At 69.5% G+C, this 53,748-nt stretch carries 55 protein-coding genes, 2 tRNA genes, 3 pseudogenes and 1 riboswitch (2 of these 61 cut by a window edge); of the genes and pseudogenes, 33 read left to right on the forward strand and 27 right to left on the reverse strand.

What is annotated here, in order from left to right:
* The 4 genes from ispD to ABWO84_RS07695 all read left to right on the forward strand — a co-directional run.
* Positions 1 to 171: the 3' portion of a 2-C-methyl-D-erythritol 4-phosphate cytidylyltransferase gene (gene ispD / locus ABWO84_RS07680; protein ID WP_353113928.1), read on the forward strand. The gene continues 1,068 nt to the left of window position 1, outside the view; the window shows 171 of its 1,239 coding nt (coding positions 1,069-1,239); its start codon lies beyond the left edge, outside the window; the stop codon is at positions 169 to 171.
* On the forward strand, positions 168 to 1,577 hold the full coding sequence (gene cysS, locus ABWO84_RS07685; RefSeq protein ID WP_353113929.1) for a cysteine--tRNA ligase: 1,410 nt from the start codon (positions 168 to 170) through the stop codon (positions 1,575 to 1,577). The genes ispD and cysS overlap by 4 nt, the downstream gene beginning before the upstream one ends.
* Positions 1,570 to 2,571: a 23S rRNA (guanosine(2251)-2'-O)-methyltransferase RlmB gene (gene rlmB / locus ABWO84_RS07690; protein ID WP_353113930.1), complete on the forward strand. Its 1,002-nt coding sequence runs from the start codon at positions 1,570 to 1,572 to the stop codon at positions 2,569 to 2,571. The genes cysS and rlmB overlap by 8 nt, the downstream gene beginning before the upstream one ends.
* Positions 2,572 to 2,698: 127 nt before the next feature.
* Positions 2,699 to 3,340 (forward strand): NAD(P)-dependent oxidoreductase, encoded by a 642-nt coding sequence (locus ABWO84_RS07695; protein ID WP_353113931.1) that lies wholly within the window; start codon positions 2,699 to 2,701, stop codon positions 3,338 to 3,340.
* A 98-nt stretch (positions 3,341 to 3,438) separates the two neighbouring features.
* Here ABWO84_RS07695 and ABWO84_RS07700 read toward each other — a convergent pair whose 3' ends face one another.
* Complete coding sequence (locus ABWO84_RS07700) at positions 3,439 to 4,743, reverse strand: DUF4032 domain-containing protein (protein WP_353113932.1); 1,305 nt, start codon at positions 4,741 to 4,743, stop codon at positions 3,439 to 3,441.
* A gap of 85 nt (positions 4,744 to 4,828) precedes the next feature.
* A complete protein-coding gene (locus tag ABWO84_RS07705) occupies positions 4,829 to 5,932 on the reverse strand; it encodes an ABC transporter ATP-binding protein (protein WP_353113933.1) in 1,104 nt (367 codons plus the stop codon).
* 212 nt (positions 5,933 to 6,144) lie between these two features.
* Between ABWO84_RS07705 and ABWO84_RS07710 the strand changes: the two genes are divergently transcribed.
* Positions 6,145 to 7,131, forward strand: coding sequence for a DsbA family protein (locus tag ABWO84_RS07710; RefSeq protein WP_353113934.1), 987 nt, complete (start codon positions 6,145 to 6,147; stop codon positions 7,129 to 7,131).
* An 8-nt stretch (positions 7,132 to 7,139) separates the two neighbouring features.
* Here the strand turns inward: ABWO84_RS07710 and ABWO84_RS07715 are convergent, their stop codons facing one another.
* Complete coding sequence (locus ABWO84_RS07715; RefSeq protein WP_353114000.1) at positions 7,140 to 7,817, reverse strand: AAA family ATPase; 678 nt, start codon at positions 7,815 to 7,817, stop codon at positions 7,140 to 7,142.
* Between the two features lie 140 nt (positions 7,818 to 7,957).
* On the opposite strand from ABWO84_RS07715, the gene ABWO84_RS07720 reads away from it, so the two are divergent.
* Both ABWO84_RS07720 and ABWO84_RS07725 read left to right on the forward strand, forming a co-directional pair.
* Positions 7,958 to 8,030, forward strand: a tRNA-Thr gene (locus ABWO84_RS07720).
* Positions 8,031 to 8,092: 62 nt separating this feature from the next.
* The gene (locus ABWO84_RS07725) at positions 8,093 to 8,473 is read left to right on the forward strand and encodes a YybH family protein (RefSeq protein WP_353113935.1); all 381 of its coding nucleotides are present in this window, start codon (positions 8,093 to 8,095) and stop codon (positions 8,471 to 8,473) included.
* On the opposite strand, the gene ABWO84_RS07730 is transcribed toward ABWO84_RS07725, so the two are convergent.
* Positions 8,415 to 8,894 carry a GNAT family N-acetyltransferase gene (locus ABWO84_RS07730; protein WP_353113936.1) on the reverse strand — a complete coding sequence of 160 codons (480 nt, stop codon included), beginning with the start codon at positions 8,892 to 8,894 and terminating at the stop codon, positions 8,415 to 8,417. The two genes, ABWO84_RS07725 and ABWO84_RS07730, sit on opposite strands and share 59 nt — an antisense overlap.
* Positions 8,895 to 9,019: 125 nt before the next feature.
* Here ABWO84_RS07730 and ABWO84_RS07735 point away from each other — a divergent pair, with 125 nt between their 5' ends.
* Entirely contained in the window at positions 9,020 to 11,392 is a 2,373-nt protein-coding gene (locus tag ABWO84_RS07735; RefSeq protein ID WP_353113937.1) for an HAD-IC family P-type ATPase, read from the forward strand.
* A 10-nt stretch (positions 11,393 to 11,402) separates the two neighbouring features.
* Here ABWO84_RS07735 and ABWO84_RS07740 read toward each other — a convergent pair whose 3' ends face one another.
* Positions 11,403 to 12,056, reverse strand: a complete 654-nt coding sequence (locus tag ABWO84_RS07740; protein WP_353113938.1) for an SOS response-associated peptidase family protein — start codon at positions 12,054 to 12,056, stop codon at positions 11,403 to 11,405.
* Positions 12,057 to 12,229: 173 nt separating this feature from the next.
* On the opposite strand from ABWO84_RS07740, the pseudogene ABWO84_RS07745 reads away from it, so the two are divergent.
* Positions 12,230 to 12,337 (forward strand): annotated as a pseudogene (locus ABWO84_RS07745) (IS5/IS1182 family transposase); the annotation flags it as partial.
* Positions 12,338 to 12,506: 169 nt separating this feature from the next.
* On the opposite strand, the gene ABWO84_RS07750 reads toward ABWO84_RS07745, so the two are convergent.
* On the reverse strand, positions 12,507 to 13,013 hold the full coding sequence (locus ABWO84_RS07750; RefSeq protein WP_353113939.1) for a hypothetical protein: 507 nt from the start codon (positions 13,011 to 13,013) through the stop codon (positions 12,507 to 12,509).
* Positions 13,014 to 13,147: 134 nt separating this feature from the next.
* Between ABWO84_RS07750 and ABWO84_RS15825 the strand changes: the two are divergent.
* Both ABWO84_RS15825 and ABWO84_RS07760 read left to right on the forward strand, forming a co-directional pair.
* Positions 13,148 to 13,288 (forward strand): annotated as a pseudogene (locus tag ABWO84_RS15825) (hypothetical protein); the annotation flags it as partial.
* 122 nt (positions 13,289 to 13,410) lie between these two features.
* Positions 13,411 to 13,677: pseudogene (locus tag ABWO84_RS07760) on the forward strand (lactonase family protein); the annotation flags it as partial.
* Here ABWO84_RS07760 and ABWO84_RS07765 read toward each other — a convergent pair.
* Both ABWO84_RS07765 and ABWO84_RS07770 read right to left on the reverse strand, forming a co-directional pair.
* Positions 13,648 to 14,289: a hypothetical protein gene (locus ABWO84_RS07765; RefSeq protein WP_353113941.1), complete on the reverse strand. Its 642-nt coding sequence runs from the start codon at positions 14,287 to 14,289 to the stop codon at positions 13,648 to 13,650. The pseudogene ABWO84_RS07760 and the gene ABWO84_RS07765 overlap by 30 nt on opposite strands.
* 177 nt (positions 14,290 to 14,466) lie before the next feature.
* Positions 14,467 to 15,429: an aminoglycoside phosphotransferase family protein gene (locus ABWO84_RS07770; protein ID WP_353113942.1), complete on the reverse strand. Its 963-nt coding sequence runs from the start codon at positions 15,427 to 15,429 to the stop codon at positions 14,467 to 14,469.
* A gap of 148 nt (positions 15,430 to 15,577) precedes the next feature.
* Between ABWO84_RS07770 and ABWO84_RS07775 the strand changes: the two genes are divergently transcribed.
* Positions 15,578 to 16,129, forward strand: coding sequence for a hypothetical protein (locus ABWO84_RS07775; RefSeq protein WP_353113943.1), 552 nt, complete (start codon positions 15,578 to 15,580; stop codon positions 16,127 to 16,129).
* 284 nt (positions 16,130 to 16,413) lie between these two features.
* Here the strand turns inward: ABWO84_RS07775 and ABWO84_RS07780 are convergent, their stop codons facing one another.
* Entirely contained in the window at positions 16,414 to 16,986 is a 573-nt protein-coding gene (locus ABWO84_RS07780) for a nitroreductase family protein (protein ID WP_353113944.1), read from the reverse strand.
* Positions 16,983 to 17,387 carry a peptide-methionine (R)-S-oxide reductase MsrB gene (gene msrB, locus ABWO84_RS07785; protein ID WP_353113945.1) on the reverse strand — a complete coding sequence of 135 codons (405 nt, stop codon included), beginning with the start codon at positions 17,385 to 17,387 and terminating at the stop codon, positions 16,983 to 16,985. Before msrB ends, ABWO84_RS07780 begins: the two co-directional genes overlap by 4 nt.
* 47 nt (positions 17,388 to 17,434) lie before the next feature.
* On the opposite strand from msrB, the gene ABWO84_RS07790 reads away from it, so the two are divergent.
* From ABWO84_RS07790 to groL, 4 genes are all read left to right on the forward strand, one after another.
* Positions 17,435 to 18,445: a DUF2332 family protein gene (locus ABWO84_RS07790; RefSeq protein ID WP_353113946.1), complete on the forward strand. Its 1,011-nt coding sequence runs from the start codon at positions 17,435 to 17,437 to the stop codon at positions 18,443 to 18,445.
* A gap of 9 nt (positions 18,446 to 18,454) precedes the next feature.
* Entirely contained in the window at positions 18,455 to 18,712 is a 258-nt protein-coding gene (locus ABWO84_RS07795; protein ID WP_353113947.1) for a DUF3263 domain-containing protein, read from the forward strand.
* A gap of 41 nt (positions 18,713 to 18,753) precedes the next feature.
* Positions 18,754 to 19,299 (forward strand): LytR C-terminal domain-containing protein, encoded by a 546-nt coding sequence (locus tag ABWO84_RS07800; RefSeq protein WP_353113948.1) that lies wholly within the window; start codon positions 18,754 to 18,756, stop codon positions 19,297 to 19,299.
* A gap of 107 nt (positions 19,300 to 19,406) precedes the next feature.
* Positions 19,407 to 21,023 (forward strand): chaperonin GroEL, encoded by a 1,617-nt coding sequence (gene groL, locus ABWO84_RS07805; RefSeq protein WP_353113949.1) that lies wholly within the window; start codon positions 19,407 to 19,409, stop codon positions 21,021 to 21,023.
* Between the two features lie 113 nt (positions 21,024 to 21,136).
* On the opposite strand, the gene ABWO84_RS07810 is transcribed toward groL, so the two are convergent.
* From ABWO84_RS07810 to ABWO84_RS07820, 3 genes are all read right to left on the reverse strand, one after another.
* Positions 21,137 to 21,424, reverse strand: a complete 288-nt coding sequence (locus tag ABWO84_RS07810; RefSeq protein ID WP_353113950.1) for a WXG100 family type VII secretion target — start codon at positions 21,422 to 21,424, stop codon at positions 21,137 to 21,139.
* Positions 21,425 to 21,723: 299 nt separating this feature from the next.
* Positions 21,724 to 23,463 carry a sensor histidine kinase gene (locus ABWO84_RS07815; RefSeq protein ID WP_353113951.1) on the reverse strand — a complete coding sequence of 580 codons (1,740 nt, stop codon included), beginning with the start codon at positions 23,461 to 23,463 and terminating at the stop codon, positions 21,724 to 21,726.
* A gap of 14 nt (positions 23,464 to 23,477) precedes the next feature.
* Positions 23,478 to 24,170 (reverse strand): response regulator transcription factor, encoded by a 693-nt coding sequence (locus tag ABWO84_RS07820; protein ID WP_353113952.1) that lies wholly within the window; start codon positions 24,168 to 24,170, stop codon positions 23,478 to 23,480.
* Positions 24,171 to 24,269: 99 nt separating this feature from the next.
* Here ABWO84_RS07820 and ABWO84_RS07825 point away from each other — a divergent pair, with 99 nt between their 5' ends.
* Positions 24,270 to 24,425, forward strand: coding sequence for a hypothetical protein (locus ABWO84_RS07825; RefSeq protein ID WP_353113953.1), 156 nt, complete (start codon positions 24,270 to 24,272; stop codon positions 24,423 to 24,425).
* A gap of 3 nt (positions 24,426 to 24,428) precedes the next feature.
* Here ABWO84_RS07825 and ABWO84_RS07830 read toward each other — a convergent pair whose 3' ends face one another.
* Complete coding sequence (locus ABWO84_RS07830) at positions 24,429 to 25,556, reverse strand: hypothetical protein (protein WP_353113954.1); 1,128 nt, start codon at positions 25,554 to 25,556, stop codon at positions 24,429 to 24,431.
* A 44-nt stretch (positions 25,557 to 25,600) separates the two neighbouring features.
* On the opposite strand from ABWO84_RS07830, the gene ABWO84_RS07835 reads away from it, so the two are divergent.
* Together ABWO84_RS07835 and ABWO84_RS07840 are read left to right on the forward strand one after the other, a co-directional pair.
* Positions 25,601 to 26,878 (forward strand): threonine synthase, encoded by a 1,278-nt coding sequence (locus tag ABWO84_RS07835; protein WP_353113955.1) that lies wholly within the window; start codon positions 25,601 to 25,603, stop codon positions 26,876 to 26,878.
* Entirely contained in the window at positions 26,875 to 27,270 is a 396-nt protein-coding gene (locus ABWO84_RS07840) for a RidA family protein (RefSeq protein ID WP_353113956.1), read from the forward strand. Before ABWO84_RS07835 ends, ABWO84_RS07840 begins: the two co-directional genes overlap by 4 nt.
* Positions 27,271 to 27,333: 63 nt before the next feature.
* Here ABWO84_RS07840 and ABWO84_RS07845 read toward each other — a convergent pair whose 3' ends face one another.
* Genes ABWO84_RS07845 through ABWO84_RS07860 form a run of 4 tightly spaced genes read right to left on the reverse strand, consistent with a single transcriptional unit; the run spans position 27,334 to position 31,473 of the window.
* On the reverse strand, positions 27,334 to 28,227 hold the full coding sequence (locus tag ABWO84_RS07845) for a carbohydrate ABC transporter permease (protein WP_353113957.1): 894 nt from the start codon (positions 28,225 to 28,227) through the stop codon (positions 27,334 to 27,336).
* Positions 28,227 to 29,183, reverse strand: a complete 957-nt coding sequence (locus tag ABWO84_RS07850; protein ID WP_353113958.1) for a carbohydrate ABC transporter permease — start codon at positions 29,181 to 29,183, stop codon at positions 28,227 to 28,229. Before ABWO84_RS07850 ends, ABWO84_RS07845 begins: the two co-directional genes overlap by 1 nt.
* A 32-nt stretch (positions 29,184 to 29,215) precedes the next feature.
* Complete coding sequence (locus ABWO84_RS07855) at positions 29,216 to 30,508, reverse strand: ABC transporter substrate-binding protein (RefSeq protein WP_353113959.1); 1,293 nt, start codon at positions 30,506 to 30,508, stop codon at positions 29,216 to 29,218.
* A gap of 53 nt (positions 30,509 to 30,561) precedes the next feature.
* A complete protein-coding gene (locus ABWO84_RS07860; protein ID WP_353113960.1) occupies positions 30,562 to 31,473 on the reverse strand; it encodes an N-acetylmuramic acid 6-phosphate etherase in 912 nt (303 codons plus the stop codon).
* 237 nt (positions 31,474 to 31,710) lie between these two features.
* On the opposite strand from ABWO84_RS07860, the gene ABWO84_RS07865 reads away from it, so the two are divergent.
* From ABWO84_RS07865 to ABWO84_RS07890, 6 genes are all read left to right on the forward strand, one after another.
* Complete coding sequence (locus ABWO84_RS07865) at positions 31,711 to 32,586, forward strand: MurR/RpiR family transcriptional regulator (RefSeq protein WP_353113961.1); 876 nt, start codon at positions 31,711 to 31,713, stop codon at positions 32,584 to 32,586.
* A 138-nt stretch (positions 32,587 to 32,724) separates the two neighbouring features.
* Positions 32,725 to 35,613 (forward strand): penicillin binding protein PBP4B, encoded by a 2,889-nt coding sequence (gene pbp4b, locus ABWO84_RS07870; protein WP_353113962.1) that lies wholly within the window; start codon positions 32,725 to 32,727, stop codon positions 35,611 to 35,613.
* Positions 35,614 to 35,715: 102 nt separating this feature from the next.
* A complete protein-coding gene (locus ABWO84_RS07875; protein ID WP_353113963.1) occupies positions 35,716 to 36,498 on the forward strand; it encodes a cyclase family protein in 783 nt (260 codons plus the stop codon).
* On the forward strand, positions 36,495 to 37,439 hold the full coding sequence (locus ABWO84_RS07880; RefSeq protein ID WP_353113964.1) for a fumarylacetoacetate hydrolase family protein: 945 nt from the start codon (positions 36,495 to 36,497) through the stop codon (positions 37,437 to 37,439). Before ABWO84_RS07875 ends, ABWO84_RS07880 begins: the two co-directional genes overlap by 4 nt.
* 65 nt (positions 37,440 to 37,504) lie before the next feature.
* Positions 37,505 to 38,725: an MFS transporter gene (locus tag ABWO84_RS07885; protein ID WP_353113965.1), complete on the forward strand. Its 1,221-nt coding sequence runs from the start codon at positions 37,505 to 37,507 to the stop codon at positions 38,723 to 38,725.
* Between the two features lie 65 nt (positions 38,726 to 38,790).
* The gene (locus ABWO84_RS07890) at positions 38,791 to 39,414 is read left to right on the forward strand and encodes a TetR/AcrR family transcriptional regulator (RefSeq protein ID WP_353113966.1); all 624 of its coding nucleotides are present in this window, start codon (positions 38,791 to 38,793) and stop codon (positions 39,412 to 39,414) included.
* Between the two features lie 4 nt (positions 39,415 to 39,418).
* On the opposite strand, the gene ABWO84_RS07895 is transcribed toward ABWO84_RS07890, so the two are convergent.
* From ABWO84_RS07895 to ABWO84_RS07905, 3 genes are read right to left on the reverse strand one after another with little or no spacing between them, the layout of a single operon-like run.
* Entirely contained in the window at positions 39,419 to 41,062 is a 1,644-nt protein-coding gene (locus ABWO84_RS07895) for a DNA repair helicase XPB (protein ID WP_353113967.1), read from the reverse strand.
* Between the two features lie 42 nt (positions 41,063 to 41,104).
* Positions 41,105 to 42,793 carry a helicase-associated domain-containing protein gene (locus ABWO84_RS07900; RefSeq protein ID WP_353113968.1) on the reverse strand — a complete coding sequence of 563 codons (1,689 nt, stop codon included), beginning with the start codon at positions 42,791 to 42,793 and terminating at the stop codon, positions 41,105 to 41,107.
* 11 nt (positions 42,794 to 42,804) lie between these two features.
* A complete protein-coding gene (locus ABWO84_RS07905; RefSeq protein WP_353113969.1) occupies positions 42,805 to 43,080 on the reverse strand; it encodes a multidrug ABC transporter ATPase in 276 nt (91 codons plus the stop codon).
* 108 nt (positions 43,081 to 43,188) lie between these two features.
* On the opposite strand from ABWO84_RS07905, the gene ABWO84_RS07910 reads away from it, so the two are divergent.
* Both ABWO84_RS07910 and ABWO84_RS07915 read left to right on the forward strand, forming a co-directional pair.
* Complete coding sequence (locus tag ABWO84_RS07910; protein ID WP_353113970.1) at positions 43,189 to 43,569, forward strand: cold-shock protein; 381 nt, start codon at positions 43,189 to 43,191, stop codon at positions 43,567 to 43,569.
* A complete protein-coding gene (locus tag ABWO84_RS07915) occupies positions 43,553 to 44,143 on the forward strand; it encodes a DUF3027 domain-containing protein (protein ID WP_353113971.1) in 591 nt (196 codons plus the stop codon). Before ABWO84_RS07910 ends, ABWO84_RS07915 begins: the two co-directional genes overlap by 17 nt.
* 21 nt (positions 44,144 to 44,164) lie before the next feature.
* Here ABWO84_RS07915 and serC read toward each other — a convergent pair whose 3' ends face one another.
* Positions 44,165 to 45,277: a phosphoserine transaminase gene (gene serC, locus ABWO84_RS07920; protein WP_353113972.1), complete on the reverse strand. Its 1,113-nt coding sequence runs from the start codon at positions 45,275 to 45,277 to the stop codon at positions 44,165 to 44,167.
* A gap of 100 nt (positions 45,278 to 45,377) precedes the next feature.
* Between serC and ABWO84_RS07925 the strand changes: the two genes are divergently transcribed.
* From ABWO84_RS07925 to ABWO84_RS07935, 3 genes are all read left to right on the forward strand, one after another.
* Positions 45,378 to 46,085 carry an iron-dependent transcriptional repressor DtxR gene (locus ABWO84_RS07925; RefSeq protein WP_353113973.1) on the forward strand — a complete coding sequence of 236 codons (708 nt, stop codon included), beginning with the start codon at positions 45,378 to 45,380 and terminating at the stop codon, positions 46,083 to 46,085.
* Between the two features lie 320 nt (positions 46,086 to 46,405).
* Positions 46,406 to 47,122 (forward strand): M23 family metallopeptidase, encoded by a 717-nt coding sequence (locus ABWO84_RS07930; protein ID WP_353113974.1) that lies wholly within the window; start codon positions 46,406 to 46,408, stop codon positions 47,120 to 47,122.
* 310 nt (positions 47,123 to 47,432) lie between these two features.
* Positions 47,433 to 47,933, forward strand: a complete 501-nt coding sequence (locus tag ABWO84_RS07935) for an HNH endonuclease (RefSeq protein WP_353113975.1) — start codon at positions 47,433 to 47,435, stop codon at positions 47,931 to 47,933.
* A 137-nt stretch (positions 47,934 to 48,070) separates the two neighbouring features.
* Here the strand turns inward: ABWO84_RS07935 and ABWO84_RS07940 are convergent.
* The 4 genes from ABWO84_RS07940 to ABWO84_RS07955 form a co-directional block, all read right to left on the reverse strand.
* Positions 48,071 to 48,147, reverse strand: a tRNA-Arg gene (locus tag ABWO84_RS07940).
* A 98-nt stretch (positions 48,148 to 48,245) separates the two neighbouring features.
* Positions 48,246 to 48,593 carry a histone-like nucleoid-structuring protein Lsr2 gene (locus ABWO84_RS07945; RefSeq protein WP_353113976.1) on the reverse strand — a complete coding sequence of 116 codons (348 nt, stop codon included), beginning with the start codon at positions 48,591 to 48,593 and terminating at the stop codon, positions 48,246 to 48,248.
* 61 nt (positions 48,594 to 48,654) lie between these two features.
* The gene (locus tag ABWO84_RS07950; protein ID WP_353113977.1) at positions 48,655 to 48,981 is read right to left on the reverse strand and encodes a DMT family transporter; all 327 of its coding nucleotides are present in this window, start codon (positions 48,979 to 48,981) and stop codon (positions 48,655 to 48,657) included.
* Positions 48,982 to 48,992: 11 nt separating this feature from the next.
* Positions 48,993 to 49,059, reverse strand: a riboswitch (guanidine-III (ykkC-III) riboswitch).
* Positions 49,060 to 49,106: 47 nt separating this feature from the next.
* Complete coding sequence (locus ABWO84_RS07955) at positions 49,107 to 49,961, reverse strand: LuxR C-terminal-related transcriptional regulator (protein ID WP_353113978.1); 855 nt, start codon at positions 49,959 to 49,961, stop codon at positions 49,107 to 49,109.
* 111 nt (positions 49,962 to 50,072) lie between these two features.
* On the opposite strand from ABWO84_RS07955, the gene ABWO84_RS07960 reads away from it, so the two are divergent.
* Both ABWO84_RS07960 and ABWO84_RS07965 read left to right on the forward strand, forming a co-directional pair.
* A complete protein-coding gene (locus ABWO84_RS07960) occupies positions 50,073 to 50,420 on the forward strand; it encodes a DUF485 domain-containing protein (RefSeq protein ID WP_353113979.1) in 348 nt (115 codons plus the stop codon).
* Positions 50,417 to 52,033, forward strand: a complete 1,617-nt coding sequence (locus ABWO84_RS07965) for a monocarboxylic acid transporter (RefSeq protein WP_353113980.1) — start codon at positions 50,417 to 50,419, stop codon at positions 52,031 to 52,033. Before ABWO84_RS07960 ends, ABWO84_RS07965 begins: the two co-directional genes overlap by 4 nt.
* Before the next feature lie 66 nt (positions 52,034 to 52,099).
* Here the strand turns inward: ABWO84_RS07965 and ABWO84_RS07970 are convergent, their stop codons facing one another.
* Positions 52,100 to 52,624 (reverse strand): methylated-DNA--[protein]-cysteine S-methyltransferase, encoded by a 525-nt coding sequence (locus tag ABWO84_RS07970; protein WP_353113981.1) that lies wholly within the window; start codon positions 52,622 to 52,624, stop codon positions 52,100 to 52,102.
* Between the two features lie 201 nt (positions 52,625 to 52,825).
* Here ABWO84_RS07970 and ABWO84_RS07975 point away from each other — a divergent pair, with 201 nt between their 5' ends.
* Positions 52,826 to 53,748, forward strand: the start of a protein-coding gene (locus tag ABWO84_RS07975) for an AAA family ATPase (RefSeq protein WP_353113982.1). The gene runs 2,761 nt beyond the window's last position; 923 of the gene's 3,684 nt are visible here — the first part of the coding sequence; its start codon is at positions 52,826 to 52,828; the stop codon falls past the right edge of the window.

The raw sequence follows: 53,748 nt of genomic DNA on the forward strand, positions 1-53,748 counted from the left end.
GCCGAGGCCGAGGGAGTGCTCTCGGCGGCCCTCGGCGGCGCGCCCGTATCGGTCTCGGCCACCACGACCGACGGGCTCGGGTTCAGCGGCCGGGCCGAGGGGATCGCCGCCACCGCCGTGGCCCTCGTCGCTGCAATCGGTCAGGAGCGCCCCGGTACGCTAGAGCGGTGACCCTCCGCCTGTACGACACCCGCGCCCAGCAGCTGCGCGACTTCGTCCCGCTCGACGACTCGAACGTGACGATGTACGTCTGCGGGCCGACCGTGCAGTCCGGTCCGCACATCGGTCACGTCCGCGCGGCCCTGAGCTTCGACCTGCTGCGGCGTTGGCTGGCGAACAGGTACGGACGCGTCACCTTCGTGCGCAACGTCACCGACATCGATGACAAGGTGCTCGTGAACGCCACCGATTCCGAGCCGTGGTGGGCGCTCGCCTACCGGATGGAGCAGGAGTTCTCCCGCGCCTATGCCGCGGTGGGCATCCTCCCTCCGACGTATGAGCCCCGGGCGACCGGGTTCATGCCGCAGATGCACGAGCTCATCGCCCGGCTCATCGAGCGCGGTCACGCCTACCCCGCGCCGGACGGATCGGGCGACGTCTACTTCGATGTGCGCTCCTGGCCCGCCTACGGTGCGCTGACGCATCAGTCGGTGGACGCGATGGAGGCGGCGGAGGACGCCGACCCGCGCGGCAAGCGCGCTCCGCAGGACTTCGCGCTCTGGAAGGGCGCCAAGCCCGGGGAGCCCGCCGATGCGGTGTGGGACTCGCCCTGGGGCCCGGGACGCCCGGGGTGGCACATCGAGTGCTCGGCGATGTCGCGGCGCTACCTCGGCCCCGAGTTCGACATCCACGGCGGAGGCCTGGACCTGCGCTTCCCCCACCACGAGAACGAGCTCGCCCAGTCCACCGCGGCGGGCGACGGCTTCGCGCGGTACTGGGTGCACAACGGGCTCGTGACGGTCGCCGGGCAGAAGATGTCGAAGTCGCTCGGCAACTTCACCCTCGCCGCCGACGTGCTCGCCGACCACGATCCGCTCGTCGTCCGCTACGCGCTCGCGGCGGCGCACTACCGCTCGGGGCTCGACCTGTCGGAGTCGTCCTGGGCCGAGGCCGAGACGGCTCTCGGGCGCATCCGCTCGTTCCTGGAACGCGGGCAGCGTCTCGCCAACCCCGGCATGTCGCAGTGGCGTGAAGGACTGCCGACCGAGTTCGTCGAGGCGATGGACGACGACCTGGCCGTTCCCCGCGCGCTCGCCGCGATCCACGGCAGCATCCGCTCGGGCAACGCCCTCCTCGATGCCGGCAGGAACGAGGAGGCGAAGCAGGACGTGATGGACGTCATCCTCATGACGAACGTCCTCGGCATCAATCCGAACACCCCGCAGTGGCGCACGGACGGCGCAGGTGCGGCGGCGTCCGCGCTCGATGCGCTCGTTCAGGAGATGATCACCCAGCGTGCGCAGGCGCGCGCTGACAAGGACTGGCCCGCCGCCGACCGCATCCGCGATGCGATCGGCGCGGCGGGCATCACTCTGGAGGACACTCCGGACGGAACGCATTGGAGCATCGATGGCTAAGCCTGGCCGCCCGGGAGCGGGCAACAGCAAGAAGAAGGGCGCCACCAAGGGCACCGGCGGCAACGGCCGCAAGGCGCTCGAGGGCAAGGGGCCCACACCCAAGGCCGAGGACCGCAGTTGGCACGTCGCCGGCAAGCGCAAGGCCGCCCAGGAGCGCTATTCCGCGGCCGGCGGCAAGGGCCGCCCCGGTCAGCGTCCGCAGCCGGGGAACGTCAACCGGCAGTCGCGCGCCAAGTCGACCGACGACACCGAGACCGTCACCGGACGCAACTCGGTGCTCGAGGCGCTGCGTGCGAAGATCCCGGCGACGACGATGTACATCGCCCAGCGGGTGGAGATGGACGACCGTGTGAAGGAGATGCTGGCGATCGCGCGGCACCGCGAGATCCCTGTGCTCGAGGTCACCCGGCAGGAGCTCGACCGGATGGCCGGCTTCGACGGTGTGCATCAGGGCGTCGCGCTCAAGGTGCCGCCGTACGAGTACGCGCACCCGCAGGACCTTCTCGAGCAGGTGATCGACCGCGGGGAGACCCCGCTGTTCATCGCTCTCGACGGCATCACCGATCCGCGCAACCTCGGGGCGATCATCCGTTCGGCCGCGGCCTTCGGCGGCCACGGCATCATCCTGCCGCAGCGCCGCTCGGCGAGCGTGAACTCCGCCGCGTGGAAGACCAGCGCGGGAGCCGCGGCACGTCTCCCCGTCGCGCTCGCCGCGAACCTCACCACGCAGCTCAAGGAGTTCAAGAAGCAGGGCGTGTTCGTGCTGGGGCTCGACGGCGAGGGAGACGTCGCTCTGCCGGCGCTCGAGCTGGCGGACCGCCCGGTCGTGATCGTGGTGGGCTCCGAGGGCAAGGGCCTCTCGCGGCTCGTCACCGAGACGTGCGACCAGATCGTCTCGATCCCGATCTCCGCGGCCACCGAGTCGCTGAACGCGGGGATCGCCGCCTCCGTCGCGCTCTACCAGGTGTCGACGCTGCGCGCCGCGCTTGACTGAGAGTGCACGGATTCCCACCCGAGGAATGGGCATCGGGAGCACGGCGTTTCCACCGGTGCGCCGCTGATCGGCGCGCACGCCTCCGGCCGATGACCCGGCCGGATCAGCTCTGAGGAGAGGAATCACCATGTCCCGCATCGTCGTCATCGGAGGAACCGGCTACGCCGGAGCGCACATCGCCCGGGAGGCCGTCAGCCGCGGCAACGAGGTCACCGTGATCTCCCGCCGCGCACCGGAGGCGCCTATCGACGGCGTCGTCTACGTGCAGGGCTCCGTGCTCGACCTGGACGCCCTCGGCGACGTGTTCGCCGGCGCCGACGCCGTGGTCTCGTCGCTGTCGCCGCGCGGCGACATGGAGAACGCGGTGCTCGACGTGCTGCGCGGCCTCATCGCGAAGCTCGCCGGCACCCCGACGCGACTCGGCGTCGTGGGCGGCGCCGGAGGCAGCCTGAGCGCGGAGGGCGGGCCTCGCCTGATCGACCTCGACTTCCCCGAGGAGTACAAGCACGAGGCGCAGGTGGGCGTCGACTCCCTCGAGCTGCTCCAGCAGTCCGACGCGTCGCTCGACTGGTTCCTCATCCACCCGGCCGAGGTCTTCGGGCCGTGGGCGGAGGGGGAGCGCACCGGCGGCTACCGCACTGGGGGTGCCGTGGTGGTGCGCGACGAAGAAGGGGGCTCGTTCATCTCCGGCGCCGACTTCGCGATCGCCGTCGTCGACGAGATCGAGGCCCCGAAGCACCACCGCGACCGCTTCACCGTCGGCTACTGAGCACGACCGCATCCGCGGCAGGCCGCCGATGAGCGCATCCTGGAGGCGCGCTCATCGGCGCTTCTGCACAGAGAGCGTCGCCGCCGCAGGGCGAGCGGTCACACCAGATCGCGCCAGTCGATCGAGCCGCTGTCGTCCGACACCTCGACCGCTCCGGTCACGACGGGCAGGCTCATCGTCTCGGTCGGCGGGCCCATGATGGTCGCCTCGTCGCGGCGATGTCGCAGCACCTCGTTGATGTAGCTCGTCAGCACCTCGGCGAGCGGCACCGAGCGCCCCTGCGCCTGAGACAGGTACCAGCGATGCTCGAGCACCTGGTGGAAGACCTCCGCCGGCTCCAGCTTCGCGCGCAGGTCGTAGGGGATCGCGCGCACGACGGGCTCGAACACGCGGGTGAGCCACTCGTGGGCGTACATCTCCTCGTCGGCCCAGTGTTTGGACGAACGTGCACGGAACTCGTCGAGATCGTTGAGCAGGCGCCGGGCTTGGTTCTCCTCGACGTCGAGGCCGGTGAGGCGGATGAGGCGCCGCTGATGGTGCCCGGCGTCCACCACCTTCGGCTGGATGTGCACGACCGCCCCGTCGGCCGTGGTGTTCATCGACATCTCGTCGATGTCGAAGCCGAGGGCGTTCAGTCGCTCCACCCGCTCGGTGATGCGCCAGGTCTCGTTCGCGGAGAACGACTCCTCGTCGGTGAGCGCCGCCCACAGCGCCGTGTAGGAGGAGACGATGCCGTCGGCGATCGCGACCGCGTCGACGCCGCGTTCGAGGCGGCCACCCGCGGCGAGGTCGAGGATCTCGCCGGCGATGTTGGTGCGGGCGAGATCGAGATCGTAGGCGCGCTGCCCGTCGGTCAGCCCCTCCTCGTGCAGCTCTCCCGTCTCGGCGTCGACGAGATAGGCCGCGAACGCCCCGGCGTCACGGCGGAACAGCGTGTTCGACAGCGAGACGTCGCCCCAGTAGAAGCCGACGTTGTGCAGCCGCACGAGCAGCAGGGCCAGCGCGTCGACGAGACGGGTGGCGGTGTCGGGTCGCAGCACGCGCGTGAACAGCGCGCGATAGGGCATGGAGAACCTCAGGTGCGAGGTGACGAGCGCGGCGGGCAGCGGCCGCCCCTCGGCATCCGTCCTCCCGGCGATCACGGCGACCCTGCTCACGCAGGGGACGTCGAGCCGGGCGAGGTTCCCGAGCATGTCGTACTCGCGCTGCGCCATCTCGGCGGTCGTCTCCTTCACGGCGACGACACGTCCGGACAGGTCGGCGAAGCGCACCAGGTGCCGGGAGAGGCCCTTCGGCAGCGAGACGATGTGCTCGCTCGGCCACTTCGCCAGCGGGATCGCCCACGGCAGGCCGAGCAGACCGGGGTCGACCGTGCTTGCGGTGATCCGCAGGGCGTCCGACATGAAACCTCCCGGGAGACGACGCGGCGCGGGCGACCGTGTGGTCGACCCGCGCCGCGAAGGACTGCGTTATCTGTCTGGCCGGTGGTCAGGCCGAGACGATCGGCTTCTCGTTCAGGCGCTCGCCCGACTCGATGTCGAACAGGTGCACGTGACCCTGGACCGGCGCGAGGGTGATCTTGTCGCCCGCGTTCGGGTGACGGCGGCCGTCGACGCGCGCGACGATGTCGGTGCGCTTGCCGTCGATCTCCGAGTGGCCGTACAGGTAGCCGTCGGCGCCGAGCTCCTCGACCAGGTCGACCGTGACCTCGAGGCCCTGGCCGTCCTCGGGGGAGACCACGATGTCCTCGGGGCGGATGCCGATGGTGACCTGGTTGCCGCTGGCCTTGCCGGTGGCGGAGGCCTCGGTCGGGACGACCTTGGAGCCGAAGCGGATGCCGCCCTCGGCGAGGTCGACGGGGAACAGGTTCATCGCCGGCGAGCCGATGAAGCCCGCGACGAAGACGTTGCTCGGGTTCTCGTACAGGTCGCGCGGCGAGCCGACCTGCTGCAGGAGGCCGTCCTTGAGCACGGCGATGCGGTCACCCATGGTGAGGGCCTCGGTCTGGTCGTGGGTGACGTAGACCGTGGTGACGCCGAGACGGCGCTGCAGCGAGGCGATCTGGGTACGGGTCTGGACGCGGAGCTTGGCGTCGAGGTTCGACAGCGGCTCGTCCATGAGGAACACCTGCGGCTGGCGGACGATCGCGCGACCCATGGCGACGCGCTGACGCTGACCGCCCGAGAGGGCCTTCGGCTTGCGGGTGAGATACTCCTCGAGGTCGAGCAGCTTCGCGGCCTCGAGCACGCGGGCCGCACGCTCCTCCTTGCCGACGCCGGCGATCTTCAGGGCGAAGCCCATGTTCTCGGCGACGGTCATGTGCGGGTACAGCGCGTAGTTCTGGAACACCATCGCGATGTCGCGGTCCTTCGGCGGGACGTCGGTGACGTCGCGGTCGCCGATGAGGATGCGGCCGGCGTTGACCTCTTCGAGGCCGGCGAGCATGCGCAGCGAGGTGGACTTTCCGCAACCGGAGGGGCCGACGAGAACGAGGAACTCGCCGTCGGCGATCTCGATGTTCAGCTTGTCGACCGCGGGGCGGGTGCCGCCGGGGTAGAGGCGGGTGGCGTCGTCGAAAGTTACGGTTGCCATCGGTTTCTCCTTCACCGGCAGGTACGTGCCGGACGATCCGTTGTGAATGGAAGCGGCGGATTGCCCCGCCGTGGCCCCTCATCGGGCCGAGATCAGTATTGCATGGAAGCCGTTGTCTGGGTATTTCTCAGGCTGCCTGGTTAACATCGAATCCGGTGCCGCTTCCGGCGGACGGGGGCGCCCACCCCCAACCCGAACTCTCAAGAGGAACGATGTCGAGCGACGAAACGCCGAACGTCCCCGCAGCCAGCGCTTCGCGCGACGCGGTGCGGGAGAAGGCGCAGCAGGTGCACGCCCAGCAGTCCCGTGCGCGTCTGATGCGTCGGATCATCATCGGCCTGGTCGCCGTCGTGGCGGTCGGGGCGATCGGGACCGCCGTCGCCTGGGCGGTCGGCTCGACGGTGTCGAAGCCGCTGCTGCAGCCCTCCGGCATGGACGGCGACGGCGTGCCGGTGACCGAGGTCTCGGTGTCGACGCCGCAGCAGCAGCCGGCCCCGACGCCCACGCCGGGCGCCACGCAGACCGCCGACGCGCTCGGAACGGAGAAGTCGGCCGCCGACGCCGTCGACATCCACATCTACGTGGACTACCTGTCTCCGGGCGCGGGGGAGTTCGAGCGGGCCAACGCCCGCCAGCTGGCCGGCTGGATCTCCGAGGGCGCGGTCAAGGTCACCTACCACCCGGTGGCGCTCCTCACCGCCAGCTCGAACGGCACGAAGTACTCGCTGCGCGCGGCGGCGGCGTCCGCCTGCGTCGCGACCTACGCGCCGAAGCACTTCTACGACTACAACCACGAGCTGCTCACCTCGCAGCCCGCCGTCGACAGTGACGGGCGCAGCGACACCGAACTGGCCGACCTGGCCGGCGCCGTGGGCGTGGACAACGCCAAGAAGGTGCGCTCCTGCATCCAGAACGGCGATTTCATCTCCTGGGCCAAGGACGCCACGGCCCGCGCGACCGAGGGGCCGCTGCCCGGCACGAAGAAGGCGGTCCTCGGCGATGCGCCGATGATCGTCGCGAACGGCCAGACCTACGTCGGCTCGATGAAGGACCCGGCGGAGTTCTCGCAGTTCATCCTCACGCTGTCGAGCGACGCCTACTACGGCACGTCCACTCCGACGCCGACCCCCACGCCGACGTCGACCCCCACGCCTGGGGCCACGACGCCGCCGGCGACGGACGACCCCGCGACCGACTGACGGTCGGATCAGGGCGAGAGGTGCCGCAGGTACCTCTCCGGCGAGTCGAGGAAGCTGCGCCACGTGCGCACCAGATCGAGGTCGTCGTACTCGCAGCGGCGCAGACCCCAGTCGCCGACCTCGTAGAGCGTCGCCCCTGGATACGCGGCCAGGATGGGCGAGTGGGTGGACAGGATGACCTGCGAGCCGCGGGACACGAAGTCGCGCAGCTTCGCGATCAGGGCCAGGCAGCCGGAGACGGACAGCGCCGACTCCGGCTCGTCGAGCATCCACAGCCCCGTGATGCGCTCCCGCTCGTCGACGAGGTCGAGGAACGACTCCCCGTGACTGCGCGTGTGGAGGGGGCCGCCGATGCCGACCTCCTCGAGATACGTGTAGAAGCCGTGCATCGTCTCGGCGCGGAGGAAGAAGCCGCGCCGAGACGCCCCGGCGTCCCGGACCAGCTGCAGGTGCTCGGAGAGGTCGGACTCGCTCGCGCGCGTGCGGTGCGTCGCGCCGGTCGACCCGCCCTCCGGGTTCATCCCGAAGGCCACTGCGATGCCTTCGATGAGCGTCGACTTGCCGCTGCCGTTCTCCCCGGTGAGCACGGTGACCGGGCCCAGGTCGAGCCCGTCCCGGAGCAGCTGCCGTACGGGTGGGAGCGTCGCCGGCCATTCGTCGAGCGGCGCGGGGGAGAGCGCATGCATCTCGATGCGGCGGACGGGAAGACGGGGCGGCACGGATCCAGTCTGCCCCGCGCCGCCGACATCGCAACCGTCCGTCCTCAGGGAGGGTGGACGCCCGTGCCCTACAATCGAGGCTGGAGCACGGCGCCCCGGCGCCGCCCGCCGACTTGGCGCAATTGGTAGCGCACCTGTCTTGTAAACAGGTGGTTACGGGTTCGAGTCCCGTAGTCGGCTCCGAGATACGTCGCGGCGCGGTGTCATTGACGCTGCCGCGCGCGAGGAGTAGGCAGGCTCCTATGACGAGCGCAGGCGAGAACTGGGTGGCCGGGTACGTCGAGGCGTGGCGTTCCAACGATCCCGAGCGGATCGGCGCGCTCTTCGGCGAGAACGCCCGGTACTTCTCCAGTCCGGACTCCGAGCCGAGGGTCGGCAGGGACGCGATCGTGGACGGATGGCTCGAGGACTTCGACGAGCCGGGGACGTGGACGTTCCGCTGGCGGATCCTCAGGGAGGACGCGGGCTGGCTCGTCGTCCAGGGGTACACGGCCTATCCGGCGGAGCGCGACTACCTGAACCTCTGGATCGTGCAGCTCGACGACGAGGGCCGGGCCGAGGAGTTCACGGAGTGGTACATGCCCCGGACGCACGTTCCGGAGTCTTCGCCTCCCGCTCCATGAAGACGTCGACGGCGTCCTCCGCATAGGGGAGGAAGCCGTGCCGGTCGTACAGGCGCCTCGCGGCGCTGCCCTGCAGGACGTTCAGGCGGAAGGCCTCCGCGCGTCCGCTCTCCTCCCGTAGGATCCGGGCCAGCACCTCCCCACCCAGACCACGTCCCTGGAAGCGCGGCGAGAGATAGAAGTGCTCGATCCACAGCGCGCCATCCTCCGGGCGTACCGCGACGAGCCCCGCGTCCTGCCCGTCGGCGACGACCACCCGGGTGTGCGCGGGGACGAAGGCGTCGAGGAACCGCGTCCGCACCCTCTGCTCGTCGAACACCCCCACGCGTTCCAGGTCCGTGCGCAGCACCTCGGCGCGGAGCTCGGCCATCCACGCCGCGTCCGCGGCGGAGCTCGGCCGGAACCGCCAGGTCATCCCCATCCCGCCATCGAAGCACCCTCCACGTCCACGGCCAAACGGCACGCCACGGGCATCCACGTCCGGCCAGCCGTTTAGGAGGGCGCGCCCGGTAGGGTGAGGACGGCTCGATTCGGAGGGGAGATGCGGTGACGCGATACGCGCCTCTCACTGCCGCGGACGTCGCGGAGCGGATCGCCCGCGGCGAGGTGAACACGGTCGAGGACCGCACCAGCCGCAGCTTCGGCGACATCATCCGCAGCAACGTCTTCACGCGGATCAACCTCATCTATTTCGTGCTTTTCCTGATGATCCTCGGCACGGGCTACCTGATCGACGGCATGTTCGCGCTGCTGATCATCGTCAACAGCGTCGTCGGGATGGTGCAGGAGATCCGCGCCAAGCGGACGCTGGACCGGCTGGCTCTGCTCAATCGTGCCCCCGCCCGCGTCGAGCGGGCCGAGGGCGAGAGCGAGATCGATGCGAGCGAGATCGTGCTCGGGGACATCGTGCTCGTCGCCTCGGGCGATCAGATCCCGGTCGATGGCGAGGTCGTCGAGGCCGTCGGGTTCGAAGTCGACGAATCCCTCCTCACCGGAGAGTCCGAGGCCGTCGTCGGCGAGATCGGATCCACCGTGATGTCGGGTAGCTTCGTTGCCGCCGGATCCGCGCGCTTCCGTGCCACGGCCGTCGGCGAGCACGCGTATGCGAGCCGCCTCGCGAAGGAGGCGTCCTCCTTCCGGAAGCCGTCGTCCCAGCTGAGACAGGGCATCGACCGCATCCTCCTCTACGTCACATGGCTGCTGGTGCCGGTGGGGCTGCTCACGATCTTCAACCAGGTTTGGGGCAACGAACAGCCCTGGACCCAGGCGATCCGCGGGCTCGTCGCCGCCCTCGTGCCGATGGTGCCCGAAGGGCTCGTGCTGATGACGAGCGTCGCGATGGCCGTGGGCGTGATCCGCCTCGGCCGGCGCAACTGCCTGGTGCAGGACCTTCCGGCGATCGAGCAGCTGGCGCGCGTGGACGTGGTCTGCACCGACAAGACCGGCACGCTCACCGAGGACGGCATGAAGGTGCGCGCGATCGATGCAGCGGACGCCGACGCTGCGCTCGTGCGCCGTGCGCTCGCCGCGATCGGTGGCGCGGAGGGCAAGCCGAACGCCAGCATGCTCGCGATCCTCGAAGCGGTGGAGGCGGATCCGCTGCCGGTCGAACGCACGATCGCGTTCTCCTCCGCGCGCAAGTGGGCGGCGGTGCAGAGCACGGATGCCGGCACCTGGGTGCTCGGCGCCCCCGATGTGCTGCTCGGTGAAGGCGAGATGCGGGAGCGCAGCGACGCGCTCGCCGTCGAGGGCATCCGGGTGCTCGCCCTCGCCCGCACCGCGGAGCCGCTGCCGGAGGACGGTCTGCCGGGCGGCCTCGTCGCCACCGCCCTCATCGAGCTGGACCAGCGCCTCCGTGCCGAGGCGCCCGGCGCGATCGCCTACTTCGCCGACCAGGGCGTCGATCTCAAGGTGGTCTCCGGGGACAACCCGGCGGCGGTGTCCGCGATCGCCGCGGGCGTCGGCATCCCCGGGGCGGAGGCGGCGATCGACGCGCGTCGGCTCGACGTCGACGCGGAGGGATTCGACGCCGCGATCCGGGACCACTCGACGTTCGGCAGGGTGACTCCGACGCAGAAGCGCGCGATCGTGCACGCGCTCCAGGGCGACGGGCGCACCGTCGCGATGACCGGCGACGGCGTCAACGACGTGCTCGCCCTCAAGGACGCCGACGTCGGCGTGGCGATGGGATCCGGCTCGCCCGCGGCCCGCGCCGTCGCCCGCATCGTGCTCCTGGACAACTCGTTCGCCACGCTTCCCCACGTCGTCGCCGAGGGCCGTCGCGTGATCGGCAACATCGAGCGCGTCGCGACCCTGTTCCTCACCAAGACCCTCTACTCGATCCTGCTCGCGCTCGCGATCGCCCTCACCGCCGTGCCCTTCCCGTTCCTGCCCCGGCACGTGACGCTGATCTCGTGGTTCACGATCGGCATCCCGGCATTCTTCCTCGCACTCGCCCCGAACACCGCGCGCGCGAAGGACGGCTTCGTGCAGCGCGTGCTCGACGCGGCGATCCCCGGCGGGTTCGGCGCTGCTGCGGCCGCCTACGGCGCCTACCTGGTGGCGCGGTCGGTGGCGGGCGGCGGGCCGGAGCACCAGGTGGCGACGTCGACCGCCAGCTTCACCGCGCTCATCATCGTCGCCTTCTCGGTGCTGCTGTCCGTGGCGCGTCCGTACCGTCCGTGGAAGGTCGTCCTCGTCGGCGCCATGATCGGCGGGATGCTGACCGTGATCCTCACCCCGCTCGGGCGCAGGATCTTCGACCTCGACCTCGGTGACCCCCGGATCGCGCTGATCGCGGTTCTCGCGGGGGCGGCCGGCATCGCGCTGCGCCATGTCGTCGCGTTCCTCCTGCGCGCCTTCCACCGCTGGTGGGATGCGCGCCGCGCACGCCGTCGCACGCACGCCCACGCGCACTGACCTCAGACGGTCAGAAGAGCATCCCGTCGCCCTTGTCGTCGTCGCGGGGCTCGACCGTGATGCGCTCGTCGATCGCCGCCGCGGCGAGCAGCGCCTCGTCGATGAGCTCCCTGGTCCCTTCGCCGTCGAGCCAGTCGCCGGCGAAGTCCGGCGGGATGAGCAGCGGGACGCGGTCGTGGATGTGCGCAACCTGCGGCGGCGCCGGACGCATGACGACGGAGTAGCAGGTGTGCCAGCCGCCGTCCGCGGCGCGACCGCGCTGGGTGACGGCCGCCATTCCGAACAGCACGCCCGCCCCGAGCCCGAACTCGTGCCACACCCGCTGGGGCTTCTGCAGCTCGAACCATCCCGTCGAGGGCACGATCGCCCGGGAGCGCAATCCGCCGGGGCGATCCTGCAGTCGCTCCGAACGCGTGTTGATCGAGGGGAACCGTGCGGGAGCGCCGTCGACGAGGAAGCCCCACCAGCCGGGGAGCAGCGCGGGCCCCTCGTCACCGGGGGCGACGAGGGGGTTGAGGTTCTGCAGGTTGCGGCCGGTGGGACGCAGCGTCTCTCCGGCGTTCTTCTCCGCCCAGACCCTCAGCTCTTCGAGCAGCGCCTCGTCGGCGGCGTCGATGAGCTCGGAGTCGGTGAATCGGGGATCGAGGCCGTAGCTCGCGCACATGTCGTCAGGGTAGTCCCGGCCGCGGACATCGCTCCCGTCAGCGCTTCGGCTTCTTCTTGTCCTTCTTGCGGCCCTTCTCGGGCATCCGGTCGAGGAGCTCCTCCGCATCGACGGCCTTGCGCCGTCCCGGCTCCTTGCCCTCGGGGCTGCCGCCCGACGACTTGCCGCCTGACCATGCGATCGGGCGTTCCCGCGGCGGGCTGACGACGAAGACACACTTGGTCTGTGACGGCAAAGGCCGACCGCTGGCGTTCGTTCTCACTGGAGGTCAGGTAACGGACACCATCATGCTTGCTGAGACGCTGAATGCGATCCGGGTCCCCGGTGCGACCGGCCGCGATCATCGTCTCGCTGCGCCCCAGCTAGGGCATGTCCGAAGATGGCTACTCACCGGACAACGCCCACAGCGTCGACGAATTCGCGTTGATGGGGCGACAAGCGACGCCCCGTTCAATCCCTGTGATCAAACAGCAGCGAGTGGACGTTATCGTCTGAGATGACCCCCCGAGCAATCATCTCCAGCAGTCTGGTGAAACTATCCGCGACGGGAAGGGCTTTTTCGAACTCGGGTTCGGCCCCGTAGACGACAACCCCGTCAGTACGCACAGCAAGGTATGCATACTCGCCATCGCGTACGGACATGAGAATCGGGCGATGAGACGCCCAAAACGACGAAATCGCTTCAAGCTCGTCAGATGTCAAAGCCGAATCACGGCTCAGGAGTTCGAACTCGTTCCACGCATACGCACTGTCACTCGCATCAGCAAAGTCCGCGACGCAAAGGAACCAGGAGGTCTCGTCCGGGCTCGCCAGGAGGGTGAAGGACGATACCCACGAAACAACATCAGCCGGTAGCGTGTCGAGCCGCTCGGGCAACGACGCAGGCACCGCCGCAGGATGGTACTCCCACCCAGCGGAGCGCAGCGCATCCTGAGCGGCGATCAGAACATCTGTCACCCCTCAACGTTACTGGCCCCCGCAGCCAGAAAATCAACCAAACCAGCCTTGATCAACACGTCCTAGTAGCCTCGCCGCAACGGCGACACGAGCATTTCGAGAACGCGGGGAGTCCCGGCAACGTACGCGCTTGGATCGCGCAGCACGTCGGAGCAGGGACGGGACGGTTCAGCCTCGAGGATCTTATAGGGGACATCGATGTGCTTCTTGTGGCGCGCCTTCTTGCGCAAACGCCGGAACGTAGCCTGGACGATGCGGTGCGAGAGATCGAGGTGTCCGCCCGCGCGGACGCGCGTTGGAGGTTCCGCCAGTTCACCCAGCTTCGCTTCGGAGGACCCGGACATGGGCGCCATCGGGGAGATCGTGCAGATGATCGCCCCCGCCCCCGGAAGGACACAGCGGACCCCAGAGCGCAGCGGAAATCGCGCTGCACCCATCCGGCCGGTTCCTCTACGCGTCCAACCGCGGATCGCAGACGATCGCCACGTACCGCGTCGACTCCGGCTCCGGGCGGCTCTCGCTCATCGGCCACGAATCCCGCGGCATCGCCGGACCGACCAGCTTCGCCATCGCCCCCGCAGGCGACGTGCTCGACGCCACAGGGGCTCTGGAACCGCTCGGTGAGCCCGTGCCCCTACGCGCTGCTAACGTGGTCGCCTTCTGAACGTTCAGCGGAGCTCTCGCGGCGGAAGCTGGTGATGCCGATCCGCCGGCCCTTCCGCGGGGAGAGGCCCGCCTCTTCGAGCCGTAGGATCACCTGAGCGGGCAACGACGGGAGTGTCGGGGATTGTCCTTTCGGGACTCTGGCGACACCGGCGAGCACGGACGCGGAGACGCCGTCTTCTCTGTGGATCACGATGCGCGCATACTCGGTATCGCAGACCCAGCGGAGGAACGTCAGGTCTTGGTATGCGATCACCGTGCGCTGCCCGCCGTCGATCTCGACCTGCAGTTCGTCAGAGCCGAACGAGACGGTGCATGTCCTGGTGCGGCGACGCACGATCAGCATGAGCAGCAAGGTGAGTGGGATGCCGATGAGGGTTCCTGCGACGACGCTCGCGCCGCGGGCGGGGATGTGCGCGATGTCGTTGAAGACGAAGATCAGCGCGATGCCGAACGGGGCGCCGATGAGGATCGTTCCGATGATCGCTAGCGCGAGCGTGCGCAGGCGCATCGCGACACCCGCGAACCTCAGGACGGACCGACCGCCGTCGTCCTCCCATGCCGACGGTAGCGGAGGCGCAGCCTGCTTCACGCGAGCGACGGGCGAGTCCATGATTCCATCTCCTCAGAGATCTCGGCGAGGTCTCCTTGCGAGTGTATGGCGGGTTTCGAGGACGCCGAGGGCGGATCCGCTTCGTCCTCAACCGCAACAGCAGGTCGCCCATTGGCATCGGCGACCGGCTACCGCTCGCCGTCGCTGTCCCTCCCCGAAGCGGCAATAGCAGTCGATCTAGTCGCGTCGTATCAAGGCTGCGACGTCACGGATCACAGTCAGCCGGTCGCGACCGTACGTGGTCGCCATGGTCTCTTCCGAGCTGATCAAGGCCTTCCAGAGCGCCCAGGCTGCACCGCGAATCCAGGTGTCGTCCGACACGGCTAGCCGGTCGCGGAACGCGCCCCGCTCGTGGCCGGTGCAGCTGAGCCATGCAAACGCGAGGTCGCAAGCCGGATCGCCCACACAGGTCTGACCGAAGTCGATGAGGGCGACGAGTCGACCAGCGTCGTCGTACAGCACGTTCCCGGGAGACACGTCGCCATGAATCCATACGGGTGGATCACTCCAGACGGTGGTCACCGCCGTCCGCCAGAGCGCCCTGCACCCATCGGCAAGTTCCTGCGGCAGATCATTGAGAGCACGCTGCACACCTTCGCCAAGGACACTCACGTGGCACCCGCGGTACGCCGACGTGTACCCCGCCCAGGCCCCGTCCGCAGTGCTGCACGCCTGCAACTCAGCCAGAGCATCCGCAAGGCCCGTGATCGCGGAGACTCGATCGCCTGGCGCGACGGACGCCAGAGTCCGTCCCTCGATCCAGGGGCGCACAGACCAGGGGCGCCCGAACGCGGCCGACGGTGCGCCGGTCGCGACAACCCGTGGAACGGCGACGTGAAGTTGCGGTCCGAGTGTTGCGAGAGTCCGTTCCTCCCGAATCAGGCCGTCCACGTACCCATCGGCGCTGGGGAGACGGACAGCGAGAGTCTCGCCGAGACGGAACGTTCGGTTGTCCCATCCCTGTTTCTCGACCGGCTGAACGGGCAGATCAGACCACTGCGGGAACTGTTCCGCGATCAAAAAGCGCACAAGATCTGCATCGATTCCGTCTTCAGACGCCATACGCACCAAGGTACACAGCACCCGTCGCACTTCCGGAGCCGAAGAGATCATCACCTGCGCGTCGACGACGCTGCGCATACCAGCGTCGCGGAGGCTCCTGGATGAGGAGTTTGCCGCCAGCGCGGAGTAGATCGACCAGGCTCCTGAGACTTGCGGAGTGCGGTTGGTCTCGGTTTCGCGGACGCCATCCGGGCGCTCGCCGAGCTGTGATGACTAAGGTGGCTGGGTGCTGAACTCGCCTGAAGCGACCCCATCACGGCACGCTATGCGCAGGACCTTGGTCGTGTTGCTCGTGGCCGTGTGCTGTGCGGCATTGACTGTGACCGTCCTCGCGGGGCTGCGGCCATTCTTCTGGAGCGATCCCGACAGCTTCGACCCAACAATGTTGTATTTGGCGATGTCGGTCGTCGTAGGAAGCGCTCTCGCACTGCACGTCGCGGCAGGTCCTCTCGATGAGAGCGCCGACGCAGGCTGGCTCCTCGCTGTATCCATCATCACCGGCGCTCCGGCCCTGCTTGGCACCATCGCTAAGTTGTGGCTACCGTTCCTCTTCTCTTTGGGACAGGGGTGGATGGCCTTGTCCTTCGTCCCCATTCTTCCCGTGGTCGCGGGGCCCGCTTTGGGGGTCGGGATCAGTGCGGTGTATCTGTTGCGTGCAGAGGAGGCGACGCGGCGACGGCGCACGACCTCCGTTGCGGTGATCGTCGCCGCGACGGCCATCGCGCAGTTGCTCTTGCTCTTGGTGACGAGAAACAGTTCGAGCCTGTTCGGCGGTTGAGTGCCTTCCGCGGTAGCACCAGATCGAACCAGTGATGGACGCTTCTGCATCTCCCGCCGGTGAGGCTCCGGGCCTCTAGCCGCTCGGAGCGGGTGTTGATCGAAGGGCAGAATGAAACGGATGCGAAATCTCCCGAGTACCGAGGCGTCGATGAACGCCCGATAGTCGTGATCATCAAGCGTCGAGTCGAGCCCGTAACTGGCGCAAACGAGAGGCTCCTCTCCTCGAGGCCGTAGCTCGCGCGCATGTCGTCAGGGTAGTCCCGGCCGCGGACATCGCTCCCGTCAGCGCTTCGGCTTCTTCTTGTCCTTCTTGCGGCCCTTCTCGGGCATCCGGTCGAGGAGCTCCTCCGCATCGACGGCCTTGCGCCGTCCCGGCTCCTTGCCCTCGGGCCTGCCGCCGACGTACAGCCAGCCGAGCAGCTCCTCGTCCTTGCCGAGGCCGTGTGCCTTGGCGACCGGTTTCGAGCGGGTGTAGCCACCGGTGCGCCAGATGACGCCCCAGCCCGCCTCGTCGAGCAGCAGGCTCAGCGTGTGCGCGACGCCGGAGGCGACGGCCTCCTGCTCCCAGCGGGGCACCTTGTCGCTCTTGCGGTAGCTGGCGACGACGGCGATCAGCAGGGAGGCGCGCAACGGCTTCGCGGAGGGGGAGTCGTCGCCGTTCGCCTTCGCGATCGCGGCGCCGAGGCGCTCCCGGTCCTCGCCGCGCAGCTCGATGAGGCGCCAGGGGCGCAGCGACGAATGATCGGCCACGCGCCCGGCGGCGGCCACCAGCGGCAGGAGCTCGTCGCGCGTCGGTGAGTCCTCGGTGACCTTCGACCAGGACTGCCGCGCGCGGACCGCGTCGAGGGCGCTCACGACTCGTCGGGGGCGAACGTCAGCGCGAGAGAGTTCATGCAGTAGCGGTCACCGGTCGGGGTGCCGAAGCCGTCGGGGAAGACGTGCCCGAGGTGGGATCCGCACGCGGCGCAGCGCACCTCGGTGCGCACCATTCCCAGGCTCGTGTCCTCGATGAGCTCGACCGCCTCGGGGCGCACCGACTCGTAGAAGCTCGGCCATCCGCATCCGCTGTCGAACTTCGTCCCGCTCTGGAACAGCTCGGCGCCGCACGCGCCGCAGCGGTACAGGCCGTCCCTCTTCTCGTCGAGCAGCTCGCCGGTCCAGGGCCTCTCGGTCGCCGCCTCGCGCAGCACGGCGTACTCGGCGTCGCCGAGCTCGTCGTGCCACTCGGAGTCGGACTTGTTCACGCGATAGGACATGCCTCCATTCTCCCTCCTCCGCGGTGCCCGCGGGCGAGAATGGACGGATGGACACGGCACGCAGCGCGCACGACGACGTCCGCACCCGTTACGACCGGTTCGCGCGCGAGGAGGCGCCGGGGCGCAGCGACGTGTACGCGGAGTGGGCCGCGGGCGTCGTCTCCGATGCGGGGGTGCAGGACGTGCTCGTGCGGATCCCGGAGCAGCACCGCCAGCCCCCGCTCGTCTTCGCAGTGACCCGGATGCTGGGCGCGCCGGTCGGCGGCTTCCCCGCGTGGCGCGACCTCGTCGTCTCCCGGGCGGACGAGGTTGTCGCGGAGTGCTCCCGCCGCAGCATCCAGACCAATGAGCCGCTGCGACTGGCGCCCCTGCTTCCGGTGCTCTCCGAGATCGAGGGCCCGATCGCGCTGCTCGAGGTGGGCGCCTCCGCGGGTCTCTGCCTCTACCCTGATCGCTACTCCTATCGGCTCACAGACGCCGGAGGCGCGACCCGCACGGCCCTCGACCCGCGGGACGGCGCCTCCGCGGTGACGCTGAGCAGCCGGGTCGACGGTCCGCTGCCGGCGCTGCGGATGCCGGAGGTCGTGTGGCGCGCGGGGATCGACCTCGCCCCGCTCGACGCCCGGGAACCCGCGGATCGGGCCTGGCTGCGCGGGCTGGTCTGGCCGGGGGAGGAGGGCCGGGAGGAGAGGATCGCCGCCGCCCTCGACATCGCCGCCGCCGATCCTCCGCTCCTCGTGGCCGGGGACGCGGAGGACGAGCTGGAGCGCCTGGCCGCACAGGCGCCGGCCGGGGCGACCCTGGTGGTCACCACCCCCGGCGTGCTCGTCTACCTGCCGCGCGCGCGGCGGACGGCCTTCATCGAGCGGATCCGCCGGCTGCGCGCCCGCTGGATCACGATCGACGCTCCGGGGCTGCACGATGCCTGGTGTCCGGCGATCGACGCCGGGACGTGGCCCGGTTCCGCGGTCGCGCTGGACGGCGAGGTGCGCGCCGCATCCGACCCGTTGGGGCGCTGGTGGGAGTGGCGCACCGGCGGATCGGGGTCCGCCGCGTAGCCTGAGGCCATGCTCGGAGACCTCACGGATCGCGACCGCGCGATCCTCGCCCTGGAGGCGGCATGGCCGCGCCACGGGGGAGCGAAGGAGGAACGGATCCGGTCCGAGCTGGGGATGAGCCCCGCGCGGTACTACCAGCTTCTCGGGCGGCTCATCGACACGGAGCAGGCCCTCGAGCACGACCCTCTCCTCGTGCGCCGGCTGCGCCGCATCCGCGACACCCGCGCCGCGCGCCGCACCACGAGGATGCGCGGTTTCGTCGGATGATCCTCCCAGGAGTCGCTGAGCGTATGCCCTAGCATCGAGGGGTGTCCAAGCCCTCGCGTGATCGATTCGACGACGTCCCCCGCTCCACGGGCCGCGTCGGAGCGCACCGGGCCGAGGCCCCCGGGATGCGCGGCGGCATCGTCCTGCTGTGGTCCGCCGTCGCCGTCGTGGTGCTCGCCGGGATCGGGATCTTCGGGGCACTGGTCGCGATGGACCGCATCTCCTTCGGCACGGAGCCCGCGGCGACGCAGACGCCGCTCCCCGAGGAGGGGAAGGTCGACACCAGCTACACGGTGATGATCTTCAACGCCTCCGGCGACAAGGAGCGCCTGGCGCAGGTGCGCGAGAAGCTGATCTCGGCGGGATGGACGGACAAGACGATCCTCAGCACCGACGGCGCGAGCACGGACTTCCCGAAGACGACCGTGTTCTACGTGGCCGACGCCGACCAGTCGGCCGCGCTCGGTCTCGCCGACGCCCTCGGGGGCGCCGAGGTCGAGAAGAGCGACTTCTACGCGAAGTTCAACGACTCGGGTGCCAAGCAGCTGACGGTCGTGATCGGCGTCGACGGCGCCGCGTCGAAGTAGCGCAGGGCGGCTTGCACTCTCAGGGGGCGAGTGCCAGAATGGCGTTAGCACTCGCTGTCAGTGAGTGCTAAACCCCAACGCCTACGTCCAGGAGGGACGACACACTCATGGCAAAGATCATCGCTTTCGATGAGGAGGCCCGTCGCGGCCTCGAGCGCGGCCTGAACACCCTGGCCGACGCCGTCAAGGTGACCCTCGGCCCGCGCGGCCGCAACGTCGTGCTCGAGAAGAAGTGGGGCGCCCCCACGATCACGAACGACGGCGTGTCCATCGCCAAGGAGATCGAGCTCGACGACCCGTACGAGAAGATCGGCGCGGAGCTCGTCAAGGAGGTCGCCAAGAAGACCGACGACGTCGCGGGTGACGGCACCACCACCGCCACCGTGCTGGCGCAGGCGCTGGTCCGCGAGGGCCTCCGCAACGTCGCCGCCGGCGCCGACCCGATCAGCCTGAAGAAGGGCATCGAGAAGGCCGTCGCCGCCATCACCGACCAGCTGCTGGCGAACGCCAAGGAGATCGAGTCGAAGGAGGAGATCGCCGCCACCGCGTCCATCTCCGCCGCAGACCCGGCGATCGGCGAGCTCATCGCCGAGGCGATCGACAAGGTCGGCAAGGAGGGCGTCGTCACCGTCGAGGAGTCGCAGACCTTCGGCACCGAGCTCGAGCTCACCGAGGGCATGCGCTTCGACAAGGGCTACCTGAACCCCTACTTCGTCACGGACCCCGACCGTCAGGAGGCCGTCTTCGAAGACCCGTACATCCTGATCGCCAACCAGAAGATCGGCAACATCAAGGACCTGCTGCCGGTCGTCGACAAGGTGATCCAGGACGGCAAGGAGCTCGTCATCATCGCCGAGGACGTCGAGGGCGAGGCTCTCGCGACGCTCGTGCTGAACAAGATCCGCGGCATCTTCAAGTCGGTCGCCGTCAAGGCCCCCGGCTTCGGCGACCGTCGCAAGGCGCAGCTGCAGGACATCGCGATCCTCACCGGTGGTCAGGTCATCACCGAAGAGGTCGGCCTCAAGCTGGAGAACGCCACGCTCGACCTGCTCGGCCGTGCGCGCAAGGTCATCGTCACCAAGGACGAGACCACGATCGTCGAGGGCGCCGGCGAGGCAGACCAGATCGAGGGTCGCGTCACGCAGATCCGTCGCGAGATCGAGAACACCGACAGCGACTACGACCGCGAGAAGCTCCAGGAGCGCCTCGCCAAGCTCGCCGGCGGCGTCGCCGTCATCAAGGCGGGCGCGGCCACCGAGGTCGAGCTCAAGGAGCGCAAGCACCGCATCGAGGACGCCGTCCGCAACGCGAAGGCAGCCGTCGAGGAGGGCATCGTCCCCGGGGGTGGCGTCGCGCTGATCCAGGCGGCCAAGGCTCTCGACACCATCGAGCTGGTGGGTGACGAGGCGACCGGTGCGAACATCGTCAAGGTCGCGATCGAGGCTCCGCTGAAGCAGATCGCCCTCAACGCCGGCCTCGAGCCGGGCGTGGTCGCCGCGAAGGTCTCCGAGCTCCCCGCGGGCCAGGGCCTGAACGCCGCCACCGGCGAGTACGGCGACATGTTCGCGCAGGGCATCATCGACCCGGCCAAGGTCACCCGCTCGGCGCTGCAGAACGCCGCGTCGATCGCCGGCCTGTTCCTCACCACCGAGGCGGTCGTGGCCGACAAGCCCGAGAAGGCTCCGGCCATGCCGGCCGACCCGTCTGGCGGCATGGACTTCTGACCCACATCGGGCCAGGGGTGAGCGAGCCCGCGCGCAGCGTGAGCGAGTCGAGACCCCGTCCGTAGACAGAACGCCCCCGGTTCCACCGGGGGCGTTCTGCGTACCTGGATGTCTCAGCGGAACAGGCTCGCCGAATACTGATCGGCATCGGCGTATTGCGTCGCCGCGGCGCCCAGAGCGGCGCCGATCGACGCGAGCGCCTGCTCGACGTGCAGCTGCGCTCCGCGCCACTGCTCGCTGCAGCCCTGGAAGGCCAGCGATGCGCTGCCTGTCCAGGAGGACTGCAGCTGGGTGAGCTGGCTCATGAGCGCCGCCGATTCGGACTGCAGGCGCTCCATCGTGGCGCGGGCGGCGCCGTGAGCGGCGTGCACCGCATCGGTGTCGACGGTGAAGACGGACATGGATTCTCCTCTCGGTGAGCTTTGAGGCTAAGCGCACGGAGGGTGCCCCGGACTCGGGCGATCCCCGATGCGCGGAGAGAGAGGCCGACCGTGTCGCTGTGGAGGGCGAGCGGGTGCGCGTCTCGCCCCCGGGGGGGCGTTTCGTCTCGCTTCACGCGCTCAACGGCTCCGGGCGTGGTCGTTGAGGTGAGTTTCGCTCCCTCCACGTCCCCCTGTGTCAGGGGCCGCTCGCTCAGAGAGGCTCGGGGTGCTGAGCGGAGTCGCACAGCGGCGGAGACGAAACGAGGATCCGTTCCGGTTCAGAGCTCGATCGGCTCGATCGGCTGGGTCTCCTCGAGCAGGTGCTCGGGCGTCGCCCGCGCGGGGGCGAGCGGCAGGGAGACGACGAAGGTCGCGCCGCCGCCGGGGGTCTCCTCGACTCGGACCGAGCCGTGCAGCGAATCGACGATCGAGGCGACGATGGCGAGGCCGAGCCCGGATCCGCCGGTCTCCCTGGCCCGCGACGTGTCGGCGCGCCAGAAGCGCTCGAAGATCTGCTCGCGGATCTGCAGGGGCACGCCCTCGCCGTGGTCGACGATCGCGATGGTCCCCACGCCGCGCCGGCGGTCTGCGCCGACCGCGATCTCGATGGGGCTGTCCGGCGGTGAGAACCGGCGGGCGTTGCCGAGCAGGTTCGCCACGACCTGGCGTACCTTGTTCTCCTCGCCGAGCACGATCGGGGGCGTGCGCACGGGGGTGTCCGCCACCTCGTGGAAGTCGATCTCGGGCACCGGGGCGGTCTCCGAGCGGCCCCGTCTGCGAAGGCGCGCGAGGGTCGCACCCGCACGGGCCCGTGCCGTCGAGGCGTTGGCGGGGGGGCTGTTCTCCGACGGGGCCGCATCCAGGGTGTCCGCGGGTGTCGGCGTCGGAGTCCTCACGGTACCCGCGTTCGTGGTCGTGTCGATCACGGTGACCGTCGTGCCCGGGGCGGCGACCCGAACGTCGAGGGCGGCGTCGCGGGCGATCGGGCGCAGATCGAGCGGGGTGATCTCCAACTCGCGGGCGCGCTCCTCGTCGAGTCGGGCGAGGGCGAGCAGGTCCTCGACGAGGACGCCCATCCGGATCGCCTCCTTCTCGATGCGCTCCATCGCCCGGGCGGTGTCCTCCTCGCCGCGGATGGCGCCCATCCGGTACAGCTCGGCGTAGCCGCGCACGCTGACCAGCGGCGTCCGCAGCTCATGGCTGGCGTCGCCGATGAACCGGCGCATGTTCTGCACGGTCTGATCGCGCTGGGCGAGCGAGCGGTCGACGCGGTCGAGCATGGTGTTGATCGCCGCGTTGAGCCTTCCGACCTCGGTCGTCGGCTCGAGGTCGGTCAGGCGCTGGCTGAAGTCTCCCGCAGCGATGGACATCGCGGTGGACTCCACGTGCCCCAGGCGGCGGAACGTCAGCGTCACCAGACCGCGGATCAGCAGCGCCGCGATGAGGATGGTGATGAGGGCGACCGACGTGTAGACGCTGATGTAGGTCGCGACGATGCGGTCGGCCTCGTCGAGCGGGAGCGCCACGACCTGTACGTAGCCGATCGATCCCACGGTCGACTGCCGGAACGCTGCGGCCGCGTGGAAGCTCGACCCCTCGGAACCGGGGAGCGAGAACACCTGGTCGGCGGCGGCGTTCGCCTGCTGGGTGGAGTAGTGCTCGGGGAACTCCGGTGTCTCGGCGTCGCGCTGCCCGCCGGCCTCGGCGATGCGCTCCCCCTGCGTGTCGTAGAACGCGACGAAGTAGTCCGTGCGACGAGTGGCGCTCTCCTGCGGTGTGAAGACGAGCCGCCCGTTCTCGACCGTCGTCGTGAAGAACCGGTCTGCGAGGCTCGTCGTCACCAGGCTGGGGAGCTGGGCGTCGATGTTGCTGATCATCGCGTTGCGGAGGATCGGCACGGTGCCGATCCCCGCGACGACGAGGCCGAGCGCGAGCACGGCGACGGTGACCCCGGTGACCTTCGCGCGCAGGCTGATGCGCCGCCACCAGCGGGTGACGGCGTCAGACCTGTGCGACATGAGGGGTTCCGGGGTCAGGCGGACTTGCCGACCTTGAGCATGTAGCCGAAGCCGCGCTTCGTCTGGATCAGCGACTCCTCGGTGTGCGGATCGATCTTGCGGCGGAGGTAGGAGATGTAGCTCTCCACGATGCCGGCGTCGCCGTTGAAGTCGTACTCCCAGACCTGATCGAGGATCTGCGACTTCGACAGCACGCGGTTGGGGTTGAGCATCAGATACTTCAGCAGCTTGAACTCGGTGGGGCTCAGCTCGATCGGCGTCTTCCCGACGTACACGTCGTGGGTGTCCTGATCCATCGACAGCTCGCCGGCGCGGATGATCGACTCTTCGTCGGCCTGCATGGTGCGCCGCAGGATGGCCTGCGCTCGGGCGACGATCTCATCGAGCGCGAAAGGCTTGGTGACGTAGTCGTCGCCGCCGGCGTTGAGGCCCTCGATCTTGTCCTGCGTGTCGTCCTTCGCCGTGAGGAAGAGGATGGGGGCGGTGAAACCGGCCCCGCGCAGGCGCTTGGTGACGCTGAACCCGTTCATGTCCGGCAGCATCACGTCGAGGATGATGAGGTCCGGTTCCTCCTCGAGGACGGCGGAGATGGTCGCCGCGCCGTTGGCGACGGTCTTCACCTGGAATCCGGCGAAGCTCAGACCCGTGGAGAGCAGGTCGCGGATGTTCGGCTCGTCGTCGACGACCAGGATGCGCGCATCAGTCATGCCCCCATTATGGTGACCGTTCCGCTGAGTGTGCTGATTTCCGCACGGGATGCCCGTGTTCGGGGGGAACACCGGAGGCGCGGGGGTAGCCTGATCGGCATGGGCGAGGACGGGTTCGGCGGCGATTCCGCCTGCTGGCTCTCCCGCGTGTGTCCGGAGTGCGGCGCCCTGCTCGACGACCTCGCTGCGCCGTGCTGGCGGTGCGGCCTGGAGCCCGGTGAGGAGCCGGCGCCCGGTGGCCGGGAGCAGCCCTGAGACTCAGTCGCCGCAGCGGATGAGCCGTCCGCCGGAGATCGCGGCCCGCGGCACGATGTGGGCCGCGGGGGAGAAGCGCACCCCGTCCGCATCCCGGTAGGAGCGTCCGGCCGGAGCCGTCGCGTCGACGGTGAACACGGTTGCGTGCTCGATGCCGCCCTCGAACAGCCAGGGGCGCGGGGCGCGGAGCACGTCGCGCGGAGCGACGGTCACGGCGCGGACGACGTCCGTCAGCGGCATGCCGCAGTGCAGGAGCTTGGTCATCACGGTGGCGAGGTCGTGCACCGGCCCGCGGACGTTCCGCACGTGGACGTCGGTGCTGATGGTGTGCGGCCGGTATCCGCGGGCGATCGCCCGGGCGGCGACGGACAGCCCGAAGCTCGCGGCACCGTGCCCGACGTCGAGCAGCACCCCGCGTTCCAGCGCTCGGGAGAGCGCGGGGATCGGCTCCCCGTCGTTCCACGGCCCGCCCTCCTTGCCGTGGAAGCAGTGGGTCGCCACGTCGCCGGCGTCGAGGAGGTCGAGCACATCGCCGATCGCGGGCGGCGCCTCGCCGATGTGCACCATCACCGGGATGTCGCAGGCGCGCGCCGCCTCCTTCGCGAGCACGAGCGGGGTGAGGCCCATCCCGCCCACGATCAGTCCGCTGGAGCGCACCTTGACGCCCCGGATCTCCGGATGCGCACGCACGGCCGCGATCGTGCGGCCGACATCGATGAACGAGCGGTCCGACACCTCGCGCAGATGGACGAGGCCGTGCGATCCGATGTTCAGCCAGATCAGCACCTCGGTCCGCGCCGTCGGGAGCACGTAGTCGATGAGTCCGCGTACCGACGCCTCCCCGGCGGTGCCGGCGTCCGCGAGCAGGTGCACCCCTGTCCGCAGCCCGACGGCGTCGGGAGGCAGGCCGATCTCGGTGGAACCGTCGAACACGTGCGCGTGCAGATCGACCCATCCCGGTCCGATGTGCAGGGAGGGGGGTCCGCCCGGTCGTGCCGCGCCGAGCACGAGCCGCCCGGAGCCGGTACGGGTGAGCGTCGCCGGCGTCGGTGCCGGTCCTCCGTCGACCACCATCACGGGCAGGGCGTCCGCGTGCCGCAGATCCGAGACGACGGACGATGCATCGAGCATGAAAATTACTTTCGTAGATCATGGGTGTCTTGGATAATTGTGTCATGACGTGCATTGATCCGCGACGGGTGTCGCAGGCAGCCCGGGCGTTCGTCTGCGACGACTGCGCGGCCGAGTATCCTCTCCACCGGCCGATCACGCTCTGTCCGGACTGCGGCGGACTGCTGGAGGTGCGCTACGACCTCGGGCTCATCGCCCCGGGGCTGCCCGGACGCGCACGGGAGGGGCGGGGGATGTGGCGCTGGCGCGAGCTGCTGCCGCTGCCCCTCGACGTGGCGCCGGTCTCACTGGGGGAGGGGGACACGCCGCTCCTCGAGCTCTCGATGCCGGGTGGCGCCTCGCTGCTGGTCAAGAACGACGGGCTGATGCCGACGGGGAGCTTCAAGGACCGCGGGTTCGCGCTCGCGGTGTCCTTCGCCGCGGCGCTCGGCGTCGATTCGGGGTTCACCTACAGCTCTGGGAACGCGGCAGGATCCTTCGGTGCCTACTGCGCGCGGGCGGGCATCGCGGCGACCGTCTTCGTGGAGGACCTCGCCAGCGAGCTGAAGATCGCCGCGGCGGCCATGGCCGGCGCGGATGTGCGACTGCTGCGGTTCGACTCCAGCGCGGAGATCTTCGCCTCGCTGGATGCGCTCGCCCGTGAGGGCCGCTACTCCTTCGTCAACTTCCTCAACCCCGTGCGCCACGAGGCGATGAAGGTCTACGCCTATGAACTCTGCGAAGCCCTGGGCTGGCGCGCACCCGACGTCGTCATCCACCCCGTCGGGACCGGCGGCGGTCTCTGGGGATGCTGGAAGGGCTTCCTCGAGCTCCGCGCGCTGGGACTCATCGACCGGCTGCCGCGGATGGTCGGGGTCCAGCCCGCGGCCTGCGCGCCGATCGTCGAGGCGATGGCCGCCGGGCGTGCGGCCTGTATCACCGTCGGAGATCCGGCCGCGACCATCGCGCAGAGCATCGCGACGGACACGATGCCCTACGGCGGTCGCCGGGTGCTCCGCGCGCTGCGCGATTCGGGAGGGCGTGCCTACGCCGTTCCGGAGCAGGGGATCGAGGACGCCATGCGGGCGCTGGGGCGCGCGGGGATCTCCGCCGAGCCGAGTGGCGCCGTCGCCTATGCCGCCGCAGCGGCGGGCCTGCGCGAGGGATGGATCGCGCCGGATGAGACGGCGGTCGCGGTGGTCACCGGCACGGGGCTGAAGCAGCCCGCCGCGCTGATCAGCGCAGCGCCGGCGCCCGGCGGACGTCTCGAGGCCGCCGACGTCGGCGCGTGGCGCCGCGTGCTCGACGGTGCGGGACGAGACGCGGCGGAGTGCATGCGATGAGCAGCAGGAAGAGGTCGGTGCGGATCACGACGGCACCGCGGCCCGTCGGGCCGTACAGCCAGGGGATCGTCGGCGGGGGCCTGATCTTCACCGCCGGTTTCGGCCCGCAGGACCCGGTGACGGGGGAGGTCGCGGAGGGGGTCGAAGAGCAGACCAGGCAGGTGCTGCGGAACATCTCAGCCGTGCTCGCCGAAGCCGGAGCGGCCCTCGGCGACGTGGTGAAGGCGACGGTCCACCTGCAGCATCTGCACCGCGACTACGACGCGTTCAACCGTGCGTACCGGGAGTTCTTCGTCGAGCCCTACCCAGTGCGAACCACCGTCGGCTCCGAGTTGCAGCACATCCTGGTGGAGATCGACGTCGTCGCGCTGGCGCCGGCCCCCTCGTCCTGAGGAGACCGGCGCCAGCGCGAGGTGCGGCGCCGTCGTCGCCCCGTCCGACGGCACCGCATCCGCTCACTTGCTCATACCGGCGGTGAGGCCGGACACGATCTGCTTCGTGGCGATGAGGAACAGCACCACGAGTGGGATCGTCGCGAGGGTCAGGCCCGCGAACAGCGTGGCCCAGTCGGTCTGATACTCGCCGAAGAAGCGGGTGATGCCGACGGGGAGGGTGTACTTCGTCTGGTCGCGAATGAGGATCAGCGGGTAGAAGAAGTCGTTCCACACCGGGACGAACCGGAAGACGATCACCGTGGCGATCGCTGGGCGCACGAGCGGCAGATGCACGCGCCAGAAGGTGGTGAACGATCCCGCGCCGTCCAGTCGCGCCGCTTCGTCGAGCTCGATCGGCAGCTGACGGAAGAAGCTCGACAGCACGAACGTCGAGAACGGGATCCCGAGCGCCCCGTACACGAGGATCAGGCTGAGCAGGTTCGACGTCATCCCCGCCGAGTCGAGCAGGTAGAACAGCGGAAGGATCGCGAGGTACACCGGCAGCATGAGGCCGGAGAGGAAGACGCCCTCCAGCGCGGTGAACATCCGTGACCGCGTCCGTGCGAAAGCGTAGGCCGCGAGCAGGGACACCGCCGTGGACAGCAGCACCGATCCGACCGTGACCATGATCGAGTTGAGGAAGTAGGTCTCGAACGAGGCCGTGACCCACGCCTTCTGGTACGAGGCGAAGTTCGGCGGGAGCGGCAGGCCGAGCGGGTTCGCCGCCATGTCGGGCATCGTACGCAGCGAGTTCGACACCATCAGCAGCAGCGGAGCGATGGCGATGAACGCGTAGATCCAGAGGAAGACGCTGGCGGCGATACCTCCGCCGGTAGTCCGGGGCCGACGGCGGGTGGGAAGCTCGCGCCGCCGCTTCCCGGTGGTCACGGCGACCGTATCGAGTGTCGCGGTCATCAGAACAGCCTCCTTTCGGCACGGCGCAGCAGGGCGGTGAAGAGGATCGCGACGCCGAAGATGAACAGGAACAGCAGGGTCGCGATCGCCGAGCTGGTGCCGATCGAGTTGGACGAGCCCGACTCGAAAGCGGTGCGGTAGAACAGCAGGCTCAGCACGTCGGTCGCCCGTGCGGGATTGCCCTGGGAGCCGCCGAGCGCATAGGGGATCGGGAAGGCTTCCATCGCGCCGATGAAGGTGAGCACGCTCACGGTGCCGATCGCGGGGACGACCATCGGGAGGGTGATCGAGAAGAAGCGCTGGAACGGATTGGCGCCGTCGAGCGACGCCGCCTCCTCCACCTCCTCCGGGATGCCGCCGAGTGCCGCGCCGTACAGCAGCATCGGGAAACCGATCCACTGCCAGGCGGTGACCAGGACGACCACCCACATCGCGGTGCCGGGCGATCCCAGCCAGGGCACCGCGAGCTCTCCGAGGCCGACGGCCTTGAGGGTCGCATTGACCGGGCCGAACAGCGGGGACAGCATCAGCGACCAGAGGTAGCCGATGACGAGGGGCGAGACGAGGTACGGGAGCGTGAAGATCGTCTGGAAGAAGCGCTTCATCGGCCCGATCCTGTGCAGCAGTGTCGCCAGGCCCAGTCCGACCGTGTTCTGGAACACCATCGCGCCGAAGAACAGCAGGATGTTGTGCAGGAACGCGTTCGGGATGTCGTCCTTGTACGGCGACGTGCTGAACAGGCGCGCATAGTTCTCGAGCCCGACGAACCCGCCGCGGTTGACGCCCGTCCAGTCGAAGAGCGAGTAGCTCAGCGCGGTGAGCAGCGGATAGGCCAGGAAGATCGAGAACAGGATGAGTGCGGGGAGGACGAACACCAGCCCCGTGCGCCGGGAGAGTGTCACCCCGGACTGCGGGCGTCGGCGTCTGCCTGCGCGCGATGGTGCGGTGATGGTCATGGTCTTCGTCCTCCCCTTCTGTCAGTCCTCGGTCACTTTCCCGGCGTGAACCAGGTCGAGACGCCCTTCTGCAGGGCTGTTGCAGCGCCTGCCGCGGTCTGCTGACCGAGGAAGAGCTTCTGGATCTCGGTGCCGAGCACGGCGGTTCCGAACGGGTCGCCGTAGCGGAAGTCGACCAGCAGCAGGTACGGCGACGAGCCGTCCTTGTAGTGGGCCCAGGCCTCCTTCATCACCGGATCGTCGTACTTCACCCCCGGGACGGCGGAGAACTGGTGGATCTCGTCGGCGACGAGCTGGCCGAACTCCGGCGTGGCCATCCAGTTCAGGAGCGTCAGCGCGGCGTCCTTGTTCTTCGACTTCGCGTTGAGGCCGAAGTTGCCGTCGGCCCACGAAGGCACGAGGGGCTTGTCGGACACCGACCCCGGTGCGACGGGCATCGGGTAGGAGCCCATGTCGATGTCGGGGGCCAGGTTGCGGATCGGCATGATGTCGGCGGAGAGACCGGGGTACTGAGCGGCGCGTCCGCTGGCGAACAGCACCTGCGCATCGGTGGCGCCGACGCCGGAGACCTCGGCCGGGAAGTACTTCTGCAGGTCCTTCAGCAGCTGGATCGAGGCGACGTAGTCGGGGTCGTTGAAGTCGGTCTCGCCGGCGAGCAGCTTCTTCTCGAACTCGGACCCGCCGTAGCGTGCGCTGCCGAAGATGTCGTGCACGATCGGCAGGATCCAGTCCTCCTTGGATCCGACGGCGAAGGGCGTGATCTTGTCGCCGAGCAGCTTGTCCTGCAGGGCGATGAACTCGTCCCAGGTCGTCGGGACCTTCAGACCCTGCTCCTTGAAGATCTTCTTGTTGTAGAAGACCTGGATCATCTGGGTGGCGAGCGGGACGGAGTAGATCTTGCCGTCCTCCTTGCCCTTCGCGCTGGCGATGATGTTCTCGGGGAACTCGTCCAGACCCTTGACCTTGCCGTCCAGCGGATCGAGCTGACCGGCCTCGATGTTGGCCTGCACCTGACCGTACGAGCGGACCTGTGCGATGTCCGGCCCGTCGCTCGCCGCGAGACCGGTGCTCAGGAGCTGGTTGTACTCGGTGTTCTGGAACGCCTCGAACTGCACGGTGATGTTCGGGTTCTTCTTCTCGAACACGTCGAAGATCTTGTTGTACGCGGCGATGTCGTCGGTGCGCCACGACCAGACCTTCAGCGTGACCTTCTCGCCGCTCTTCTGGTCGGGATCCGACTTGGGTGCGGAGCTCGGCGCGCAGGCGCTGAGCATCAGTGCGGTGCCAGCCACCGCTGCGGCGGTGGCGAGGATACGTCGTCTCATGGCTTTCTTCTCCTGGTGTTGTGGGTGGTGATCGGGTTTTCGGGCTTCTCGGTTCAGGGCTCGAGCGCGTCGCGGACCGAGCCGCGGGCGGCGTCGAGCATGGTGCGGGCGTGAGCGGGATCGACCCCCGCGAGCGCGGCGACGATCGCGGTCCTGAGGTCTCCGCCGGTCGCGGCGAGCAGTGCATGCGCCTCTGCCGCTCCCAGGCCGGAGGCCTCGCGGAGGATGCGGACGGTGCGGTCGCGGAGCTTCGCGTTCGTGGCGACGACCGACACCATGAGGTTCGACCATGTGCGGCCGACGGCGACCATGAGTGCGGTCGAGAACCCGTTGAGCACCAGCTTCTCGGCGGTGCCGGCCTTGAGCCTCGTCGATCCGGTGAGCACCTCGGGGCCGGTGTCGACGACGATGTTCGTGTCGGCGAGGCGCGCCAGCGGTGCGCGGGGGTTGCTGGAGACGAGCGCCGTGTGCGCGCCGGCGCGACGGGCCGCCTCGAGTGCGCCGGCGACGTAGGGGGTCCTGCCGCTCGCGGTGAGGCCGATCGCCACGTCATCCGGTCCGAGCCCGGACGCGTCCGCTGCACCGGCCTCGACGGAGTCCTCCGCGTGCTCGAGCGCAGCGACCAGGGCGTCCGGGCCTCCCGCGATGTGCGCGACGACGCGTCCCGGTTCGAGGCCGAAGGTCGGGATCAGCTCGGCGGCGTCGAGCACGCCGAGCCGTCCGGGCGTGCCTGCGCCGAAGTAGTGGACGATCCCTCCGCGGCGGAACCTCTCCGCCGCCAGCTCGACGAGCTCGGCGACGAGGGGGAGCGCATCCCGGACGGCATCGACGGCCACGCGATCGTGCGCGTTGAGCAGGGCGAGCACTTCCGCGGGCGGAAGGGTGTCGAGACCCTCGGATGCCGTGAGGCGGGACTCGGTGGGGGACGCCGCAGTGGTGTCCTGCTGTTCGTGCTTCGCGGTCATGCCGGGGCTTCGTCCTTCGCGTCATCGGGTCGGTGAGATCAGTATGGACAAAAGTGTCGCTATTGCCAACTCAATCGATTATTTTTTTCATCACGGTTCGGACAAGGCGGTCCAGAAGGGGCTCGGATGATGCGGAGTGGTAGCATTCCTCAGCGGATGGGCATGTACGGCATGGCCTCCGGCACGACGACCGGCGCGACTGGGCGCGGCGGTTCCCCCCACGTGCAAGGAGAATCGATGACCGACGTGTTCGTCGTCCTCCGGCAGCGCCTCCCGTCGCTCTCGAAGGCGGAGCAGAAGATCGGCGAGCTCGTGCTGGAGCATCCCGCGGTGGTCGTCGAGTCGACGATCACGCGTCTCGCGGAGCGTGCGGAGACGTCGCCGGCGTCCGTCGCGCGGTTCTGCCGCGCCGTGGGATTCGCGGGCTACAAGGAGTTCCGCATGGCGATCACGGCTGCGATCGGCCGCGAGGAGGCCGCGCGGGAGCTCTTCCGCGTGGACGATGCGGAGATCACCGCGACGGACTCGGCGCTCGACGTCGTGACGAAGGTGGCGTACGAGGAGTCGCGGGCGATCGAGGAGACCGCGCGGGGTCTGGATCTGGATGCCCTCGATCTCGTCGTCGGTGCGATCCGGTCGGCGCCGCGTATCGACGTCTACGGTGCGGGGGCGAGTGGGCTCACGGCGCAGGACCTCCAGCTGAAGCTGCACCGACTGGGCATCTCCTGCTTCTGCTGGGCGGATGCGCACCTCGCGCTCACCTCGTTCGCGCTCGCCGAGCCCACAGGCGTCGCGATCGCCATCTCGCACTCGGGACAGACCCTCGAGAGCCATCAGATGCTCGCCCTGGCGCGCGAGCGGGGCGTCACCACCGTGGCGATCACCAACTTCCCCGACTCGCCGCTCGCGGACGTGGCGGACCACCTGCTCGTGACCAGCGCCCGGGAGTCGCGGTACCGGACCGGGGCGATGTCCTCACGGCTCGCGCAGATGGCGGTCGTCGACTTCGTCGTCGTGCGGCTCCTGCAGGGGCGGATGGACCATGTCGGCGGGCTGCTGCGGCGCACGTACGACGCCGTTCAGACGCACCGTCTCGACGGGCAGCGGCAGTAACAGTTCACAATGTCGGCGCCCTCTGGTACTTTTTTCCATCAAGCCGGGCGATCGTCACCCCCTCGATCCTGAATCGTGTCCGGTGCGCGGGCGACGACCCCCCAGCCCGCTCCGGAACGAAGAAGATCTGGAGAGCTCGTGAACATCCTCAGACGGATCGCCGCGGTAGCCGCGGCCTCCCTCGCCCTCGCCCTCGTGATCGACGCCCCGGCATCCGCCGCGGCCGATGTCACCCTCGTCGTGCACTACACCGACTCGACCGCCGCCCCCGAGGGCGAGGTCGACGCCCAGCTGCTGGACGGCACCGCCGCGTCGGGGAGCGCGATCGCCGAAGACTCCTACGGGCAGGTGTCGACCTTCACCTTCGCCGGCGCCCGCCCCGATGCGACGCTGGGCTTCGTCGTCGCCGGCGACGGCGCGAACCCCGGCGAGCGTCGATACGTCCGCGCGCAGAGCGGCAGGGCGGAGGTCTGGCTGGTCGACGGGGACCTGCGCGTCTACGGGAAGCCGATCCCGGTCGACCGCTCGGCCGTGACGGTGCGGGGCCAGAAGGCCTATCTCCCGCACACGGCGCTGATGGGGCTGCTCGGGGTCACGACGCCGGCGGCTCCGATCGCGAAGAACGGATACGTCTTCGACGGCCACGCCGTGGGAACGGTCGACGTCCTGTCGCTCTACTACGGGCGGGACTACCACGAGATCGCGGTCGATCACGACCGTGGCATCACCAACTCGACGACGAGCATGCTGAACAACTACCGCGACCTCGACATGGCGTTCTACGACGTCGACGGCTTCAAGACGGGCAGCGGCTCGTCGGCCGTGTACAGCCTGTCGTTCGGGGCGATCGAGAGGCTGCTCCAGGTGGGGACGCTGGTCCACCCCGACGGCTACTTCCTCCTCCCGCCACAGGCCGCCGCGCACGCCGAGGTCACCGAAGGGGACCCGGCCTCCGTGGGATTCGACCCGGAGAAGCTCGCCGAGGTGGACGCGTTCGCGCGCCGGCAGGTCGCCGACGGGTACTCCGCGATCGCCGTGTCGGTGGTCAAGGACGGCAAGCTCGTGAAGAACGACGCGTGGGGCTCGGCTCTGAAGTACTCCACGTCGACCGGTCAGGACGGTTCCCTCGTGCCGGCCGTGCTGCTCCCCGAGGGGCAGCGCGTCGCCGCCGCGCCGGACACGGTCTTCGACCTCGCGTCGAACACCAAGATGTACGCCACCAACTACGCCGTGCAGCGGCTGGTCAGTGAAGGCCGTCTGGATCTGGATCAGCGGATCTCGACCTTCCCGGGCTGGGAACGGTTCACCGATGCGAACTCGGACTACACCGGCAAGTGGACCAAGGGAGGCGCTGGAGGCATCCCGCTCGACGCCCCCACCGGGAAGTCCACGGTGACCGTGCGCGATCTGCTGCACCACGTCGGCGGGATGATCCCGGATCCGGAGTACCCCAACCTCGGGTCGGCGGGTGATCTCTGGTACCAGACGAAGGATGCCGATCACCGCGCGGGCATCATCGACGCGATCTCGAGGACCCCGCTGCGCTATGCGCCGCGGACGACGTTCGCATACAGCGACGTGGACTTCATGATCCTCGGGCTGCTCGTCGAGCAGATCACCGGTCAGCGGCTCGACGAGTACATGGAGGCGCAGTTCTACGGCCCGCTCGGCCTGCGCGACACGGGGTACCGCCCGCTCGACGCCGGCATCCCCGCGGAGCGCATCGCGGCCACGGAGCTGAACGGGAACACCCGCGACGGGAACGTGTCTTTCGGCACGCAGCCGGACGGCACCCCCGTCCCCCTGCGGGCATACACGCTCCGCGGCGAGGTGCACGACGAGAAGGCGTACTACTCGATGGCCGGTGTCGCAGGGCACGCGGGGCTCTTCTCCACGACGGGCGACATGGCGGTGCTCACGCAGCTCATGCTCAACGGCGGTGTCTACGACGGACGCGAGTACTTCGACAAGGACGTCGCGGCGCAGTTCGTCGCACCCTTCATCGGGCCGGGCAACACGGTCAACGGCTCGACGGTCGGCCTCGGTTGGCGCATCCACTCCTATCGCACTGCCGGGTACTACTACTTCAACTGGGGTGCGAGTCGCAGCAGCTATGGGCACCAGGGCTGGACGGGCACGCTGACGATCATCGATCCCGCACATCAGATGACGGTCACGATCCTCACCACGCGCATCCACTCGCCGATCGTCGACCCGCCGAACGGGTTCGCGAACGACGCGCTCGACGCCTCCGATCTCGCCCCCTTCGCCGGGCTGGTCTACAAGGCGCTCGAGCGCACCGGAGACGACTACGTCATCGAGCGGTCGGTCTCGGCGGTCGATCCGCTCGGCGTGGCACCCGGCACGTCCTCGGACGAGGTGCGGAAGGGTCTTCCCTCCGAGGTGGTCGTCACCGACCGCGACGGCGCGGAGCACCGGGTGGCGGTGAGCTGGGATCTCAGCGGCTACGACGGCTCCGAGGTCGGAGATCACCGTGTCACCGGATCGCTGCAGCGCCCGGCCTGGCTGATCCCGGCCGATGGCGTCGATCCGCTCGTCGCTGAGGCGGTCGTGACCGTGACGGGCTCGGCGCCCGCGGTGATCACGCAGCCGAAGGACGTCACCGTGAAGGTCGGAGGAGAGGCGAGGTTCACTGCGTCGGCCTCCGGAACGCCGGTGCCCGCCGCGCAGTGGCAGGTCTCCGTCGACGGCGGGGACTGGAAGGACGTCGCGGGGGCCGCCGACGCGTCGCTGACCCTCCGCGAGGTGGCGCTCGCGCAGTCCGGAGCCCGATACCGTGCGGTGTTCACCAACGCGGCCGGATCCGTCACGACCGCGGCGGCGACGCTGACGGTCGAGCCGGGGGACGGCGGGCAGGGGCCTGGAACCGGGCCGGGTGACGACGGCTCCCTGGCCGGCACGGGAGGCGAGGTGCCGGTCTGGCTGATCGGCATCGCGGCGGTGCTCCTGATCGGCGGCGCCCTCGTGCTCGTGATCCGGCGCCGGTCGCGCGGCAGCGACGACTGACCGGCAGAAGGCCCTCGCCCGTCATCAGGGCGAGGGCCTTCCCCTTGACATCGCACCCTGTACGTACGTACAGTCAGTGAAGCGAGTGATCAAGGAGGACGCATGCGAAGGATCGTCGACCTGTCCGTGGACCTGCGGAACGGGATCGCCTCGGATCCCCCCGGGCATCTGCCGGAGATCGAGTACTTCGATCATTCCCAGACACGGGAGGACGTGCTGCGCTTCTTCCCCGGCGCGACGGTCGACGACCTGCCGGACGGCGAAGGGTGGGCGATCGAGCGGGTCAGCCTCACCACGCACAACGGCACGCACCTCGACGCGCCGTATCACTTCGCCTCCACCATGGATGGCGGCGCCCGAGCGATCACCATCGACGAGGTGCCCCTGGACTGGTGCATCCAGCGCGGTGTCAAGCTCGACTTCCGGGGCTTGGAGTCGGGCTACGTCGTCACCCCGGACGACATCGACGCCGAGCTCGCACGCATCGGCGTGGAGCTGCGTCCTCTCGACATCGTGCTCGTCAACACCTCCGCCGGGGTGCGGTACGGGCAGGACGACTATGTCACGAGCGGATGTGGCGTGGGCAGGGCCGCGACCCTGCACCTGCTTGAGCAGGGTGTGCGGGTGACCGGCACCGACGCATGGAGCTGGGATGCCCCCTTCGTCTTCACGGCGGAGCGCTACGCCGCCGACCACGACGCCTCGATCATCTGGGAGGGACACCGCGCCGGCCGGGACATCGGCTACTGCCACATCGAGAAGCTCCACAACCTCGAGGAGCTGCCGGCAACGGGCTTCCTCGTCTCCTGCCTTCCTGTGAAGATCAACGGGGCCTCGGCCGGATGGACCCGCGCCGTCGCGATCTTCGAGGAGGACGAGGCATGAGGATCGCATCCGTGCGGCATGAGGGGGAGCGGCGCTTCGGCGTCGTCGCCGACGGCGGGCTCCGTCTCATCGCCCCGGGCGTCGACCTCTACGACGCGCTCGCCGCCGACACGATGGAGCGTCACCTGACCGACGACCTGGTGGTGCTCGCGGCGGACGCGCCCCGCGAGGTGCCCATGCCCGTCGCGACGATCCGCGACTTCATCACCTTCGAGCAGCACACCGCGGGATCGCTGCGCGCGGTGACCGGCGCGGACGTCGTGCCGGAGGCCTGGTACGAGGCGCCCGCCTTCTACTTCACCAACCCGCATGCAGCACTGGGCAGCGGACAGCCCGTGCCGATGCCTCCGGGATGCACGACCTTCGACTTCGAGCTGGAGGTCGCGGCGGTCATCGGCCGGGCCGGATACAACCTCACGGTCGACGAGGCCAGGGAGTGCATTGTCGGCTATACGATTCTCAACGACTGGTCGGCCCGCGACCTGCAGCGGCGGGAGATGCGCGTGGGGCTCGGCCCAGCGAAGGGCAAGGACACCGCGACGACGCTCGGCCCCGAACTCGTCACCGTCGACGAGCTCGCCGGACGGGAGGACGGCGATCGGCTCGCGCTCGGCATGTCGGTGCGCGTGGGCGACGACCTGATCGGCGAGGACGACCTGCGGCAGATGGCCTGGTCGTTCGCCGAGCTGATCTCCTATGCGAGCCGCGGCACCTGGGTGCGCCCCGGCGACGTGATCGGATCGGGGACCGCCGGGGGCGGATGCCTCGCCGAGCTCTGGGGCTGGAACGGCGAGGAGCGTCCGGCGCCCCTGCGCATCGGAGACACCGTCACCATGACCGTCGAAGGACTCGGCACGATCCGCAACACCGTCGTCGCCGGTCCCGAGATCCACGAGATCCCCCGGGCCCGCCGGGTGGAGTACGTCCCTCCGACGAACTGAACGGCTCCGAGAGAAGCATCGGCGCTGTGCAACGTCGCACATTTCGTTGAAAGGAGAGCACGCCCATGCGCGCTCGCTGGTTGATCCTCTTCGGATCCTTCCTCGCCTATCTCTTCGACGCCCTCGAGATCGCGACGCTGTCGTTCGCGATCCCGTCGATCATCGAGGACTTCGGCATCACTCCCTTCCAAGCCGGTCTCGTCGCGACGGCGACATTGATCGGCATGGGGGTGAGCGGATTCGTGATGGGGTACGTGGCCGACAACTTCGGCCGCAAGAAGGCCCTCATGCTCTGCATGGTGATCTTCATCGTGCTGACCGTCGGCGTGAGCATGGCCCCGAACCTCCCCGTGCTGCTCGGGCTGCGGTTCCTCTCGGGGATCGGGCTCGGCGGCGTCTGGGGGATCCTGTCCGCCTACATCGTGGAGAGCTGGCCGGAGCGCACCCGTGGCAAGGCCGCCGCCTTCGTGCTGGCCGCCTATCCCATCGGCGGAGCGGTGGCCGCGGTGGCATCCGGGCTGTTCCTGCCGGACTGGCGCCTGATGTTCCTGGTCGCCGGGCTCTCCGCCGTCCTCCCGCTGCTCATCGTGGCCTTCGCGTTCCCGGAGTCGGCCGCCTGGGCGGAGGAGAAGCGCCGATCGTCGAAGACGGTCTCGATCTCGGAGGTCTTCACGCCGCAGCTGCGCCGCACCACGATCCTCGCCAGCCTGGTGTCGGCGATGGCGTTCATCGCGTACTACGGGGCCAGCACCTGGCTGCCCAGCTACCTCGCCACCGACCGGGGGATGGACCCTCGGGCGGTCAGCACCTTCATGACCGTGCTCAACCTCGGGATGTTCGTCGGCTACCTGGTGTTCGGCTGGATCGCGGACCGGATCGGGCGGCGCGCGGCGCTGATGCTGTCGTTCTTCGGCGCAGGGGTGCTGATGCCGCTCTACGGCGTCGTGACCGACAACACACTGCTGCTCTGGCTCGGACCGATGTACGCCTTCTTCATGACCTTCGCGGGACTCTTCGGCTCGTACCTGGGTGAGCTGTACCCGACCCGGGTACGGACCACCGGTGCCGGACTGTGCTTCAACATCGGCCGCGGGGTGTCCGCATTCGCGCCGATGGCGCTGGGCGGCCTCGCATCGGCGACCTCGCTCTCGTTCGGGCTCGTCACGAGCGGGCTGGGGTTCCTGGTCAGCGGAGTCCTGATGATCGCGCTGCCCAAGCATGCGGCCGAGGATCCGGTCGTCGAGGCACAGCAGGAGGCGTTGTCGGAGGACGTCGCCTCCCGCTGACCGACCGGACATCGCGGCCCGCGGAGCATCCCGTCGAGGGGGACCGCGGGCCGTAGTCTGGGTGCATGCCGACTTCGAGCGCCGAGGCGTCGCCTCCTCCCACCCGGAAGGAGGCCATCCTCGCAGCGGCGGAGCGGGTCTTCGCCGAGGAGGGGTACGACCGCGCCACCCTGCGCACGATCGCGGCCGCCGCGGGCGTGAAGCTCTCTCTCCTCGTCTACCACTTCGAGTCGAAGGCCCAGCTGTACCGTGCGGTGTTCGAGCGGCACCAGCACATCAACGAGGAGCGCCGCGAGCAGTTGCGCGGCGTCGACCTCGCTGCGGGCGACGCCCTCGAGCAGATCGTCGACGCCTTCCTGCACACCGCCTACCTGGCCGAGCGGGACGCCGCGCTGGCGCAGTACTTCGGGCTCGTGCTCCGAGAGGCGAGCGATCCCTCCAGCGCGGAGCGGACGATCATCCGCGACCTGTTCGACCCCATGGCGCGGGAGTTCATCGCCGCACTGCGAGCGGTGCTCCCGGACAAGCCGGAGGGATTCCACCGGCAGGCCTACCTCTTCGCCGTGGGCGCGCTGACGCTCACCGCGAACGACGCCCGCGAGCGGGAGCTCGCCGGGGCGGAGGGCGCGGCGCCGAGTCGCGCCGCGGTGCTGCGGGGCTTCCTCGTCGCGGCGCTGCGCGGGGGCTGATGCGCTACGCGGCGGCGAGCTCCGCCGCATCGAGGATCGTGTAGCTGTAGCCCTGCTCGGCGAGGAAGCGCTGGCGGTTCTGCGCGTAGTCCTGGTCGACCGTGTCGCGCGCGATCAGCGTGTAGAAGCTCGCGGTGTGACCGGACTGCTTGGGGCGCAGCAGTCGTCCGAGACGCTGCGCCTCCTCCTGGCGGGAACCGAATGAGCCCGACACCTGGATCGCCACCGACGCCTCGGGGAGGTCGATCGAGAAGTTGGCCACCTTCGACACCACGAGCAGCGAGATCTCGCCCTCGCGGAACTGCCGATAGAGCTCCTCGCGTTCGTCGACGGGGGTCGCCCCGGTGATCTGCGGGGCGTTGAGCGCTTCCGACAGCGTGTCGAGCTGGTCGAGGTACTGACCGATCACGAGCACCCGCTCGCCGGGGTGCTTGGCGATCAGCTCGCGCACCGCGTGGATCTTCGCCGGAGCGGACGCCGCGAGACGGTACCGCTCGTCATCGGTCGCCGCGGCGTACTCGAGCCGGTCGCCCGGGGGCAGGTCGACGCGCACCTCGTAGCAGGCGGCGGGGGAGATGAAGCCCTGCGCCTCGATCTGCTTCCACGGGGCGTCGAAGCGCTTCGGGCCGATGAGGCTGAACACGTCGCCCTCCCGTCCGTCCTCGCGCACGAGCGTGGCGGTGAGGCCGATGCGGCGCCGGGCCTGCAGGTCGGCGGTGAGCTTGAACACCGGCGCGGGAAGCAGGTGCACCTCGTCGTAGACGATGAGCCCCCAGTCGAGCGCATCGAGGAGCGCGAGGTGGGCGTACTCGCCCTTCCGCTTGGCGGTGAGGATCTGATAGGTCGCGATCGTGACCGGCTTCACCTCCTTGGCCTGGCCGGAGTACTCGCCGATCTCCTCGGGGGTCAGGCTGGTGCGCTTGAGCAGCTCGTCGCGCCACTGTCGGGCGGAGACGGTGTTGGTCACGAGGATCAGTGTCGTGGTGCCGGTCGCGGCCATGGCGCCGGCGCCGACGATCGTCTTCCCCGCGCCGCAGGGGAGCACGACCACGCCGGAGCCGTCCTTGGCGAAGGCGTCGACAGCCTCGCGCTGGTAGGGGCGCATGGTCCAGCCGTCCTCGGCGAGGTCGATCTCGTGCGGGGTGCCCGGCGTGTAGCCGGCGAGGTCCTCCGCGGGCCATCCGATCTTCAGCAGCTCCTGCTTGATCTGTCCGCGGGCCCAGGCGTCGACGACGTACGTCTCGGGGGACGGGCGACCGATGAGCAGCGGCTGGATGCGCTTGTTGCCCGCGACCTGGGCGAGCACCGCGGCATCCGTCGACCTCAGCACGAGCGTCCCCTCGTCGTCGCGCTCGATCACGAGCCGCCCGTAGCGGTTCACGGTCTCACGCAGGTCGACGGCCACCGAGGGCGGGACGGGGAAGCGCGACCAGCGGTCGAGCGTGTCGAGCATGTCCTCGGCCGTGTGGCCGGCGGCGCGTGCGTTCCACAGCCCGAGCCGGGTGATCCGGTAGGTGTGGATGTGCTCGGGCGCGCGCTCGAGCTCGGCGAAGATCGCGAGCTCATGGCGGGCGGACTCGGCGTCCGCGTGCGCGACCTCGAGGAGCACGGTGCGGTCGCTCTGCACGATCAGGGGTCCGTCAGACATAGCTGCCCAGTCTACCGGGCGCTGCGGTCGAGGGGGGGGTGATCAGGCCGGCCGCACCGAGAGGATGCTGCGCACCGGGAGGGTGCGCTCGACGTCGGCCTCCCGATCACGACCTCGCAGGCGTCCGCCGCCGAGACCCGCCGCCTCGAGGGTGAGCTCGCGCGTCGAACCGTCCGGCATCCCCACCTCGACCACGATGGTCGCCTTCCCCCGTACGGCGGCGTCGAGCTCACGGTCCAGCCATGCGGCGTCGGCGTCGGGGCCCTGTCTGCTGCGCAGTCGTGCGATCAGCGGCGCATACGACGGGGCCGGCTCGACGGGCGGCGCCGCCGCGGGGGTCCGCGTGGCCGGGACCGGATCGCCATCCGCGTCGACCAGCGTCGCGGGATAGCGGGCGTCGACGAGCGCCCAGTACACGGTCTCGGCCCCCACGCGCGACACGAGCATCCCGTCCTCGGGGAGCAGGGCGAGAGGACGCAGCCCGCGGTCCACGCCGAGCGCCTCGATCAGATGGGGGTCGCGGCTGGTGATCGTCGTCCCGGTCGCGGTCTGCCAGACGCGCACGAGCCCGTGCCGCTGGGACGACTGGGAGATGAGGTACGCGAGCGGCTGCGGCATCCCGGTCAGAGAGAGCGCGGTGAGAAACTCGACGAGCCCCTGTTCGGTCTCTCCGTCGACGAGCGCCCGCGTGAGGGAATCCTCGGTGAAACGGTAGCTGGAGGAGCCCGACGACTCGTGCTCGGTCATCCCGCGCAGCCGGAGTTCGAGCGAGGGGACCAGCGGCCCCGGTGCGATCGCCGTGAGGTCGTTCTGCAGAAAGACCTTGTCGACCTCGGCGGGGACCAGTGCGGCGAGCGGCGCGGGATCGACCGCGGCGCCGGTGCGGACCGGGCCGGCCCAGACGGGCTCGGACCCGTCGTCTCCGGAGAGTCCGAGCAGTCCGAGGCGAGTGGCGAGGCGCTCGGCCTGCGCGGGCCAGCCTCCGTCCCACGGATAGGCGAGCGGCCAGGTCGACGGCGGCGTCCAGGAGCCGTCGGTGCGGACGCCCGCGGGCAGGTCGGCGCGGAAGGCCGAGGCGAGAGCGGACCATCGGTCGGCGAAGGAGGCGGGCAGCCAGAGCGCGGCCGCCTCGCCGAGCAGGAGACGGCGATCGCCCACATGGAGGAGCCCGGCGGAGACGGCGAGAGCGCGGAGGTCGTCGATCTCCTCCGTCGGGATCCCGGACTCGGCCAGCCTCTTGCGGTCGCCGGCGGAGAGCTGTCCCGTCGCGAGGAGGGAGGGAGCGCTCTCCCGCACGCTGAGCAGGAGGTCGGCGACGCGTCCGACGGTCGTGAACGCGCGCTCGGCGGCGCGGGCCGCCGCGGACTCGGAGGACGGTTCCGGGAGCGGCGTCCCATCCGGGGAGGGGACGCCGTCGCGGGCGATCAGGAGATCGGCGACGGGCACGGGGAGCGACCCTTCGCCGTCGAGGAGGCCCAGCGCGATGAGGTGCGCGCGCGGCGCTCCGGCGTCCCCTCCCGCCTCGACGCGCAGGAGCGCCGCGGCCTGGGGGAGGGTGAGCGCGGTGAGGGCCCGTTCGACCGAGGCGGGCTCGAGGAGGGCCTCGGCCGCGTCGAAGAAGTCCTGCCACCCCGGGTCGGGGCGCACGCCCCGGGCCTGGAACAGCGCGCCGAGCTCGTCATCGCCCGCCGCGGCCAGCCTCACGGCGAGCGGGCGTGCGTGGGTGCTCATCGGCGGCTTCCTCAGCCCCGCTTCGCGGCGCGCCCCTTGCGGATGAAGCTCATCACGAGGAGGGCGATGATCATCGCGAAGCCGATCGGGAGCCCGAACAGGGGCAGCGCCCCGGCCAGCGGCCAGAGCCCCGCGCTGAAGTCCTCCTTCTTCATCCCGGAGGCGGTCGCGGCGATCACCACGAAGAAGCAGATGATCGAGGCCGCGACGATCACGAGTGCGCCGATCGCCAGGAACCGGTCGATCCAGCGGACCGCGACGTCCGGGGTGTTTCGCTGCGTGCTCATCACCTCCCAGACTAGCCGCTCCACCCACCGCGGGCCGCGGGGGACCGGTAGGCTGGAGGGGTCGCGCGCCGCGCGACGTTTCCGTACATACATCAGCGAGGTTCTCCCATGCCCACCGGCAAGGTCAGGTTCTACGACGACGAGAAGGGGTTCGGCTTCATCTCCACCGATGACGGCCAGGACGTCTTCCTGCACGCCTCTGCCCTGCCCGCAGGGGCCGTGGTCAAACCCGGAAGCCGCGTCGAGTTCGGCGTCGCCGACGGCAAACGCGGTCTGCAGGCGCTCTCGGTGCGCGTGCTCGATGCGCCGCCGAGCCTCGCGAAGGCAAAGCGCAAGCCCGCCGACGACATGGCGATCATCGTGGAAGACCTCGTCAAGCTGCTCGACAGCATCGGCGGGGACCTGCGCCACGGCCGCTACCCATCCTCGGCGCAGGGTCGCAAGATCGCCGCGGTGCTGCGCAAGGTGGCAGATGACCTCGACGCCTGAGGAGCTCGCGGACGCCAGCCGGGAGCTGGCGCTCGCCGCCCTGCATGAGATCACCCCCGCGGCGACCGTCGGTCCCGTGGCGGGGCACGTCGTCGAGTCCGACGGAGCGGTGTCGCTGCGCTTCGAGAACCGCCTGTCGGGATACCCCGGGTGGTACTGGACCGTCACCGTCGCGCAGTTCGACGACGCCGAGCCGACCGTGCTCGAGGTCGAGCTGCTGCCGGGCGACGGCGCGCTGCTGGCACCGGACTGGGTGCCGTGGGCGGAGCGCCTCGCGGAGTACCGTGCCCACCAGGCCGAGCTCGCGGAACAGGCGGCCGCCGAGGAGTCGGCCGCACAGGAGGAGTCCGCGGAGGACGACGCGGCGCTCGTCGACGAGGACGACGATGAGCTCGACGAGGACGACGACGATCACGAGGCTGACCTGCTGCACGCGGGTGACCTCGACGGCGTCGACATCGATGAGCTCGACGGTGCGGAGGACGACTTCGACGAAGACGACTCCGACGAAGACGACTCCGAAGAAGACGAAGACCCCGAGGCGGACGGCCCCGGGGTCGACGAGGAGGAGTAGGCCCCGGAGGGCCCTCCTCCCTCAGCCTTCGGCGTTCGCCAGCACGTAGTCGATCGCGCGGGTGAGCTGCCGCACGTCGTCCGGATCGATCGAGACGAAGGTCGCGATGCGGAGCTGGTTGCGTCCGAGCTTGCGGTAGGGCTCGGTGTCGACGATCCCGTTCGTCCGCAGCGTCTTCGCGACCGCCGCCGCGTCGACGCTCTCGTCGAAGTCGATCGTGACGACCACGGGGGAGCGGTCGGCCGCATCGGCGACGAACGGCGTCGCCGATGCCGTCGCAGCCGCCCAGTCGTAGAGGATGCCGGAGGACTCGGCGGTGCGCGCTGCGGCCCAGGGGAGGCCGCCGTTGTCGAGCATCCAGTGCAGCTGGCTGTCGAGCAGGTGGAGGGTCGTCAGCGCCGGGGTGTTCAGCGTCTGGTTCAGGCGAGAGTTGTCGACGGCGTTCTTGAGGCTGAGGAACTCCGGGATGTAGCGTCCCGACGCCGCGATCCGCTCGATCCGCTCGACGGCCGCCGGCGAGACCGCCGCCAGCCAGAGGCCTCCGTCTGAGGCGAAGTTCTTCTGCGGCGCGAAGTAATAGACGTCGGTCTCGGCGATGTCCACGTCGATGCCGCCGGCCGCGCTGGTCGCATCGATCACGGTCAGCGCGCCCTCCGCGCGCACTCGTCGCACCGGGGCGGCGACGCCGGTCGAGGTCTCATTGTGCGGCCAGGCGTAGACGTCGACGCCCTCGACGATCTCGGCGTCCGCGCGCGTGCCGGGCTCGGCCTTGCGGACGTCCGGCGCCTGCAGCCACGGCGCGGCGGCGGCCGCGGCGAACTTGCCGCCGAACTCTCCGAAGACGAGGTTCTGCGCCCTGCTCTCGATGAGGCCGAAGGCGGCCGCGTCCCAGAATGCGGTGGAGCCGCCGTTGCCGAGCACGATCTCGTATCCCTCGGGGAGGGAGAACAGCGCGGCGAGCTGCTCGCGCACGCTGCCGACGAGGTTCTTCACCGGGGCCTGCCGATGCGACGTGCCGAGGAGACTCACCCCCGCCGAGGCCAGCGCCTCGATGTGCGCCGGGCGCACCTTGGACGGACCGCAGCCGAAGCGGCCGTCGACGGGCAGGAGCTCGCGGGGGATCTCGATCGCCATGGGTCGATTCTAGGGGCGCTCCGGGGGTGCCTCCTCCCGCATGACGCCCGGCGTCTCCGGGGGAATGTAGGCTTGCCTAAGAAACTTTCCGGAGGCACACATGACCGATCTGATCGACACGACGGAGATGTATCTGCGCACCATCCTCGAACTCGAGGAGGAGAACATCGTTCCCCTGCGCGCACGCATCTCCGAGCGTCTCGGACACTCCGGTCCGACGGTGTCGCAGACCGTCGGGCGGATGGAGCGCGACGGGCTGGTCGTGGTCTCCGAGGACCGCACGCTCGAGCTCACCGAGGGGGGACGTCGCAAGGCCGTCGACGTCATGCGCAAGCACCGCCTGGCGGAGCGCCTGCTGTCCGATGTGATCGGGCTCGACTGGGCGTACGTGCACGACGAGGCCTGCCGCTGGGAGCACGTCATGAGCGAGCAGGTCGAGCGCCGTCTCGTCGAGCTCCTCGGGCATCCGACGGAGTCGCCGTACGGCAACCCCATCCCCGGGCTCGACCAGCTCGGCGACATGCCCGCCCGCACCTTCGACGAGGGCGTCGTCGGCCTGGTGCAGAAGCTCGACGCGGCCGGCGGGCCGATCGAGGGCACCGTGCGCCGCCTGGCCGAGCCGGCCCAGGTCGACCCCGAGCTGCTGGAGCAGCTGCGCGACGCCGGGGTCATCCCCGGAGCGCGCGGGGACTACCGGTACAACGAGGGCTACGTCCTGATCCGCATGGAGGGGAAGGGCGAGGGAGAGGGGCTGGAACTCCCCGTGGAACTGGCCTCGCACATCTTCCTCGTCGGGGAGCCCGCCTGACCGATCTGGGGATTGCCAGGTTCCGAGGGTGACAGAATCGTTATCTTCCGGTAACCTCGGACAGGTCGCCGGCGAAGAAGCCCGCCGTCGATGAACGCGAAGATCGCCTCACGGCTCGTCGTCTTCGCGGGAACACGCACATCGTGCACCGCGTCACGCATGCCCGAACAACATCCGACGAGCCGGCGCTCACCCGAAGCGTAGAGGCGCTGGAGGAACTTCTTTTGGCCGCAGACATCGAAACGAACGCGACATCTGAACAGCGATCCCTCGCTCGACGCAACGGAGCCAAGACCGCGCCGGGCAAGGGTGCGAAGCCGATGCGCACCGTCGCGATCTTCGCCGCGGTGACCGCCCTGGTCGCCACCGTCGCGCTCCCGGCCTTCGCCGGCGCCAAGTCCGACGACAAGAGCCAGGCCACTACGCTGCAGCAGTTGGCCGTCGACGACGCCCAGTCCCTGGTCGTCGCGTCCGAGGCCACCGCGGCCCCCATGGAGCGCGGCGACTACGCTGCGACCACTCCCGATGAGATCGCGAAGAAGAAGGCCGAGGAGGCGGCGGCGAAGCGCGCCGCCGAGCAGGCCAGCGTCGCGTCCTCCGGTGGTGGCGGCGGCGCCGGCACCCAGCTCGTCGCACCCGGCTCCGGCGAGGTGCGCTACCCGCTCCCGGCCGGTTCGTACCGCCTGGAGCGCACCCTGTCCGCGACCCACCAGGGCGCCGACCTGTCCGGCCCCGCCGGCACCCCGATCTTCGCCGCCGCGAGCGGTGTGGTGCGCATCTCCACCGAGTCGCACTACTCCTACGGCGTGACGGTCATCATCGACAGCGTCGTGGGCGGTCAGCGCGTCTCCACGCTCTACGCGCACATGATCTACGGCAGCCGTCAGGTCCAGGCCGGACAGACCGTCACCGCTGGCCAGATGATCGGCCAGCGCGGCAGCACCGGTCGTTCGACCGGCCCCCACCTGCACTTCGAGGTTCGTGTGAACAACATCCTCGTCGAGCCGATGGGCTGGCTGCGCGCGAACGCCGGCTGATCCCGGCCGACACGCCATCGGCCGTTCACCGGCCGTTCCGGAGCGCGTGCAGGTGCATGCGCTAGCCTGATCCCGTCGTCGTACAGGCGGGAGAAGCCGATGGATCTGATACCGAGCATCCGAACCATGGATGCACTCGGTCGTCTGGTCCTTCGGCATCGTCCGCAAGGATGCCTCGGTCCTGCCGAGCGCGAAAGGCGCTGTCTCTGAGACGGCGCCTTTTTTCGTCCCTGTGGTCGCCTCGTGCCTGGGCGACGTCGTGTGAGTCGAGAGTGCCGGGAAGCCATCCCGGCGGATCGAGAGGATGACGATGCGCACACTGGTCCTGAACGCCGGATACGAACCGCTCGCGGTGGTCTCGTTCAAGAGAGCCCTGGTTCTCGTGATGAACGACAAAGCGACGGTGATCGAGCACGTGGAGGGCGACCCCGTCTGGGACGCCTCACGGGGCTCCTATGAACGTCCGGCGGTGATCATCCTCTCCCGGTACGTCCGGGTTCCCACCTCGCGCCGGGTGCCCGTCACGCGGCGCGGCGTGCTGAGACGGGACAATCATCGCTGCGGATACTGCGGGAAGGCCGCCTCGACGATCGACCACATCCAGCCGCGGTCGCGCGGCGGCCGAGACTCCTGGGAGAACCTGGTGGCCTGCTGCCTGCGCTGCAACAACATCAAGAGCGATCGCACGCCGCAGGAGATGGGGTGGGAACTGCGGATGACGCCGCGCCCGCCTCACGGCACCTCGTGGACTGTCCGCGGCGTCGAGCGCAGCGATCCGCGCTGGGAGCCGTACCTCGCCCTCGCCGCCTGACCCTCGCTCTGCGCCTCCACCGGAGGGTTTCGCAGGGCGGGGACCGCAGGGTGGTCAGTTTCGGCAACTTTCCGCACCGAAACCTGCCGAAACTGACCACCCTGCAGAAAAGGCCGCCCGGAGGGGCGGCCTTTTCCTGGTGCCCTCGACAGGATTCGAACCTGCGACCTGCCCTTTAGGAGAGGGCCGCTCTATCCGACTGAGCTACGAAGGCGCGCCCCACAAGTCTAGAGCGTGCGGCGGCGGGACGCGCGCCGTCCGGACACGCCGATGGCCGGATCCGCCACGGCGGACCCGGCCATCCTCTGTCGTTCAGTTCGCGGCGCGGTACGCGGCGACGATGTCCGCGGAGACGCGGCCGCGCTCCGAGACCTTGTGCCCGTTCGCGGCAGCCCACTCGCGGATCGCTGCCGTCTCGGGGTTGCGGGAAGGGCGCTTGCGCGCGGAGGAGGAGGCGCGCACGCCGCCGCCCGAGCCGGCGCGGCGACCCGCCTTGATGTAGGGGGCGAGAGCGGCGCGGAGCTCGTCCGCGTGCTCGGTCTTCAGGTCGATCTCGTAGGCGGTTCCGCCGACCGAGAAGTGAACGGTCTCGCCGTCACCCACCTCGAGAAGCGTTCCGTCGATGTCGTCAACCAGCTGGTGCACAATTCGTCGAGCCATGGGGACAAATCTAAGCGATCGAAATCGCGCCGACAAGCACATATCCCCGTGCGGCGGGAATTCACTCGTGGCCGGGGTCGATCAGCTTGAGCCCGACAATGCATCCCACGAGCCCGAGCAGCAGAAGAATGCGCGCCCAGGAGATATCCATATCCCCGGTGATCATCGCCCAGATCACCGTCAGGGATGCGCCGATGCCGACCCAGACCGCATATGCCGTCCCGGTGGCGATATCGCGCATGGCCCAGGCGAGCCCGAGCATGGAGAGAATACACCCGGCGAAGAAGATGACGCTGGGCCAGAGTTTCGTGAATCCCTCGGATTTGCCGAGGGCGGTCGCCCAGACGGCCTCGAGGACACCGGATGCGATGAGCACAGCCCAAGCCATGATCGGTCCTTTCGGACCAGTCTTGTCGCTTTCCGGGTACTGGCCTGCCTCGTCCGGGGCCGCAGAGAGCGACCGGGAATCAGCCTAGCCGCCCACCCTGTGCAGAACCAGGGCAGGGCGCCGGGTCAGGGGAGCAGTCCGATACGACGCGCGCGCGCCACCGCGGCGTGGCGGGTCGAGGCGTCGAGCTTCGACATCGCCGTGCCGAGGTACGCCTTGACGGTGCCCTCCCGCAGCCCGAGCTCGGTGGCGATCTCGGCGTTCGTGGCGCCCATCGCGGCACAGGCGAGCACGTCGAGCTCGCGGGGCGACAGACGGACGGCAGGGATGGACGCGGTGGTGGTCGGCACCGGTTCACCGGCGAGGGAGAGGAGACGGCGCTCGACGCCGACGATCCGCTCCCGGAGGCGTTCGTCCTCCACCGACGCGGCCACGCTGCGCAGCTCGGCGAAGCTCTCACGCAGCTCCTCGCGCTGCGTGGGCCCGAGGTCGGCGGTCGGCGGGATCTCCCTCATCCTGCGCTCGACCTCGTCGCGGATGCGCAGCTCATTCGCCACGGACTGGGCGACGGTCATCGCGGGAGCGGTGGTGACGCCGCCGATCTGCGACTCCTCCCATGCGCCGGCGTAGAGCACGCCGCGGGGGCGACCGCCGACGATCACGGGGATCGCGAGCAGGGTGCGGAGTCCCTCTCCGAGCACGAAGACGTCGTAGTCGTGGGTGATCTGCTGCGAGGTGCGGTAGTTGGCCGTCATCCGCGGACGCAGCTCGGTCATCGCGCGGCCGCCGAGACCGCGCTCCGGGCGCACGCGCAGGCCGTCGAGGCGATGCGTGCGGTTGCCCAGGATAGTGCTCACCGAGACGACGCCGTCTTCGATGAGCCCGCCGAAAGCCACCGGGAAGCGGGTGCGCTGCGACAGCTCGCGCACCGCCTGTGCCACGAGCTGTTCTTCGGTGTCGATCGGAATGGTCGTGCTCAAACGAATACCAACTTTCGGGGGTGACGGCCCCGTGCGCCCCCTTCGTAGCGTCGACCCTATCACCAGCCCGGGATGCCCGGGCGAGTCACCGACATGCGGCAAGGAGGCCTCATGACCGATCGGACTGACGTCGATTCCCCGGGTGGTATCGACTACATAGCGGTGCAGGAATCGGAACGATTCCAGACCTTGAAACGGATGCAGCGCTCGTTCGTGTTCCCGCTCGCGGCATTCTTCCTCATCTGGTACTTCGTGTACGTCCTGCTCGCGGCATTCGCGACGGACTTCATGAGCCAGCGCGTATGGGGGGATATCACCGTCGGCCTGCTCTTCGGACTGGGCCAGTTCCTCACCACATTCGTCATCACGATGGCCTATGTGTCATTCGCGAACCGCCGGCTCGATCCGCGGGCCACCGAGATCCGGGAAGAGCTGGAGAAAGCGCAGGCAGAAGCATGAACGTCCATCTCGCGACCGGGACGGTGAAGAACGAGCCCGTGCTGAACATCGCGATCTTCGCGGCGTTCGTCGCGGTGACGCTGTTCATCGTGATCCGGGCCAGCCGCAACAACAAGACCGCGGCGGACTATTACGCCGCCGGACGCTCGTTCAGCGGGCCGCAGAACGGCTTCGCGATCGCGGGGGACTATCTCTCTGCGGCGTCGTTCCTCGGCATCTGCGGTGCGATCGCCGTGAACGGCTACGACGGGTTCCTCTATTCGATCGGCTTCCTGGTGGCCTGGCTCGTCGCCCTGCTGCTCGTGGCCGAGCTGATGCGCAACACCGGGAAGTTCACGATGGCGGACGTTCTGTCGTTCCGCCTCGCGCAACGTCCGGTGCGGATGGCCGCCGCGATCACCACGCTCGCAGTGTGCTTCTTCTACCTGCTCGCGCAGATGGCGGGGGCGGGCGGGCTCGTCTCGCTGCTGCTGGGCATCGACAGCAAGGTCGGCCAGTCGATCGTGATCGCGGTCGTCGGCGTGCTGATGATCGTCTACGTGCTGATCGGCGGGATGAAGGGCACGACCTGGGTGCAGATCGTCAAGGCGGTGCTGCTCATCGCCGGCGCGATCGCGATGACCATCTGGGTGCTGGCGATGCACGGGTTCAGCCTGAACAGCCTGCTCGAGCACGCGGTCGCGTCTTCGCCGGCGGGGGACAAGATCCTCGGACCCGGCCTGCAGTACGGCAAGAATCCGCTCGACTTCCTCTCGCTCGGCATGGCGCTCGTGCTCGGCACCGCGGGGCTCCCGCACGTGCTGATGCGGTTCTACACCGTACCGACGGCGAAGGAGGCGCGGCGGTCGGTCGTCTGGGCGATCTGGCTGATCGGCATCTTCTACCTGCTCACGCTCGTGCTCGGCTACGGCGCCGGCGCGCTGGTCGGGCCGGAGACGATCGCGAAGGCCCCGGGCGGCGTGAACTCCGCGGCGCCTCTTCTCGCGCAGGCGTTGGGCGGACCCATCCTGATGGGCTTCATCTCGGCTGTCGCCTTCGCGACGATCCTGGCCGTGGTCGCAGGGCTCACCATCACCGCCGCGGCGTCGTTCGCGCACGACATCTATGCGAACGTCATCAAGCGCGACAAGGACGGGAAGAGCACCGCCGATCCGAACGGCGAGGTCAAGGTGGCCCGTCGCACGGTGATCGTGATCGGCGTCCTGGCGATCATCGGCGGCATCGGGGCGCAGGGGCAGAACATCGCCTTCCTCGTCGCGCTGGCCTTCGCGGTCGCCGCTTCGGCGAACCTGCCGACGATCCTCTACTCGTTGTTCTGGAAGCGTTTCACCACGCGCGGTGCGGTGTGGAGCATGTACGGCGGGCTGATCTCGGCGATCGGGCTCATCGTCATCTCTCCGGTGTTCTCGGGGTCGCCGACCTCGATGATCCCCGGGATCGACATCGCGATCTTCCCGCTGAACAATCCCGGGATCATCTCCATCCCCCTTGGCTTCTTCCTCGGCTGGCTCGGGACCGTGACATCCCGGACCGCGGAGTCGAAAGAGCTGGCGGCGGAGATGGAGGTGCGGTCGCTCACCGGCTTCGGAGCGGAGAAGGCCGTCGAGCACTGATCGCTCCCTGACCGCGCCCACGGCGCACGCGGACCCCGGCGGCCTACTCGCCGGGGTCCGCGAGGTTCAGCGCCCGGCGGCCTCGCGCTCGAGGTCGAGTAGGAAGGCCTTGCGCTCCGGATGCGCCCCGTACTGACCGACGCTGCCGTCGGAGCGGATCACCCGGTGCACGGGCACCACGATCGAGAACGGGGTGACGCGGCAGGCGGTGCCGACGGCGCGGGCGGCACCGGGATGCCCGGCGAGCACCGCGACCTCGCCGTAGCTGAGGGTCTGACCCCAGTCGATCTCGCAGATGGCCTGCAGAGCTGCGAGATGGAACCCCTCTACGAGACGCCAGTCGAGGGGGATCTCGGCGTCGAACCGGATCGGCGCCCCCTCGAAGTAGGCGTCCAGCAGCACGGCGAGCTCGTCGGCGGCGCCGGGATCGGGCTCCGGCATCGCATGGAGCATGCGCGACGCCTGGTCGAGCAGCCACGGGACGGTGGGGTCGGCCGCCTCGGACAGGTCGAAGGACACGAGCCCGTCGTCGGAGTAGATCGCCAGGGCGTCGCCGAACGGCGTCGGCGCGAAGTCGTAGCGGAAGGTCATGGCTTCCATCCTGGGGCCCGCGGTGGTCGGCGTCGCCGGTGATCGCCGGGATCCTCCGCTCCTGGGGAGAAGATCTGCGCGCCTCCACGGTGTGAATGAGGGGTGGGATCCCTGTAATACCGCGAAATCCGGCCCGGGATACCACCGCAGCGGCGCGGCGCGCCTAGTCTGTGACGTGTGTGGCGACGTGAGACGGGCCCTGTGCAGGGCGCAGATGCGGATGCCGCGGTGACCCTGGGAGAGCTGGGCGAGTCGGGCACCGGAGTGAACATCGCGCACGCCGCGGACGCCGAACGGACCCGGCTGCGCGCCGAGGCCGCGGACCTGGGCGGGGCATCGAGCCTCACGTCGTTCCGGGACGGCGCCGAGGCGGGGATCGACATCTCGAAAGCCCACCCCGGGAGCCTTCCGCAGTTCATCACCGGTCGTTCCACCCTCCTCTCCAACCTCTTCCGCGACGAGGTGGGCCTGCGCACGGCGCGTCTGGCCGCCGAGCGGATCACGGCGCGCAACACGGAGCTGCGCACCGTACGCGGCATCGACGCGGTGCGGCTCGCCGTCGGCGTCGCGCGTTGGAGGATCGGCGGGGCGGATTTCTCCGCGCCCGTGCTGCTGCGCCCGCTCGCGATCCGGAGGCGCCACGCCGACTTCGAGCTCAAGCTGCAGGGCGGCTTCACCGTCAACCCGGAGCTGGTCCGCATCGCCCGGGAGCACTTCGGTCTCAGTCTCGACCCGGCGGGCCTCGCCGCGCTCGCCTACGACGGGGGCATCTTCAAGCCGCAGCCGGTGATCGACCAGCTGCGCGCGCTCACCGGCTCGATCGACACCTTCGCCGTGCAGCCGCGCCTCGTCGTCTCGACCTTCGCGGAGGTCGGCGGTCCGATGGTCCGCGACATGGGATCCCTCGACCATCCGGTGCTCAATGCGCTCGCAGGGCACGTCGACGACCGGGAGCGGGTCACCGCTGATCATCCGGCTCCCGCCCGGTCCGGGCCGGACGACCGGGCCCCGGCCTCCGACACGCTCCTCCTCGACGCCGACGCCGAGCAGGAGGACGTGCTCGCGCGCATCGTCGGGGGGCAGTCGCTGGTCGTCGCGACGCTGCCGGGCACCGGCGGCACGCA

The sequence above is a fragment of the Microbacterium sp. genome (genome assembly GCF_040394595.1).
Classification (GTDB): Bacteria; Actinomycetota; Actinomycetes; order Actinomycetales; family Microbacteriaceae; genus Microbacterium.

What these genes read in the sequence shown, in the direction of transcription:
- rlmB (WP_353113930.1), top strand. Translation starts at nt 1,570, where the DNA reads ATGGCTAAGCCTGGCCGCCCGGGAGCGGGCAACAGCAAGAAGAAGGGC.
- ABWO84_RS07695 (WP_353113931.1), top strand. Translation starts at nt 2,699, where the DNA reads ATGTCCCGCATCGTCGTCATCGGAGGAACCGGCTACGCCGGAGCGCAC.
- ABWO84_RS07700 (WP_353113932.1), bottom strand. Translation starts at nt 4,743, where the DNA reads ATGTCGGACGCCCTGCGGATCACCGCAAGCACGGTCGACCCCGGTCTG.
- ABWO84_RS07705 (WP_353113933.1), bottom strand. Translation starts at nt 5,932, where the DNA reads ATGGCAACCGTAACTTTCGACGACGCCACCCGCCTCTACCCCGGCGGC.
- ABWO84_RS07710 (WP_353113934.1), top strand. Translation starts at nt 6,145, where the DNA reads ATGTCGAGCGACGAAACGCCGAACGTCCCCGCAGCCAGCGCTTCGCGC.
- ABWO84_RS07715 (WP_353114000.1), bottom strand. Translation starts at nt 7,817, where the DNA reads ATGCATGCGCTCTCCCCCGCGCCGCTCGACGAATGGCCGGCGACGCTC.
- ABWO84_RS07725 (WP_353113935.1), top strand. Translation starts at nt 8,093, where the DNA reads ATGACGAGCGCAGGCGAGAACTGGGTGGCCGGGTACGTCGAGGCGTGG.
- ABWO84_RS07730 (WP_353113936.1), bottom strand. Translation starts at nt 8,894, where the DNA reads ATGGGGATGACCTGGCGGTTCCGGCCGAGCTCCGCCGCGGACGCGGCG.
- ABWO84_RS07740 (WP_353113938.1), bottom strand. Translation starts at nt 12,056, where the DNA reads ATGTGCGCGAGCTACGGCCTCGATCCCCGATTCACCGACTCCGAGCTC.
- ABWO84_RS07765 (WP_353113941.1), bottom strand. Translation starts at nt 14,289, where the DNA reads ATGGACTCGCCCGTCGCTCGCGTGAAGCAGGCTGCGCCTCCGCTACCG.
- ABWO84_RS07770 (WP_353113942.1), bottom strand. Translation starts at nt 15,429, where the DNA reads ATGCGCAGCGTCGTCGACGCGCAGGTGATGATCTCTTCGGCTCCGGAA.
- msrB (WP_353113945.1), bottom strand. Translation starts at nt 17,387, where the DNA reads ATGTCCTATCGCGTGAACAAGTCCGACTCCGAGTGGCACGACGAGCTC.
- ABWO84_RS07790 (WP_353113946.1), top strand. Translation starts at nt 17,435, where the DNA reads ATGGACACGGCACGCAGCGCGCACGACGACGTCCGCACCCGTTACGAC.
- ABWO84_RS07795 (WP_353113947.1), top strand. Translation starts at nt 18,455, where the DNA reads ATGCTCGGAGACCTCACGGATCGCGACCGCGCGATCCTCGCCCTGGAG.
- groL (WP_353113949.1), top strand. Translation starts at nt 19,407, where the DNA reads ATGGCAAAGATCATCGCTTTCGATGAGGAGGCCCGTCGCGGCCTCGAG.
- ABWO84_RS07810 (WP_353113950.1), bottom strand. Translation starts at nt 21,424, where the DNA reads ATGTCCGTCTTCACCGTCGACACCGATGCGGTGCACGCCGCTCACGGC.
- ABWO84_RS07815 (WP_353113951.1), bottom strand. Translation starts at nt 23,463, where the DNA reads ATGTCGCACAGGTCTGACGCCGTCACCCGCTGGTGGCGGCGCATCAGC.
- ABWO84_RS07820 (WP_353113952.1), bottom strand. Translation starts at nt 24,170, where the DNA reads ATGACTGATGCGCGCATCCTGGTCGTCGACGACGAGCCGAACATCCGC.
- ABWO84_RS07825 (WP_353113953.1), top strand. Translation starts at nt 24,270, where the DNA reads ATGGGCGAGGACGGGTTCGGCGGCGATTCCGCCTGCTGGCTCTCCCGC.
- ABWO84_RS07830 (WP_353113954.1), bottom strand. Translation starts at nt 25,556, where the DNA reads ATGCTCGATGCATCGTCCGTCGTCTCGGATCTGCGGCACGCGGACGCC.
- ABWO84_RS07835 (WP_353113955.1), top strand. Translation starts at nt 25,601, where the DNA reads ATGACGTGCATTGATCCGCGACGGGTGTCGCAGGCAGCCCGGGCGTTC.
- ABWO84_RS07840 (WP_353113956.1), top strand. Translation starts at nt 26,875, where the DNA reads ATGAGCAGCAGGAAGAGGTCGGTGCGGATCACGACGGCACCGCGGCCC.
- ABWO84_RS07845 (WP_353113957.1), bottom strand. Translation starts at nt 28,227, where the DNA reads ATGACCGCGACACTCGATACGGTCGCCGTGACCACCGGGAAGCGGCGG.
- ABWO84_RS07850 (WP_353113958.1), bottom strand. Translation starts at nt 29,183, where the DNA reads ATGACCATCACCGCACCATCGCGCGCAGGCAGACGCCGACGCCCGCAG.
- ABWO84_RS07855 (WP_353113959.1), bottom strand. Translation starts at nt 30,508, where the DNA reads ATGAGACGACGTATCCTCGCCACCGCCGCAGCGGTGGCTGGCACCGCA.
- ABWO84_RS07860 (WP_353113960.1), bottom strand. Translation starts at nt 31,473, where the DNA reads ATGACCGCGAAGCACGAACAGCAGGACACCACTGCGGCGTCCCCCACC.
- ABWO84_RS07865 (WP_353113961.1), top strand. Translation starts at nt 31,711, where the DNA reads ATGACCGACGTGTTCGTCGTCCTCCGGCAGCGCCTCCCGTCGCTCTCG.
- ABWO84_RS07875 (WP_353113963.1), top strand. Translation starts at nt 35,716, where the DNA reads ATGCGAAGGATCGTCGACCTGTCCGTGGACCTGCGGAACGGGATCGCC.
- ABWO84_RS07880 (WP_353113964.1), top strand. Translation starts at nt 36,495, where the DNA reads ATGAGGATCGCATCCGTGCGGCATGAGGGGGAGCGGCGCTTCGGCGTC.
- ABWO84_RS07885 (WP_353113965.1), top strand. Translation starts at nt 37,505, where the DNA reads ATGCGCGCTCGCTGGTTGATCCTCTTCGGATCCTTCCTCGCCTATCTC.
- ABWO84_RS07890 (WP_353113966.1), top strand. Translation starts at nt 38,791, where the DNA reads ATGCCGACTTCGAGCGCCGAGGCGTCGCCTCCTCCCACCCGGAAGGAG.
- ABWO84_RS07895 (WP_353113967.1), bottom strand. Translation starts at nt 41,062, where the DNA reads ATGTCTGACGGACCCCTGATCGTGCAGAGCGACCGCACCGTGCTCCTC.
- ABWO84_RS07900 (WP_353113968.1), bottom strand. Translation starts at nt 42,793, where the DNA reads ATGAGCACCCACGCACGCCCGCTCGCCGTGAGGCTGGCCGCGGCGGGC.
- ABWO84_RS07905 (WP_353113969.1), bottom strand. Translation starts at nt 43,080, where the DNA reads ATGAGCACGCAGCGAAACACCCCGGACGTCGCGGTCCGCTGGATCGAC.
- ABWO84_RS07910 (WP_353113970.1), top strand. Translation starts at nt 43,189, where the DNA reads ATGCCCACCGGCAAGGTCAGGTTCTACGACGACGAGAAGGGGTTCGGC.
- ABWO84_RS07915 (WP_353113971.1), top strand. Translation starts at nt 43,553, where the DNA reads ATGACCTCGACGCCTGAGGAGCTCGCGGACGCCAGCCGGGAGCTGGCG.
- serC (WP_353113972.1), bottom strand. Translation starts at nt 45,277, where the DNA reads ATGGCGATCGAGATCCCCCGCGAGCTCCTGCCCGTCGACGGCCGCTTC.
- ABWO84_RS07925 (WP_353113973.1), top strand. Translation starts at nt 45,378, where the DNA reads ATGACCGATCTGATCGACACGACGGAGATGTATCTGCGCACCATCCTC.
- ABWO84_RS07930 (WP_353113974.1), top strand. Translation starts at nt 46,406, where the DNA reads ATGCGCACCGTCGCGATCTTCGCCGCGGTGACCGCCCTGGTCGCCACC.
- ABWO84_RS07935 (WP_353113975.1), top strand. Translation starts at nt 47,433, where the DNA reads ATGCGCACACTGGTCCTGAACGCCGGATACGAACCGCTCGCGGTGGTC.
- ABWO84_RS07945 (WP_353113976.1), bottom strand. Translation starts at nt 48,593, where the DNA reads ATGGCTCGACGAATTGTGCACCAGCTGGTTGACGACATCGACGGAACG.
- ABWO84_RS07950 (WP_353113977.1), bottom strand. Translation starts at nt 48,981, where the DNA reads ATGGCTTGGGCTGTGCTCATCGCATCCGGTGTCCTCGAGGCCGTCTGG.
- ABWO84_RS07960 (WP_353113979.1), top strand. Translation starts at nt 50,073, where the DNA reads ATGACCGATCGGACTGACGTCGATTCCCCGGGTGGTATCGACTACATA.
- ABWO84_RS07965 (WP_353113980.1), top strand. Translation starts at nt 50,417, where the DNA reads ATGAACGTCCATCTCGCGACCGGGACGGTGAAGAACGAGCCCGTGCTG.
- ABWO84_RS07970 (WP_353113981.1), bottom strand. Translation starts at nt 52,624, where the DNA reads ATGACCTTCCGCTACGACTTCGCGCCGACGCCGTTCGGCGACGCCCTG.